Origin of the sequence: Methylovulum sp., from assembly GCF_028687615.1 — a bacterium.
GTDB lineage: Bacteria > Pseudomonadota > Gammaproteobacteria > Methylococcales > Methylomonadaceae > Methylovulum.
Genome location: NZ_JAQTZU010000004.1, coordinates 56,982 through 114,652 on the forward strand (window position 1 = coordinate 56,982; position 57,671 = coordinate 114,652).

Sequence of the window (57,671 nt, forward strand, 5' to 3'; positions counted from 1 at the left end):
TCCAAATGGACTGCTTCACCAAGCTGTTTTTGTAGCCAGGTATTAAATATGTACCAGCCAGATAAATGATCGGGCGAGAAATCGGGACTTACAGTAAATTGATAAGGCATAATTTCCTTATTATTTCAATGTGGCATAAAGTCGTTTAGCATCTTCTACTTTGGTGCGCGAAGGCTTGCGTCGCACGGAAGTATAACTAACCACTTCATTGTTTCTGATATTAGGAATAACTGTCGCTTTTACCCAGTAATAGCCGCCGTCTTTACGCAAATTCTTTACAATCCCTTGCCAATATTCGCCTTTATTGACTGTATCCCACAAATCTTTAAAGGCTACGGATGGCATATCGGGATGCCTTAAAATTGAATGGGGCGATCCAATCAATTCATCTTCTGTGTAACCGGACATTTCAACAAAAGCTTTATTGACATGGGTAATGATGCCATTTTTGTCAGTAGTCGAGACGATGAGTTTTCCATCAGGATAAGGGATTTCTATATCCGTGTATAAAACCAACCTGCTTAACCCGCCGTAAAGCGCGAGCAGGGCTTCCTTATAATCGCCAATAACGTCTTCGGGTTTAAAATCACGCATTTTAAATATTACAAGAAGTCAGCAATACTGGCAGCAGCCCGTTTGACATCAAGAAAAATCAAGCCCAGTTTGGCATTAGGTTTTGCCAGAACCGTTAATACTGATTCCGATCCAGCATAAGTCATTAACACATAACCATTAGCACCTTTAATTAATACCTGCTCCAATGTTCCTCTTGCCAATTCTTGAGCTGTTCTGTCACCCAACGAAAGCATGGCGGCACTCATGGCTCCCACGCGATCTTCGTCCATGCTGGCGGGTAAAACAGAGGCTATCATTAAACCATCGGTTGAAATAATCCCCGATGCCTCAATATCAGCCGAAGTACCGTTAAGTTCTGTCAATACAGAAGTCAACATATTTGCACGCATATTTAATTTCCTCTTTTTCTTTTTAAAAATTTAATGTTAACGTTCAAATTAACGTTCCTTTGTTGCATAACGTATGCTTAACGCCCAAACCAGAGACACAAACTCGGGTTGATTAAAATGAGGTATCCCATAAATAGCAATTACAAAGCGGTTATTGGAAATAAACAAAGGCCAGAAACCCACTTCACTATTACCAAAAACATCGACTATAGACCACGATTGGCTCATGATCCCCATATTATTGACTAACAAACCGGCTCGTCTGTCGTGAACAGTGGCAATTTCCGCACTCAAAGCAGATAATTCTTCAGCCACTTCGTGTGGGAAGCCATGTGTTGCGAGATAAAATCCCTGCCTTTCTGCCAGTAAGACTTTACCACTTTCGGAAAATTTACTTAACAATCCTGGCAGGATGTCTTCTAGTGCACCTGTCGGATAATTTAAAGGCTCATTTAAGCCTTGGACCCAGCGAAGCTTTTGACAATGATGTAGTAATTCCAAGCATCTCTCTTGATCATCATGATTCATCAGATCCTGCAAGTTTTCAAGGTTTAATGCTTGGGTTTGTGGTTGCTGGAGTAGTTTTCTTAAAAATTGTCGGGGTTTATCAGTTTCCAAAGATGACACGGCATAATATGCACCGGCGGGAGTGGGATATAAATAGAGGCCTTCTGTCAAAGAATAGTCACTACTCATAGTTATCCCTCTAATCCTGGATCTAACGCATATAACAAAGCTTGAATCAATAAGGAAACATCACTTTTTACCCTGGCATCAACAGCAAAAACAGGGGGCTTTATTCCTAAGTTATTCAAATGGGCATGGTAGTCTTCAATGGTCGGCTTTGCACTCAAATCCATTTGTGTAACACCAATCGCCACCGTCGTATCTGAGATAAACTTATCAAACGTATCAAGGAAAAATTTCATATCTTGGAAAGGATCTGCCCTGGTATTGTCCAGTAACAAGACCAAACCAATGCCGCCTGTAACCAGAATATCCCACATAAAATCGAAACGTTCCTGACCTGGCGTTCCATAAAGATGAAGTTTTTCCCCACCCGGCAAATTCATAATACCATAATCCATAGCAACGGTTGTCGATGCTTTCCGCATTTTAGCCATATCGCTTGCAGAGGCATCAGTTTTTATCGGGGGAACATCACTGATTGAATGTATAGCTGTAGTTTTGCCGGCGCCCACTGGGCCGGTAAAAATGATTTTATACTGACTCATATTGATATATTGATTCCGCTATGCTTTCTTGCCAAGCAATGTACTGAGAATCCGACTCAGCAAGCCTTGGTTTTTGTTGGGTTTGATTTCAGGTGACTGTACTAATAAGTCAGCTTCTTTTATTACTTGACCAGCCAATCCTAAAGAACACGCCGCACTAATGAACACAAAAACGTACTGTGGCTTAATGTTAAGAACTTCAGCAACATTCGGCAAAGTTCTAGGGCATTGAATCAATAAGGCCGCAATACGTAAGGCGTGGGGTGTGACCAATAAACGGGTGAAGTTGGGCCAACTTTTCAGATAAACGGGTTTTTTTATATCAATTGTAACGGGGTAACGACCTTTTGATGCCCAACAAGCCACTTTCCACAAAAAAACATCCATGCTTTGAAACCTTTCCAAAGCCATGCCCCCCTTATCTACTATTTCCTGATTAAGCGGAGTCACTGACATTTTTGATCCTAAGGTACTTTTAATAGCTATGCCAGAAAAAGATCTTACTTGGCTTTCATCAACATCTAGCCATACCTCATTATTGCCGGGAAAAATAACGAGTGGATTCCAGCCAGAATTTAATTGTCTGTTTTGACCTTTTTCACGGCTTACTTTAAAAGCAGATTCAACATAACCTTGAAAATAATCTTTGGGATTGTAATTAGCTTTGGCGAATTGTTTAGGATCGTTTACATCAATACCGGGTACGTTGCCGATAAAAGCACCGAAACCTTTCTCGTTCAACTGCATTGCCGCCTGATGTTTAGACGTTTTTTTCTGCTCGTCAGAATCTATGACGTATTTTTTGAGGACAGGTTTTTCAGCTTCAATATCGCTAAATTCTTCGGTTTTCTTAGAAGAAGCTAAGATTGTATCGGTATTTTCAGCGATGTTTACTGAATTTAATAACGACGGCGACTTTATATTTTGCCCAAGCAAAGCCTTTGCCTTTGCAAAAACGGCAAGCATATCATCGGTTTTAACCGGCTTTTTGACACACAAGGCATTAGCCATTTGGGGGTGGTCATTAAGCGATAAGATAATGGCGGGGTTGATTGACTTGCTCTCAAAATGCTCACGCAACAGATTCTGTCCGGTAACAGAATCCGCATCAAAAATATCAACTTCTGCACTATTGCTGTTGACTACTAAAGCAACACCTTTGCAAGGCCCGCGCAAATACATTGCCATCATTTTGTAGCTACGTTCGTTCATCCCATGTAACGCAACTTTTAATGGATTTTTGTTTTTATCCATCGCTATTTTGACCTTTAAATAAATAATTCAATTGATTCCATTCATCGATTATATCGAAACCTGATTGCTTTAATTCATTTAGCATTTTATTAAATCCTTCGGGGTCACGAGTCGATTGATAGAGGGCTAACAATTCATGCTGCAGTTCAAATCTTTTGGGTTGTTTTAGTATGGCGTTTTCAAGCACATGTTTCGCCTCTTCTAATTGGCTATATTCGATATGATCGCGGGCTATTTCTAAAGGGTCATAATCAAGCTTTTCTGGTTTGTCGATATAACTGATCATATTGTTCACACCAATCAAACCTTTGGTAAAAATTGAATATTGATTACCGGTTAATAAGCTGAAACGGGCATGTTCGTCTTTTAAATAATCTTTAATCATCTTAAACTGATAGGCGTTCAAAATAGATTTTGCACCTATCAATACCCGCCAACTAATTGCCAGGCCTCGTTTATTTAAAATGACCAAAAAATCAACAATCGCCGCAAAAAGCTGTTCATTTAAATTTTTATGGAAACAAAAATAGATCCTTTGCAAATGGGGCATTAAAGCATTTGGTTTTCGCGCAATACGGAAGACCAGTTTCTCTAAAAAATCAGAATAATTTAACCGCTCTGGAGACCAGAGCATATTGGCATCTTGTAATGAAAAAAAACCGATGCCTTGTACAGGACTATTTTTTTTTTCGTTTTTACAAACAATCAGGTCAGTATCAACAGTCATTAATTATTGCTTCATTATTGATTACGGTTAGAGAATAGCTCTAAATTATCATTTTACAAGCGCATTGACCAATAAAATTGCTTGTCGGCAATATCCATTTTGAGCAACCATCAAAATAATCTAAGCCTGTTTACTAATTAATTATAAAATGGGCGTTTTTTTAACCCGCATTTATATAACGGGACTATTTATGAATGAAAACACTATAAACCTTATAGGGCAATACTATGCCGCCTTCAACAGTAACAACATGGATACGTTCCTAAACTTGCTGGCAGATGATGTAATACATGACATTAACCAAGGTAAACGTGAAATTGGCAAGGAAGCGTTTACCCAATTTATGGCTTGTATGAACCACAATTACAAAGAGCAATTGGTAGATATGGTCATCATGTCCACTGTCGATGGTAGCCGTGCTGCGGCTGAATTTACTGTGCTTGGTGAATATCTACAAACCGATGAAGGTTTGCCTGTCGCCCAGGGCCAAAAATATCATTTGCCAGCGGGTGCTTTTTTTGAAATCCGTGACAATAAAGTTGCGCGTATTACCAACTATTATAACTTGCAGGACTGGATTGCTCAGGTCAGTGCTTAATTAAATAGCGTACCGTCAAATGCAATCGACTGATATTTGACGGTAACCAACCATTACCACTCAATAACTTAATATCCGGCTTTATTCCTATCGACTAACAAAGGCAATGCAAGAATAACTAGGCATATCAGCCATTGTGCCAGTTGTTGATTGGTCAGCGTAAAACTGAGCGATACAAGCAATCTTTTGCCCAGCTCTGGATAAGCAAGAATCAAATCGCGGCTTTGCAAAAAAGCCAGCGTTTCCCCCAAAACCAGCGCAAAACCAGTCACTAGCAAAGCAAACCCTAAGCGTTTATCGTGTGTAAATGGTTTCTTAATTCCACCTACTAAGTCTGTCATGTTTAACGAACAGGGCCGTTTGGTTGCATAGTGGATTAACATTAATCCCAAAACTCCTATGACTGGAATACTGGCAGTAAGAATGGGGAAACTGATATAACGACCATTAATAGCCAAAAAAAACGTCTTGAACACGAAAAAACCGCAAAAAATCAAATAAAGCCGGTAGAGCCAATTACCGGGTATTTCGTTAGTGGCTTGCTTCGCCAGCATAATATAAGCCCGTTGCAATAATAGGCCCGCCAATACGGCATTGAGGGCGGCCACCAATAAAGTAAACAAACGTTGCCAAATGGTATAGCTGGTGTACCACAACAATTCAGCTTGGTTGGCCCACAACAAGGCAAGGATTTGCCACAATAGTAAAAAACCCGCCATAGGCAAAATCGGTAATATTCGCAACGGCTTCCAGCACACCGCAACTGCAAATACGAAAATTGCAATGGCAATCATCCATACTTTATACCAATGGGGATTTTCGTAAACCTTGCCCGTCAAAGGGAACACTTCTTCCCTGTCAATAGAGAAAAGCCCCCAATTGGCACCGACAACACCTTCCAACTCACTTTTCCAAGATTGGTTAATGGCTTCGACTATGTTGTAGTCAAAGCCATTGGCGTTGGCGACTTTTATCAACCCCCGGATAAATTTCGCTTCATTGACCACTCCCGGCACAGCCCAGCCACGTTGTCGGCCTTCGCTAGGCCAACCAGACTCACCGATTAAAATCGGCTTACTTGGCGCGATAGTTTCCGCTTCCTGCTGGACATGTTTATAAATACGTTCGATATGTGCCGGAGCCTCATCAACTGCAATCGGTTCATCTTCCCAATATGGCAGGATATGGATGGTTATAAAATCAACTTCTTTAATCAGTTCAGGGTATTTCATATACATCGACCAAACATCGGCATACGAAACCGGCTGCTTGACGGCTTGTTTTACCTCGCGGATGTATTGGATCAACTCTTCCGGCTCCAGATCACCGCGTAATAACACTTCATTACCGACTATCACCCGTTTGACCACGTCAGGATTGGCATTGGCCGAGCGGATCAGCTCATCAAGCTCCAGCTTATTGCCTTTTTTGACACTACCTAGCCAAGCACCCTGAATCATAGTCAAACCATATTTCCGCGCCAATGCGGGTATCTCTGGCATAGTACCTTCGGCACTGGCATAAGTACGGATGGAATGGGTTTTTTTACTCATCAGGTGCAAATCGGAATCTAATTGTGCAACACTAGGAAAAATCTCATCCATCGGCCCTTGCCCTTCCCAAAACGGCGCAAAAGACAAGCTGTTGAGCTTGCCTTCAGGAACATCCGGCCCGGCATCTTGTGGCTGGTTAATTGCCCAGCCAAACAAAGCGGCCAACAAAATAATAATGCTAACGGTTGAAACTATTTTCATAAAAAAGCTGGACTCAAAAACGTAATACACAAAAAGGCACCACGATTTGTTGATAAACTAAAAAATCCCTACAAAAAAACCGTAGCGTTCTCCCTTAAGAAAGACGCGACGGTTTCATAGATTTTTCATCAATAACAGCTTGCTAATATTGCTAAACCAAGCAAACTAAGGCATCTGTACAAAATCCCCTTACATTAACACCCCGCCATTCAATCAATTTTTGTTCTTGTCAACGATTTGGTTGGCTTTGATCCACGGCATCATGCTACGCAGTTGCGCACCGACCACTTCAATTGGATGCTCGGCATTTAAACGGCGTTTAGCGGTCATTTCTGGATAATTGGTTGCACCTTCCATGATGAATTGTTTGGCATATTCACCATTTCTGATGTTTTTCAATGCCTCACGCATCGCCCAACGGCTTTCTTCGTTGATGACTTTAGGGCCGGTGACATATTCACCGTACTCGGCATTGTTAGAAATAGAGTAATTCATGTTGGCGATACCGCCTTCATACATCAGATCGACAATCAATTTCAGCTCATGCAAGCACTCGAAATAGGCCATTTCTGGCGCATAACCTGCTTCCACCAAGGTTTCAAAACCGGCTTTAATCAGCTCAACGGCACCGCCGCACAACACCGCCTGCTCACCAAACAAATCAGTTTCCGCTTCATCACGGAAAGTCGTTTCAATAATGCCTGAACGTCCACCGCCGATAGCGGAAGCGTACGATAAACAAATGGCTTTGGCGGTACCGGAGGCATCTTGTTGCACGGCAATCAAATCGGGTACGCCGCCGCCACGGACAAATTCTGAACGCACGGTATGGCCTGGAGCTTTAGGGGCGATCATGATGACATCCAAGTCAGCGCGTGGCACGACTTGGTTGTACAGAATCGAAAAGCCGTGCGCGAACGCCAAAGCAACACCTTGTTTGATGTTGGGCAGGATTTCATTTTTGTACAATTGGGATTGAAACTCATCGGGTGTCAAAATCATGACAATATCAGCTGCCGCAACTGCTTGGGCGACATCCATAACCGCCAAACCACAAGCCTCGGCTTTAGCCACAGATGGCGATCCTGACCGCAATCCGACAACAACTTCAACTCCTGATTCCTTCAAGTTGAGCGCGTGGGCATGTCCTTGTGAACCGTAACCGATGATCGCCACTTTTTTGGCTTTGATGATGGATAAATCGGCATCTTTGTCGTAATAAACGTGCATGGTTTTTCCTGTCTTTTAGTTTGTAAAAATGTTTTGTGATTATAAGCTTAGGCCCTTTTCGCCTCTGGATATACCCGTAGGCCCGGAGCGGACGACTTCAAGAATAGTTTCCGGGGCGATGGCCGCGACAAACGCATCCAATTTTTCGGACGGCCCAGTCACCTCAATGACATAAGTCGTTGCCGTCACATCGAGAATTTTGCCACGAAAAATTTCTGCGAGGCTGCGAATCTCACCGCGCGTATGTCCGGTGGTCTTAATTTTGACCATCATCAGCTCACGCTCAATGTGGGTCGATTCAGCCAAGTCAATGAGTTTTACCACATCAATCAATTTATTCAATTGCTTGATAATTTGCTCGACAATGTGCTCGCTGCCTCGAGTCACCAAAGTCATCCTGGATAGACTCGAATCTTCGGTAATCGCCACATTCAATGACTCAATATTGTAACCACGCGCGGAAAACAATCCCGCCACGCGTGACAATGCACCGGACTCATTTTCAATCAGTATGGAAATGATATGTCTCATTATGCCAACTCCCTGTCTGTTGAGGTTCCCGTCGCCACCCTTAATTTCATGTCATGGTGGCCCTTACCGGCTTCGATCATCGGATACACGTTTTCTGTCCGGTCAGTGATGATGTCAAGGAATACGGTGCGGTCTTTCAAGGCAAAAGCTTCTTCCAATGCCGGCCTGACTTCTTCCGGTTTATCAATACGCATACCGACATGACCATAAGCTTCCGCTAATTTGACAAATTCAGGAATGGTATCCATGTAAGAATGGGAATAACGGCTTTCATACGAAAACTCCTGCCATTGCCTTACCATGCCCATGTAACGGTTGTTCAGGTTGATAATTTTAATCGGTGTTTTATATTGCAAGGCTGTCGATAATTCTTGTATGCACATTTGGATACTGGCCTCGCCAGTGACACAAGCCACATCGGCATCAGGAAACGCCAGCTTGACACCAATAGCCGCAGGCAAACCAAAACCCATAGTCCCTAATCCACCGGAATTGATCCAACGGCGCGGTTTATCAAAATGATAGTATTGTGCCGCCCACATCTGATGTTGGCCGACATCCGAGGTGACATAAGCATTGCCACGAGTCACGGCATAAAGTTGTTCAATGGCGTATTGCGGTTTGATCAACGTACTTGCACGATCAAATTCCAAACATTGTAAAGACCGCCATTGGTCAATCTGACGCCACCATTCATCCAACGCTTTCTTATGGGGTTTGGACTTATGATCCTTAATCATTCCAAGCATTTGTTCAAGGACGTTTTTTACTTCGCCGACAATAGCCACATCCACCTTAACGGTTTTTGAAATGGACGCAGGATCAATATCAATGTGGATGATTTTGGCGTATGGGCAGAACATATCCAATTTGCCGGTGACACGGTCATCGAAACGCGCACCGATGGCAATAATCAAATCACTTTCGTGCATCGCCATATTGGCTTCATAAGTGCCGTGCATCCCTAACATGCCGATGAACTGCTTGTCAGTAGCGGGATAGGCGCCCAAACCCATCAAGGTATTGGTCACCGGATAACCAAGCAATCGGCTGAATTCGGTCAATTCCTCGCTCGCCTCCCCTAAAATTACACCACCGCCAGAATAAATAACCGGCTTACGCGCTTCCAGCAAAAGCTCAACTGCTTTTTTTATCTGCTCCTTGTCTCCGTTGACAGACGGATTATAAGAGCGCATCACCACTTTTTTAGGGTATTTATAAGGAACTTTTATATTTGGATCGGTAATATCCTTAGGAATATCCACCACGACCGGGCCAGGACGGCCTGTAGTGGCGACATAAAACGCTTTTTTGACCGTTTCCGCCAGTTTGGTCACATCCTTAACCAAAAAATTGTGCTTTACACACGGACGGGTAATCCCCACCATATCCACTTCCTGGAACGCATCGCTACCAATCACGGGTGATGGCACTTGACCGGAAATAATGACCATAGGAATGGAATCCATGTAAGCCGTTGCTATCCCTGTCACGGCATTGGTCGCACCTGGCCCGGAGGTGACCAACACCACGCCCGGTTTACCAGTGGCACGCGCATAACCATCTGCGGCATGGGTTGCCCCTTGTTCATGGCGAACAAGGATGTGTTTGACGGCATCTTGTTGGAAAATCGCATCATATAAATGCAACACCGCCCCACCAGGATAGCCAAAAATATATTCTACGCCTTCGTCTTTAAGACTCTGAACCAGAATTTGTGCACCACTTAACTCCACGCTCACCTCAATAAACATAATTTTCGATTTGACTCGAATTATATTCGTTTTAAAAACTTCCTATAATGGGGATCAGTTTTAAAAACGGTTAACTATTTTTTAATGCTGTCATTTTCCTACAACATAATCTTAGGTATTCTACTAGGTTCTTAGTAAAATTGTAATTATCATCTAATCTGCTTGGGCTTTCGAAAAACTCATTACCAACTAGATTTTGTTAAACCACTAAAGAGGTTTTCGTAACAACCATGTCTAACAAATTCATTTTAAAATCACTTATTGTTATTTTTCTGACGGGTTGTGCTAGCGAACCAACACAACAAACCAATTTGCCGCAATCAATCAAAAAATCAATCAAAATAACCCCGATACCTGAACAATCAAATCAAGCCATTGAAAACTATAATGGTTACACTGCACCCAAAGCGAATTTCGAAGACTATTCAGCATCATTAATCACGGGTGATTACGCAGGTTATTATTCGGTACAAAACTTTATCCAATACATGGTGGGCAGACATGGCTTTTCAGAGAGCTATTTACACGGTTTATTCTCTCAGGCCAACCGCCTTGAGTCAGTTATCCGTCTTGAAAATCCTGAACCATCGACAACTCCAAGCAAACCTCGCTTAGGAAGCTGGACACGTTATCGCAACAAATTCCTGACTGAAGCCCATATAAACAACGGCGTGGAATTCTGGCGCAACCATGCCGATGCGGTTGATAGGGCGAGTGCGGACTATGGGGTTGATCCTGAATATATTGTCGCCATCATTGGCGTTGAGACTTACTTTGGCAAAAATATTGGTAAGACCTGCATTTTTGACGCTTTAACCACATTGGCTTTTGATACCCATAGACGCTCGAAGTTTTTCACCTCAGAATTGGAAAACTTTCTATTGATGGCTCGTGAAGAGGGCTATGAACCCAAACAACCAGTCGGTTCATGGGCGGGGGCGATGGGCTTAGGGCAATTTATGCCTAGCAGTTTCCGCCGTTTGGCAGTCGATTTTGACCACAATGGACGACGGGATATATGGCATCCTGAAGACGCGATAGGCAGTGTCGCCCATTATTTTTCCCGTAGTGGTTGGAAATTCAACCAACCCGTGACCTATCAGAGCGCTCCATCTAGCGATTCGACGGTGATAGAGTTAAGCACTTATCAAGGTAACGAATATTGGCGTGTCCATAGCAATTTTAAAGTGATTAAACGTTATAACAATAGCAACAAATACGCTATGGCAGTGCATCAATTGGCCCATGCCATCAAGCAGAGATACTATTGATCAACTAAATCATTTGGGGATAAACCCAAGTAACGCATTTTTTGATGGGCGTAATCATTCAAAGATTCGAGTATTTCAAGCTTAACGTCCAAACTATTTTCTAGTAACTGCAATTGGCTAAAAAACTCTTTTAAGCTTATGCCAAAATTATCTGCTTCAATGCCGGTTAAGCGATCAAGGCAAAACTGTTTCCATTTTTGGGTTTCTTCGGCATTTAACGTTTCTGGATAATTACGCCCTCGGTATCGAAACAACATCTCCGGCAAACGAACATCGCTAAACTGAAATTTTGCTGTTGCCAATGCCTCTGGCGTAATTTTACAAATTTTCGCCATCTGCTGTTTATCAAAATCTGTAAAAAAACCGCCACTATAAATTGCCAAATCCGGATCTGATATTTCCCTGGAATAAGTCCTATCATCGAAGACCTCCGCCAATTTTACCGGCAACTCAGGTGCAGATTTAATGGCAGCCAAATTTTCATAACATAACTTCAAATCTAGCTGCAAGCGTTCCGCATCTTCCGGTCTAATTACCGATATAGGGGCCAATACCGGACATTTGTTGATATGCACGGTTTTCAATGGTATCCGGCTAATCCCTTCAGGTAAGCCATCATTTGCCGTAAAAATCCGTTGCCGAATATCTTCAGCCGTTAAAGCCAGCATCGGTTCTGGATTCACGGAAAGATCATATACGATTACGCCGTTACTATTGCCCGGATGTTTGCAAATCGGCAAAACGATGGCAAGGCAATGTTTTATTGAAGGATATTTGCCTGAAACATGGACGACTGGACAAAAACCACCTAATTGAAGCAACTTCAAGGCGTCATTTTTGGCTCGGTGTTGCCAAAGAAATTGATAAAGTTTAGGTTGCTTGTCTTTGATAAGTTTAGCAATTGCTATGGTGGCATAAACATCGGCGAGTGCATCATGAGCGTTGTCATGGACAATGCCATTCGCTAAGGTCAATTGGTCGAGCCGAAAACTGGGTTTGCCTTGTCCGTCAACAGGCCATTGAATACCTTTCGGACGTAAAGCCCACGCCGCCCTCGCCACATCAATCAAATCCCAACGGGAGTTGCCATATTGCCATTCCCTTGCATAAGCATCATAGAAATTACGATAAAGGCAGTTTCGGGTCACTTCATCGTCAAAACGGATGCTGTTATACCCTAAAGCACAAGTATTGGGGTGTGCCAATTGTGTATGGATCAAGCGGATAAACTCTGCTTCACAAACGCCTTTTTGCCCGGCTAGCTGGGGAGTGATGCCGGTAATTAAACAAGCATCAGGATGAGGAAGGCTATCGGTGGCTAACTTACAATAAACGACAAATGGTTCATCAATGATATTGAAACCTGTATCGGTACGGATACCTGCAAACTGCGCGGGGCGATCCCGTTGCGGATCGACACCGAAAGTTTCATAATCATGCCAATAAAGGCTGGGCGTCATCAAATTTCAGCAACCTGATTCAAGCCCGGCCTTCTGCTTCTAGTTTTTTGCGTTTGTCGCATTTTTCTACACAGACACAATTGCTGTTATTGGCTCCACCGCATGAGCCCTTGATTGCTTTTCTGCCGAATATAACACCAATTGCCATTAATCCGACGACAATTAACATGAAAAAAAACGTCACTAAAAAATAAGTCATTTTCTTATCTCCCGAATTTTAAACAACCTGTTGGCCTTGGTTAATCACCACGGCCCAAGGTTTTAATTTCTTTTAATCTGCCATTTTCAAAACGCAGATACTGTTGCAACCGTCTACGACCAAAATCATAAATCCATTCTTCCACTAGCACATCCACTTCGACATATTGTTGTTGACCATAGGCAATTGAAGCACCTGGATATTGCCCCGACCTATTTCCAAAGTATCTTGATCCATTAGCAAAATTACTGGCACCTCTTCTTTCAATATGGGTATCAACTGATTCAGGTTCACCACATTTATTAAAGACATATTCCTTATTGTCGCCTAAATCGACTAACTCATGTCCACAACGTAAAGCGAAAATCGCTTGTGAAAAAAGCAGGGCGAAAAGAAGGAATGTTAATTTGATATGTTTCATAGATAGTCCCAATTGGATAGCGCGTTGTTGGTTTATCTGGCGATAAACGGGCTAGTAGCTTTGCGGGAATTTAACCTATGGACATGAATAGATACTGAATTCGTAAAAAAACAAACCCTCTTCTGTAAATATCTGATGAAATCCGGAAGAGGGTTTGTATGGGGTTTAGCCGCCGAAGTCGTCCAACATGATGTTTTCTGGCTCTACACCATTATCCAGCAACATCTTGATGACGGAGCTATTCATGATTGGAGGGCCGCACATATAAAACTCACAATCTTCTGGAGCCGGATGGTTTTTCAGATAATTTTCATAAACTACGTTATGAATAAAACCTGTATAACCATCCCAATTATCATCAGGCAACGGGTCAGACAACGCAACATGCCATTCAAAATTTTCATTTTCTCTGGCCAGCATATCAAAATCTTCAACATAGAACATTTCGCGTTTGCTTCGGGCACCGTACCAAAAAGTGATCTTACGTTTGGATTTTAACCGGCGCAACTGGTCGAAAATATGTGAACGCATGGGAGCCATACCCGCGCCACCACCGATAAACACCATTTCCGCATCAGTTTCCTTGGCATAAAATTCGCCATAAGGACCTGAAACAATACATTTATCGCCTGGCTTCAAACTGAAAATATAAGAAGACATGATACCAGGTGGCACATCTTCAGGTGCACGTGGCGGCGGCGTGGCAATACGCACGTTCAACATGATTTCTTTTTCTTCGGGGTATGAAGCCATCGAGTAGGCACGCAAAGCAGGCTCTTTAACATCTGACACATAACGCCAGAGGTTAAATTTATCCCAATCATCACGGAAACGCTCTTCTACATTGAAGTCACTATACTTCACCACATGGGATGGACATTCGATTTGAATATAACCACCAGCACGGTAGTTGATGGCTTCGCCCTCTGGTAGCTCAAGCACCAATTCTTTGATGAAAGTCGCCACGTTTTGGTTAGATTTAACGGTACATTCCCATTTTTTGACACCAAAAACGCTATCTTCAACTTCAATGTTCATGTCGTGTTTGACCGAAACCTGACAAGAAAGACGCTCACCTTCGGCCGCCTCACGTTTGGTGATATGGCTTAGTTCAGTCGGCAATATCTCTCCGCCGCCTGAATTGATTTTCACTTTGCATTGCCCACAAGTACCACCGCCACCGCAGGCTGATGAGACGAACAGGCCATTGTCTGCCAACGCGGTTAATAATTTTGATCCGACAGGCACATGGATTTTCTTTTCATCATTGATCAGAATCTCAACATCCCCCTCAGCGACCAGTTTACTTTTTGCGCCTATGATCATGAAAACTAGCGCGATCACGAAAGCCGTGAAAATAATAATGCCTAATAAAATTTCCAGCATTACGATACCTTCCTAAAGTTGGATTCCAGAGAAAGCCATGAAGCCAAGTGACATCAGACCCGCAGTTATAAAAGTGATGCCCAGGCCTTGCAAACCGACCGGTATATCACTGTATTTGAGTTTTTCGCGCACACCGGCCATGACGGTAATAGCCAAAGCCCAGCCTAAACCACTACCGACCCCATAAGTGACGCTTTCGCCAAAACTATAATCACGCTCAATCATAAATAAGCTACCACCTAAGATAGCGCAGTTGACCGTGATCAAAGGAAGGAATACGCCTAAGGCATGATACAAAGCCGGAAAGAATTTATCCAAAATCATTTCCAAAATCTGTACCAATGCCGCAATCATGCCGATACAACTTAACAAAGCCAAAAAACTTAAATCTACGCCAGTAATCCCTAGCCATGACAAAGCATTTTCTTTTAGCAAAGTGTGATAAACAAGATTGTTTGCCGGGACAGTAATGGCTTGTACAACCATGACTGCAATTCCCAACCCCATTGCTGTAGAAATTTTCTTGGAAACAGCGATAAAAGTACACATGCCCAAGAAGAAGGACAGTGCCAAATTTTCAATAAATACGGCTTTTACAAATAGACTGATATAAGCTTCCATTAGTGATGCCCTCCTTCACCATGAGCAATCGGCATTATTTTAAACTCCACTTTTTCTGCTTGTTCAGGCTTCCATTGACGCACAGCCCAAATAATCAAGCCGATAATGAAAAAGGCACTGGGTGGCAACAACATCAGACCGTTTGGATCATACCAGCCGCCATCTTTTGTTAGCTGGAAGACTTCCATTCCTAATAATTTACCGGAGCCCAAGGTTTCCCTAAAAAATGCCACGATAATCAATATCAAGCTATAGCCCAAACCGTTACCGATACCGTCCATAAAACTTTCCAAAGGCGGATTTTTCATCGCATAACCTTCGGCGCGTCCCATGACGATACAGTTGGTGATAATCAAGCCAACGAACACTGATAATTGTTTGCTGACATCATAAGCAAATGCTTTCAATAATTGATCTACGACAATAACCAATGAAGCGATAATCGTCATTTGCACAATGATCCGAATACTGCTTGGGATATGGTTTCTTATCGCACTGATTGCCGCGCTGGAAAATGCGGTCACCAATGTTAAGGCCAATGCCATAATCAGCGAAGTAGACATCTGTGAAGTCACCGCCAATGCCGAACAAATACCCAAAACTTGTAAAGTAATGGGGTTATTTGTCACCAAAGGCTCAACTAATACTTTTTTTGTTTCATCATTCAATACTGCACTCATGATTTAGCTCCTTTGACTGTTCTTACTTTACTCAAATACGGCGCAAAACCTTCTTTACTCGTCCAGTATCTGATTAAATTAGTCACGCCTGTACTGGTTAAGGTAGCACCTGCGAGACCATCAACTTGGTATTGTGAACCTGGTTTGCTGTTATCAACGACACCTTTAACTACACTTAATGCAGGCTCACCAATATCAGCTTCAGTAATCAAGCCTTTTTCCATGGATGGTTGATCGGTTTCAGCGTATACCTTTTTACCTTTCCATAAGGCACGCCAATTTGGATTGACTACTTCCCCACCCAGTCCAGGAGTTTCGGCTTGGTCATAAAAATTGATGCTTTGTACGGTTTGACCGTCTGGATTCAATGATAAAAAGCCATACAACGTTGACCACAAACCATAACCGTTTATTGGCAAAATGATTGACTTAATTGCACCATTTTCTTTCACTAAAAACACTTTCGCATATTTAGCTTTGAATCTGATGTGGGCAATGTCTTTTTCTTTGGGGATAGTCACGCTTTGAGCTGGATCTTTGGCCGCTTTGCGTTGATCATATTCAGATGCATTAATGCTATCGACATAATCACCCGATTCAAGATCGACGATTTTGGCTTCAATTTTTTCTGCGAAAGCCGCATCAATATCGCCGCCTTCCTCAAGCAAGCCAGCCACATCTAGGATATTTTGCTTCATGTCCAATTCTTTGTTATTGACTTGCAAAGGCTTTAAGGCGACAGCCGCCAAAGAAACCAAAACGGCGCAAACCAAACACAAAGATAAGGCGATTGCGATAGTCTTTTCTAAACTGTCATTGCCTAATGCCAGAATTTTATCGCGGTAGATTTTAAATTTTTCGTAATACTGGTTGAACGTTTCTTTATTAAGCATGGCGTTTTATCCTTCTTCTGATATTGGCCTGGATGACGAAGTAATCAATCGTGGGCGCGAACATGTTGGAGAACAGAATCGCCAGCATGATCCCTTCTGGAAATGCCGGGTTCACTACCCTGATCAATACCGTCATCGCCCCGACCAATCCGCCAAATACCCAACGGCCTGTGTTAGTCATCGCCGCACTGACTGGATCAGTCGCCATATAAACCATACCGAAAGCAAAACCACCTATTGTCAAATGCCAGTACCACGGAAGGGCGAACATGGGATTGGTATCGCTGCCAATAGTGTTGAACAACAATGAGGTTGCCACCATACCTAGAAACACACCCGCCATAATGCGATAAGAGGCAACCCGGGTATATAACAGGAATGCCGCACCGATGAGTATGGCGATTGTTGATGTTTCGCCCAGACAGCCTGGCTCAAAACCAAACAAAGTTTGCATCCAGGTGTAATTGGCTGCATGGACGGCATCAAGACCACCATTAGCAGCTAACCCTAAAGGTGTTGCTGCGGTAAAGCCATCAACCGCCACCCAGACAGAATCACCTGTAATAGAAGCGGGATAGGCGAAATATAAAAATGCCCGTCCGGTCAATGCCGGGTTTAAAAAGTTTTTACCGGTTCCACCAAATACTTCTTTACCGATAACGATACCGAAAGAGATACCTAAGGCAACCTGCCATAAGGGCATATCGGGAGGCATAATCAACGTGTAAAGCATTGAAGAAACCAGAAAGCCTTCATTGACTTCGTGACCGCGTACGGTTGCAAACAGAACTTCCCAAATTCCCCCTACGGCAAGCGTAGTGATATAAATAGGGAGGAAATACAATGCGCCATGGACAAGGCAAGACAGTGGGTTGTATGAATTAAATCCAAACACCATCATGGGCAAATTGCGCCAATTGTCAATTTTGTCCAAACCCATGGCTTCCATTGCCAAATTAGCCTGATAACCAGTGTTATACATGGCCATAAACACACAGAAAAATGTAGCTATCACTACAAAAGTCATTGTCCGCTTCAGGTCATTACCGTCACGGACATGCGTAGTGCCGCGAGTTACAGTAGCAGGTGTGTAGATGAAAGTGTCCACCATCTCATAAAGACCGTAGTACTTTTCTAATTTACCGCCCTTTGTAAAATGCGGCTCTATGCTATCTAAAAAATCTCTAGCCGACATTATCCTTCCTTCTCAATTTTAGTTAAATTCGCTCTCAGCACGGGACCAAAGTCATGCTTACCGGGATCTACAAACGTAAATAACGAAACATCTTCTTCGTTCAACTCCAAACAACCCAGTAATTGCGCTTGGTCTGAATCGCCTACGACCAATGATTTCAATAACGGTGTAGGTAAAATATCCATAGGCATGACCGCCTCATAAACACCAACAGGAACAATGGCCCTGTTGCTACCGTTTTTATCGGTTGTCAATGGAAATTTACGATTGTCTTTGCGATCAACGCTGGAGGTGTAAACATTCAATGCAGAATACTTATCTTTGCCAGGAACAATCCAGCCAAACAATTCACGCGCACGGCCTTCCTGCAATATTGAAACCTGATTGCTGTAAAAACCCAGGTAAGATGCCCAATCGCTGGCCTGATGACCGTATAAAATAGAACCTGAAATAACTCGATTTTCTACGGCATCATCCAGTTCAGAAACAACCAAGTCATCTGTGTTGGCCCCTGCACGGGTACGTACTAAGCGTGGATTTTTAACAGTAGGGCCTGCCAGGGAGACAACCCGTTCAACATTTAACTTGCCAGTTGTGAATAACGCACCAATTGCCATGACGGCTTGGTAGTCCAAATGCCAAACAAATTTATCAATATTGACCGGATCAATAAAATGGATGTGCGTACTCGGCAAACCTGCTGGGTGCGGGCCAGAAAATTCAGCGACAGTGACCGAAGCATTAGCCGTAGGAACATCACTGCCTGTTGCTTTACAAACATAGGTTTTACCATCGGTCAATTTGGAAATAACCGTCAAACCGTTTGTAAAATCATTGGCACGTTCTTTAATGATGACAGCCGGATCAGCAGCTAACGGATTGGTATCCATTGCCGTAACAAAAATGGAACTCGGTTTGCTGTCAATCGCAGGCGTTTTGCCATAAGGGCGGGTACGGAATACAACCCACAAACCAGAAGCAATAAGATTTTCCTTGATTTGCCCGGCGCTTAAGGCATTTAACTCGGCTTCATGGTAGCTTGCAAACGTGATTTCTTCATTACCTTGCAGTTCAATGATCACAGATTGCAAGACCCGTTTTTCACCACGGTTGATAGCCTTGACAATCCCTGCACCTGGAGCTGTAAAAATGACTCCGGGATTTTTTTTGTCGCTAAAAAGTATCTGGCCTAATTTTACCTTGTCCCCTTCGCCAACCATCATGGTAGGTTTCATACCTACATAATCCATTCCCAAAACAGCGACTGATTTAATGGGGTTACCATTTTCAATCACTTGCTTGGGCTCCCCCGTAATCGGTATATCCAAACCTTTTTTAATAGTAAATTGCATAGTTGAAGCCTACTCTCCCAACAAGTTGCGGCGATACCACCCTCTTTGTTTTTTGAACAAGGAGGCGCATTAAGACGTAAAACGGTTTCATTACATCACAAAAATAGCGTTTTCTCAACTCTACAAAACCAGACAAACCCATGGCCTGAATGTTTTTAAGCCCAAAAATAATTTTGATTTCAATATATTAAAAAACATACCGAAATTATCGGATTTAGCTTGTTTAACCTGGCGGCCACGTCATTTGACGGCCACCCAGCAAATGCAGATGCAGATGGTAAACTTCCTGCCCACCTTTTTTATTGCAATTGATATTGACCCTATAGCCGTCTTCCGCCAAACCTTCTTGCTTGGCTATCGCCAAGGTAGCCAGCACCAAATCTCCTGCCAGCGCGGGGTTGTCCAGATCGTTCAACGTCGCAACATGCTGTTTGGGAATGACCAGTATATGCACCGGTGCTTGCGGGTTTATATCCCTAAACGCCAACACATTGGCATCTTCAAACACCACATCAGGCTTGATGGCTCCTGTAACCATCTTGCAAAAAAGACAATCAGTCATAAATTTATCCTACTGTATTTAAAATACCTTACGATCATTAAACGCATGGGAAAGCGTCCCGCTATCAATAAATTCCAGTTCACCACCCATAGGGACTCCGTGGGCAATCCGACTGGCTTTAACTTGGTGTTTGCGGGCCAATTCGCCAATAAAAAAGGCGGTGGCCTCCCCCTCAACTGTCGAATTGGTGGCTAAAATCAACTCTTTGATTAGGCCCGAAGACAACTGTCGGCGCAACAAATCCAATCCCAATTCATCTGGCCCTATGCCATCCAAGGGCGACAAACGACCATGCAGGACAAAATAAAGCCCCTTAAACACCGCCGTCTGCTCGACCACCCAAACATCAGCCGAATTTTCTACAATACAGACCAAGCCAGGATCACGCCCGGAATCGGCGCAAATGGAACATAAATTGTCTTCAGTCAGTGTCCGGCATTGGGGGCAGTAATTGATATTGTCGATGGCAAGCAGCAATGATTCAGCCAGCCGCCTTGCGCCCTGCCGGTCACGTTGCAACAGGTAAAACACCATGCGCTGGGCGGTTTTGGCACCCACCCCAGGCAAACAGCAAAAACTTTGTATTAACTGGCCCAACAAGCCTTTTTTGGACATACTATTTTTTGGACAGACTAAAAAGGCATTTGGAAACCAGGCGGCAAAGACATGCCCGCAGTCAACGCGGACATTTTTTCTTTTTTCATTTTAGCCACTTTGTTGACCGCATCATTAATTGCCGCAGCAACCAAATCTTCAAGCATATCTTTGTCTTCACCCAGTAGTGAATCATCAATCGTCACTTTTCTTGCTTCGCGCTTTCCTGTCATGACTATGACCACCAGACCACCACCGGATTCACCTTGGACTTGCATAGCGGCAATTTCTTCCTGGGCTTTCTTGAGATCTTCCTGCATCTTTTGCGCTTGCTGCATTAAATTGCCTAATGGATTTTTCATTTTTATCTCCTCTCTTGCCTACACTGGCTCTATGGTTCCAGACAGAATCCTGGCATCAAGCCGTTCCCTTAAAGCCAACACATTTTCATCTGAATTTATCGCATCGACTGCGGCTTGCTGCTTGTCTTCGCGTTCCTTTGTCAATTGGATGGCGGGGGTATCAGCCGTTATTTTTTCGTTGTTAAAAACTAATTTCACGGGCTTGCCACAATAAGCCTGGATTGCTTTTTGTAATTTATCTTCCGACAAAGAACCCAGCAAATGTTTATGGCCAGGATCCAGCCTTAACACACAAATACGCTCATCCAGGCTTTCTAACACACAATTATTGGCAAGTTCCCGGGTCATGCCGCCTATCTTCATGGCCGCGATCATCCCCACCCATTGATCGGGGGATTTTTCTTTAATGGCTTCCCTGAGCGTCACAACATTAGCGGATTGATAGTTCCGGGCCGCCTTTTCTTGATATTGGCCCTCATTAATACCGACCCGTTCAGGCGGTGATTTGCTTGATACGGATTCAATCGCAACCGGCCTGAAAGCCAACATCCGCAAAACCACCATTTCAAAACCACTACGTTGGTCAGGGGCCAATTCCAAATCCCGTTGCCCTAACAGGCCTATTTGATAATACAATTGTACGTCTTCAGGATTAAACATTGCCACCAACTCGGCAATCATTTCATTATCGAAATCTTGCCCGATTGAATCCGGCAATTGCTGGACCAAGGCAATTCTGTGCAAAATTTGCAGCATTTGTGTCAGCACTTCACCGAAATCTGTTGTTAAACCAGCAATTTCTTTGATGGTATCGAGAATGCCCCGCACATCGTTTTTCGCTAATGCCAGCAAAATTTCAGCCACAGGCTGCTGGGCAATAGTCCCCAGCATCATCCTGACATCGTCAATAATGACGTTCCCTGCGCCAAATACAATCGCCTGATCCAGCAAGCTCAAACCATCACGCATACTGCCATCGGCGGCGCGGGCGAGCAATTTTAACGCGGGGGTGTCAAAGGCGATGTTTTCCTGCTCCAAGATAAAGCTCATTTGCGAGAGGATTTGTTCCGGCAATAACCGCTTAAGATTAAATTGCAAACAACGGGACAGGACAGTAACGGGGATTTTTTGCGGGTCGGTGGTTGCCAATAGGAATTTGACATGCGGCGGCGGCTCTTCCAAGGTCTTTAACAAGGCATTGAAACTATGCCCGGACAACATGTGCACCTCGTCTATCAAATAGATTTTGTAACGGCCATGATTGGGTGCGTATTGGGCATTGTCGAGCAAATCGCGGGTATCTTCGACTTTGGTGCGGGAAGCGGCATCAACTTCGATCAAATCCAAAAAACGTCCTTCATCAACTTCACGGCAAACAGGACAAACGCCGCAGGGGTTAAAATCCTGGAGATTTTCACAGTTGATGGCTTTGGCAAGAATTCGGGCGAGCGTCGTTTTGCCTACTCCACGAGTTCCGGTAAACAAATAGGCGTGATGGAGGCGATTGTGATGAAGCGCGTTGGTTAAAGACTTAACAACGTGTTCTTGTCCGACAACTTCTGTGAAATTATGGGGTCGCCATTTTCTGGCGAGAACCTGGTAATTCATTGCAGGCTCGAAAAGATGTTGCTTGATTGGGCGGTAACCGTACCAGCCACATCCCGGCACACGAATCTGCTGTTACCGTTGCTCCCTTCCGGGCCTGGCGGGGTTCACAGCGTATCGTTGCGGGAGGACCGGCACGATTACCATTATGTTCAGCCGTATCGACTAAAGGCCAACAATTATGAGTGAATAACATCAACAACACAAGCTATTATTGATAATTTTTGCTTGGCAATAAGAAAACATCATCACAACAAAAAAATAGGGGGAAACATAATCACTGCCAAGCAAACAATTAACTGGTGGTATCATATCTTCAACATTACCAAGCAAAATGTTGGCAACAACAGAACATTTTATTTGAAATTGAGGGCTTACCATCGCCTAGAAATTGCAAAATCCGATATTTATCATTCACGTCAAGTCATGACTAAAAAACATCTCGTTTTATTGGCCTTATTGCTTATGGCCTTAATTACCGCCGTTGTGCAGTTGTTCCCCAAAACCCTATCGTCCGCCGGGATTAATCCACCCCCAACTATTTACAGCCACCCCGAAGAAACCAGCAGCGTCGAAAAACCTTGTTCCAACGAACATCCTGAATGGCGGCAAGCGCAAACCATCGAAGGCGTGGACATCGCCCCTGCCCTTGCTTGCGAACCCGATAACCCTTACGAAGTGGCAACCTCGGTCAGAGGCACGAACAATGTCTCGATGATGACCTTGATGCAGACTGATCTGGCGCAAGATGCCTTAATCATGGGCGAGGATGTCGATAAGGATGGCGACCCCGATGAAATCCACATCAAACTGGAAGTGGTGGAACTGAACGGCGCTAGCCCCGATGGCGAATTCCTCATCAACACCTACCCTATTGCCCCCGGTATCCAACCTGGTTTATGGGTGTACGCGCCTAAATCACGCGGCATGGCTTTGAAGAACTTCAATTCCGTGGTCGCCATCCCGATGCTACGCGCGCCCTCCCCCACTATCCGCGTCGAGCAGGGCGACAAGGTTTTTATCACGCTCGAAAACACCCACTACCTGCCGCACACTATCCATTTGCACGGGGTTGACCACGCCTTCCACAATTCCAAAGGCGAAGATAACGATGGCACGGAAGAACATGCCGTGTTTCCAGGCAAAAGCCACACTTACGAAATCCAACCGCGCCATGCGGGGACAATGCTGTATCACTGCCACGTCCAAACCGCCCAACATTTTATGATGGGCTTGCATGGCATATTTGTCGTCGAAGAAAACCATCCGAACAACTGGGTGCAGACATTTAACGTCGGCGCAGGCCAAGTCCGCCATCCTTCTGTCGGCGTGAAAAACACCTACAGCCAAGAATATGATTTGGTCTACCAATCCATCGACAAAAAACTCTCGCAAATCATCCAGAACGCCAACGATCCGCGTTTGGTCGCACAACGCATGAGCCGCGATTACAACATGACCGAATCGTTTGAAAATTATTTTCTGCTCAACGGGCATTCTTTCCCTTACACCTTACGCGACGGCATAATTGCCGTCAACGACAATGAAAACGTCAAGCTGCGTATCGCCAATGTGCAACGCTCGCCCGTCGCCATCCATTTTCACGGCCACAAAGCCACTATCACCGCGTATGATGGCGTAGACCAAGCGGAAGCGGCCCGCATCACCCGCGATGTGTTCGACATTGCCCCTGCGCAACGGATAGATTTGCAGCTTTCCACCCAAAACAACGGCGTAAACAGCTATGGGCCCGGTTTATGGATGTTCCACGACCATGTCGCGACGGGTACGACTAGCGACGGCATGGAACCCGGCGGCAATATGGCGATTTTGGCCTACAAGCCCTTGCTGGACGAACAAGGAATGCCGACCATGCACGATGACTTGTTGAACGAAGTGTTCAGCAAAGATTATTACGCCAAAAAACAAGCATTATGGGCGCAAGGCGATTTTAAACACTTGCTGGGCGATGCTGGGCTGATTGTCCCGACCTATTGGCAAATTATTTTATTCGGGCTGGCGGCTGGTTTGCTGATCGGCCTGGCCTTAGTTTTTACCCTGAAACGTAAATGAGTCCAGAAATAGACCTGTCAGGTTTTAGTACCCTCTAGGGCACAAGAAACCTGACAGGTCTTCTAAATAACAAACAGCCGTAAAAACATGATGAACCACCCAAAACCAAACTACACCATGAAATCAATCCTGATTTTTAGCTTGCTGCTCGCCTCAAGTCTCGCAAACGCCGAAGGCCATCACCACACGGGCATGGTGATGGATGAAAAAGGCATGATTATGAACGACAACCCCGACAGATTGCCGCGTGACTGCACCAAGCTCTCGGAAACCGTCGACATCACCATCCATGCCGGACAGCAATATGCCACTAAATTCAACGGCAAAATGTTCGCTTTTGACAAGCAAGAATGGAATGTCAAACCCTGCGCCAAAATCAACATCACCTTCATCAACGACGACCAAATCCGCCACCAATTGATGATCCACGGCCTGCCAGGGTATTTGTACCCCGACGGCATGTTCCACCTGGAACTCAATGGCGCGGGAAAACTGCAAGCCTCGCTGATACTGCCCAGCCAGAAAAAAACCTATCTGGTGCATTGCGAGCTGCCGCAACACATGGAAAAAGGCATGAAAGCGCAACTGAAAGTCGATGGCGGCGATGGCGATTTGCCCAGCATCCCAGGCATCAGCGCGGCGGTGAATGCCGATGATTATCCAGTCGATTGGACACACACCAATCTTGCGATCCTTTTGCTGTGCGTGTTGGCGGGTTCCGCCTTACCCTTGTTGATTTTAAAACTGCGTTAAAGGATGCGCGGCCATCTTGTTCACCAATCAAAAACCAACGCCCACAAAAAAGCCCGTCAAACTCATTACAAACGGGCTTTTTGTTTGAATCCGGCTGGAGTTCCGGCGCAACGCCGGAAATACGGCAGATTTATTTGCCGTATTTTTTGCGGAATTTATCAACGCGGCCAGCGGTGTCAACGACGCGTTGTTTGCCTGTATAAAAAGGATGGCAAGATGAGCACACCTCAATTTGCAGGTCTTTCGCAATGACCGAGCCAGTGACAAAAGTATTACCGCAACCGCAAGTTACGGTAATTTGTTTATAGTTTGGATGAATATCTGGTTTCATATCGCTTCACATTACCCGCAAACGGGCTATACCTGAAAAAACTACCTATAATACGTTTTTACTCTAAAAACCGCAACCTGCAAATGACATTATGCGCATAATAAGCTTAAATACCAACGGCATCCGCTCAGCGGAACGCAAAGGCTTTTTCACATGGATGCAACAACAAAACGCCGATGTGGTGTGTATCCAGGAAACCAAAGCACAGTTACATCAACTTGCAACCGATATTTTTCATCCCGAAAATTACTACTGCTTCTACCACGATGCCGAAAAAAAGGGCTACAGCGGCGTGGCGTTGTATTGCAAAAATCAGCCGGATGCAATCAACCAGGGAATAGGCTGGCCTGATTTTGACTCGGAAGGCCGTTTTATTGAAGCCCGGTTCGGCAATCTCAGCGTGGTTTCCTTGTATCTGCCATCCGGCTCCTCCAGTGAAGAACGGCAAAGCGTCAAATTCGATGTCATGGCACGTTTGGCACCTTACCTGCAAAACCTCGCAGAAAACGGGCGCGACACCATTATCTGCGGTGACTGGAACATCGCCCACAAAGAAATCGACTTGAAAAACTGGCGCGGCAACCAGAAAAACTCCGGTTTTTTGCCCGAAGAACGCGCTTGGCTGGACGGTTTATTAACTAGCGGACGCTGGTACGACGCCTTCCGCTTGGTGAATCAGGAAGCCGGGCAATACACCTGGTGGTCCAACCGTGGGCAGGCTTGGGCAAAAAACGTGGGCTGGCGCATTGATTATCAAATCATCAGCACATCGTTAAAAGATAAAGTCCAAACAGCGGGCATTTATAAAGATGAACGCTTTTCAGACCACGCCCCGTTGATTATCGACTATGATTACCAGCTATAAAACAAATTTGCATAATTTCTGACCATCAAAACCTAAGCATTAAACCCCTTCCGCCAAACCGCTTTTCTGTATAATCAAACGCTTTTAACTGTTGTTATTCCTCCAGATGCAGATTCCTATCCCTTTCAAGACGATTGGCATTATCGGCAAGTCCAGCGACCTACGCATAGGCGCGACCTTGACTTTGCTTTATGGCTATCTGAAAGCAGCCCAACATACAGTGATTATTGAGCAAGATAGTGCTGGATTCATCGAAGATACCAAGGTAAACGCATGTCCAATTGATACCATAGGGGAACATTGCGATTTAGTCATTGCCGTTGGCGGCGACGGCACGTTTTTATCGGCGGTGCGGGCGGTGGTGGCTTACGATATTCCTATCATTGGCATCAACTTGGGTCGGCTAGGGTTTTTAGTGGACATTTCGCCAGACCAGTTGCCTGAGAAACTGCACCGCATCCTGCAAGGCCATTACACCGAAGAAAAACGCTATCTGCTACGCACCAAAATTATCCGTGACGGACAGGTCATCCACGAAGAGACCGCCGTCAACGAAGTGGTCGTCCATCGCTGGATCACACCGAGCATGATTGAAATCATCACCAAAATCGATGGGGTGTTTTTAAATTCCCAGCGTTCCGATGGCCTGATCATATCCACACCGACAGGCTCAACGGCTTATTCGCTGTCCGCTGGCGGGCCGATTTTATCGCCTTCGTTAAACGCACTGGTGCTGGTGCCGTTAAACCCACATACCTTGTCGAACCGCCCGATTGTGATTGCCGACAGTGCGGAAATTGAAATCAGTTTTTGTCAAACTAAGCAAATCAATGCCTTGGTGACTTGCGACCACATCGAAATTCCGAAAGTGTTGATCAGCGACAAGATTTTAATAAAACAGGAACCTAAACCCATTAGAATCCTGCATCCAGAAGGTTATGATTACTTTTACATCCTCAGGAACAAACTCAACTGGAGCAGTGGCTACCACACATCCCCGACATGTTAGTGAACCTTACCATTATCGACCTCGCGGTCGTCAAACTGCTCGACCTTGACCTAGACAAAGGCATGTCGGTGCTGACTGGCGAAACCGGTGCCGGCAAATCCATTTTATTGACCGCCTTAGGGCTGGCTTTGGGCGACAGGGCCGATTCCGGTTATGTACGGCCTGATTGCAAACGCGCGGAAATTAATCTGGAATTTGATTTAAGCGACGCGCCGTTGGCACAGCAGTGGTTATTGGACAATGAGCTGGATGACGAAGGGCAATGCCTGATCCGCCGCATCATCAACCAGGACGGACGCTCCAAAGCCACAATCAACAGCCGCCCCGTAACCTTGCAATCCTTGCAGGAACTCAGCGGAAAACTGGTGGAAATCCACGGGCAACACGCCCATCTGACCTTGCTGAACGGTGATGAGCAACGCCGCTTGCTGGATGTTTACGCGAAAAACCAGCCCTTGCTGGACGAGCTGAACAACGGCTTCCGTGCTTGGCAAAAAACCAATAAAGAATTGATTGCTTTACAAAAATCTGCCGCAGATCAAACCGAGCGTGAAGCCATGCTGGCTTATCAAATTGATGAGCTACAGCAATTGGAATTGGGGAGTTTCAATTACGCAGCCATCACCGAAGAACACGATAAACTGGCGAATCTGGGCGAAATTTTGACGATAGGCCAGGGTCTGGTCGATACCTTGTACGAAAATGACCAAGCGTCGGTCATCTCCAGGCTTGGGCATAGCCTGACGGAGCTGACCCACATTGCCCGTTATGCGCCGGAACTGAACGAGATTTCAAGCCTGTTGGCGGAAGCGAAAATCCAAACCGAAGAAGCGGCATTGCAATTGCGGCGTTTTTTGGAAGCCCAAGAAGCCGACCCGCTACGCCTGAATGCTGTTGAAACCCAGCTCGGCGTGATCCATCAACTCAGCCGCAAACATCATATCGCACCGGAAGAATTGCCCGCGCAATTGACCAAACTGGAACACGAGCTCGACAATCTGACGCACAGCAGCGAGCGTATCGAAACCCTAAAAATCCAAGCTGAGCAGTTATTTGCCCAATACCACCAGCTTGCCGCACAACTCTCCCAGCGGCGGCAGGAACGCGGCATCGAACTGCAACAGCAAATCTCCGCCGTGATTAAAGAATTGGGTATGCCCAATGGCGAGTTTTTGGTGTCAATCAGCCAACAAAGCAGCGATATACCCAAGCTCAACGGCATGGACAAAATCGAATTTCTGGTCGCATCCAATCCGGGCCTACCGCCCAAATCCCTGGCAAAAGTGGCATCGGGCGGCGAATTGTCACGCATCAGCTTGGCAATCCAAGTCACTACCGCCAACGACAAAACCACACCGACCATGATTTTTGACGAAGTCGATTCCGGCATCGGCGGCGGCATTGCCGAAATCGTCGGGCAAAAATTGCGCCGCTTGAGCCATAACCGCCAAGTGATGTGCGTCACCCATTTGCCGCAAGTCGCCGCACAAGCCCACCAGCATTTGTTTGTTTTCAAAAACCACCAAACCGACATCACGGCTTCCACCGTCCGTTTGTTGGACGGGGAAGAGCGCGTCAACGAAATTGCCAGAATGTTGGGCGGAGTCAATATCACCGCCAATACACTGGCGCACGCCCAAGAAATGCTAACCACAGGTTTCAATCCACACCCATCCACATCGGAAGGATGACATACGCCCACTAACTACAGCAGGTAGCTTAACCGCCCCGTTATCGGACGGTTGTTTTCACGATGGCACCATCCTAAAAGTTCCGTCAAATCCCCGGAAAAATTGGGTATTTTAAATTAATCGAGGAGTATCAATGACACGCTTTCCAGCCGAATGGGAAAAACAATCCGCCGTCTTAATCGCTTGGCCCCATGAAACGGGTGACTTCAGTAACCGTTTGGCAGCCGTCGAACAGTCATACGCTTTTATCGCCAAAACGATTAGCCATTACCAAACCCTGATTATCGTTTGCCGTGATCCAGCCCACGAACAACAGATTAGACGTTTGCTTGCGGACACTGCCAATATCCATTTTGTCCACGCGCAAACCAACGATATATGGGTGCGTGACACGGTATTTTTGACCGTGGAACAAGATGGAACCATGAATTTGCTTAATTTCATATTTAATGGCTGGGGCGAAAAATACCCGCATACACTTGACAATGCGCTGAACCATGCCTTGCTCGAAAAAGGATTGTTCCAAGATGTGCCCCATCGGGACATTAATTTTGTTTTGGAAGGCGGCAGTATCGAAAGCGATGGCAACGGCGCCATCATGACCACGCGGCAATGCCTGCTCAATCCCAACCGCAACCCCGGCTCGAACCAAGCTATCATCGAACGGCAATTGCGGCATTTTTTCGGTGCGGAACGGGTTTTATGGTTGGACCAAAAAAATCTTTCTGGTGATGACACCGACGCGCATATCGACACCTTGGCGCGGTTTTGCACCGCCGACACCATTGCCTACACCAGTTGCGACGACGAAACTGACCCGCATTACGCCGGCCTGAAAAATATGGAAGCGCAATTGCGGGACTTGCGCACCGCATCGGATGCAGCCTACCAGTTAATCCCCTTGCCTATGCCGCAACCAATTTTTGACGAGGATGACCAACAATTGCCGGCCAATTATGCTAACTTCCTGATTATCAACGGCGCGGTCATGGTTCCGGTTTATGACGACCCGAATGACATCATCGCCTTGCAACGACTTGCGGAGTGTTTTCCTGACCGGCAAATAATCGCCACGCCGTGCCGGCCGTTGGTGCATCAATATGGTAGTTTGCATTGCATGACCATGCAGTTTCCAGTGATCCGCCCAATTATCCACGATTGAATGTTTGTAGGGGGAGGTAACTCCGGGGTCTTGACCTTAGCACAGGGTTTTTTATCACCACGGATTACCCCTATGATTTGTATGTTGCCAAAGAATTCACTATGATTCGCCAAGTATTACAATCCCATAAATTCTTGCCTTAGTTTTATAGGAGATCGTGCAAAAACTTATGAAACAATTAATCTGGCCATCCTATCTTAAATAACATAGCATCAGGAGATAACATGAAACTAATAACTGCAATCATTAAACCGTTCAAAATGGACGATGTGCGCGAAGCCTTATCTGAAATTGGCGTGGCCGGGGTGACCGCCACCGAAGTTAAAGGCTTTGGACGGCAAAAAGGCCACACCGAATTGTATCGGGGGGCTGAGTATGTGGTTGATTTCCTGCCCAAAGTCAAATTGGAAATTGCCGTGGCCGATGACGTGTTGGAAAAAGCCATTGACGCCATCGTCAAAGCCGCCAATACCGGCAAAATCGGTGATGGCAAAATCTTTGTGACCAGCCTTGAACAAGTCATCCGTATCAGAACGGGTGAAACGGGTGAGGATGCCATTTAAAATGGCGGCAAGGATCAACAATATTTTTTAAAAATAATCATAAAAGCCTGCCCACAGGCTTGTTTCTCCTGCCCGAAATGGCTTGGGCGGATGGCATTAACCAAGCCAACACGGCTTGGATGCTAACGTCAACGGCGTTGGTCTTGTTTATGACGATCCCAGGCCTTTCGCTATTTTATGCGGGTTTGGTGCGCAGTAAAAATGTCTTGTCGGTATTGATGCAATGTTTCGCCATCACTTGTTTGGTGTCGATTTTGTGGCTGGCAGGTGTCCACAGCTTTATTTTCAGCAACGGTGGCGGGCTGCAAAAAATTATTGGCGGCGCATCCAAAATGTTTGTTGCAGGCATGGACACCACCTCGCTGAACGGCGACATTCCCGAAACGGTTTTTTTCATGTTTCAAATGACTTTCACCATCATCACCCCTGCGTTGATAGTCGGTGCGTTTGCCGAACGTATGAAATTTTCGGCGATGTTGTGGCTTAGCGCCTTATGGCTGATCATGGTTTATATGCCGATCTGCCACTGGATGTGGGGGGCGGTTGGCAGATATGGGTGCTCTGGATTTTGCTGGCGGTATCGTCATCCATGTCAATGCGGGGGGTGCCGCATTGGTATCGGCTTTGGTGCTGGGCAACCGCAAAGGTTTCCCGACCACTGCCATGCCGCCACACAATATGACGCTGGTCGTCACTGGCGAGGGCATGTTGTGGGTGGGCTGGTATGGTTTCAGCGTACAAGCCGCCACCATCTGGAGCGCATTGTCCAGCTATCTTATTTTGAAATTGCTCGATAGCTGGCTAGGTTTGCGGGTCACCCCTGATGAACACGAAGAAACCGGTTATCTCGATTTATAGTTTGGTTTAGACAAATAGGCGGCATTTTATCTGTTTGGATGCCGCCTTTTTTGTTTATAATCAATCACAATATTACAATCCCATAAGTGCTTGCTTGTTTTACTAAAAGAACGGGTAAGCACTTATGGGATTGTAATACCCATTCAACAAGATTATGTGTGTTCACAATTACTTGCTAAAAAGCGTGGGCGGGGCGTTCCCTGTTCGATGCAAGCACTTATGAAGCAATTAATAACTGCTGAAAAATCCGCCGCTTATGAATAGCCGACCTGTCTTCTTTACCAGAAAACCCGTAGTCATAGCTATTTGTCTGCTAGCTGCGGGGGTTATAGCGGTTATTTACAGCTTACCGGCATTGCTAACCAGCGAATTAACTGCGTTTATCGAGAAGAATACCGGAAGAAAAGCAACAATCGCAGCAGTGAAGCTACAGTTAGATCCATTGACAATAGGCTTAAAAGATTTTGTCATCCACGAAAAAAATGCCGAAAATTTTATAGCTTTTGATGAATTATTAATAAAAATTAACGTCGTCCAATCCATTCAAGATGCGGCATTGATCATTGATGAGCTATCACTGCAAAAACCCGTGGTGCATCTTGCCAGGCAAGCAGACGGTAATTTCAATTTTCAAGATTTGCTCAAAAATCAAAATGATGCTGAAACTAATCATCAAGGCAAATTCTCAGTAAACGTCGTCAAACTGTCTCTAAGTGATGGCAAGCTGGTTTGGAACGATGGCAAAAACACCCCGGCGTGGTCAGAAACACTGGAATCCTTACAGTTAGGGCTTGAAAATTTTAGCACCCGGAACAACAAACCCGCCAACGCCCAACTCGACTTCAAACTCCAATCCGGCGGCCATATAAGCTGGACGGGCACCATTGGACTAAATCCTCTAGCCTCACAAGGCCATCTCAAACTAGAGCATCTGAACCTGTCCAAATTTATCAAAACTTTTGCCCCAAACAGCGGCCTAGCCAATATCAGTGCCGATAATGCCTTAGATGCCGACTACCAAATAAGGTATGTTAATGGCAAACCCAGCCTGTCCATCCCTAAAGCCTCTGTTGATTTGCACGATATTGAATACACCCAATCGGGACAAACGATTAAACTTGCCAATTTTAAACACGAAACCGCGTTAGGCTTCGATTCTGCCGATCAGAACTGGCAACTGGACGCCAAAACCGCCAAAATCCAAATCGACGATCTTCGTCTCCAAGATAAACTACAGGGCAAATTAAACAAATTAGCTATTGAAGCGCCTTATCGGATCAGCTATGACAATAAGCATCTGGATATTGCCATCCATGAGGGTTCCCTGGAAGGCAAGGAATTGCGTGTATCGGATCAGGAAAAAAATCTCGCATTTTTTCCGGCATTGGCTTTGCACGGTGTCCAAGTCAACCTCGATAAGCACATCTTGAAAGCCAGCTCTGCATCACTGGATAATGCCAATCTAAACGTGTGGCTAAATGCCGACGGCACAAGCAATTATCAATCCTTGATGCCGGTTGCCGGTGCCCCAATGCCTGTGCCAGCTTCACCTTCCGTAGAAAACTGGCAAATTAACATAGAAAACATTGCCTTAAACCAATGTGCCATCAATTTTGAAGATCGTAGCTTACCCAAGCCAACAACACTGGTGCTAAAGCCCGTTAATTTGAAACTAAATGCTTTTAGCAACCAGCCAGCCACGCGCTGGCCTTTTGAGCTGACCGCCGGAGTCAATGGAAACGGTCTGATTGCATTGAAAGGGAGCACCTCTTTGACACCATTTGCGGCAAAAGCGAATGTCGAGGTCAAGAACATCGAGCTGGAAAAATTCCAACCTTATTACGATAAATTTATCCGTCTGGATCTGATTGACGGAATGCTAAATATCGACGGGGAATTATCCTTGCAACAACAACCAGCCGAACCATTGGATGTGCAATTCAGCGGCAACAGCAGGGTAAACGACTTATTGATCCGCGACCAGCGCGTCCATAAAGACTTCCTCAAATGGGAGGATTTAACCCTTAAAAATCTGGCGGTCGATGTCTTGAACCAGCGTTATACCGCCGCCGAATTGATCATCAACAAACCCTATGCGCGGGTCACTATCAGAAAAGACAAAACTGTCAATTTTTCTAACTTGCTTATCACCGGCAATAACCAAGCGAAGACGGATAATCCCAGAAAAAAAACAGCAGCCAAACAGCCTTATTTCAAACTGGGCAAAATCAAAATTATCGACGGCTCTTCAGACTTTACCGATCTCTCACTAATCTTGCCTTTTTCCGCGTATATCAAAAGCTTGGACGGAGGGGCCAGCGGTGTATCGTCAGACAAGAACAGCCAAATCCAAGTCGATTTAAAGGGGAACGCCTACGATTTGGCACCGGTTGACATTATCGGCAAAATCACCCCCTATTTGGGTGAATACCAAACCAAAATCAATTTTAATGGCTTGCCCATGCCGCTGGTTTCGTCTTATATGGTGCAATTCGCCGGCTATAAAGTCGAAAAAGGCAAAATGACTTTAAATCTTGATTATCAAATCGCCGACAAAAAACTGACCGCATCCAACCATTTTTTAATCGACCAATTCGAGCTGGGGGAACGCGTCCAACATCCCGATGCGGTTTCCCTGCCCATTAAACTGGCTGTCGCGTTATTGAAGGACAGCAACGGTAAAATAAAAATTGATGTGCCAATCTCTGGCAATCTTGACAATCCAAAGTTTAATATCGGCGCCATCATCGCCGATGCCTTGCTCAATTCCCTCAGTAAAATCATCAGCTCACCTTTTACGGTTTTGGCTTCGCTCATAGGCCATGAGGACGCAAGCTTGAACACGGTCCATTTTAAAGCGGGCAGCGCGACATTGGCTAGCAGCCAACAGGTAAAACTGCATGAAATCGCCGCCGCCTTGCAAAATCGCCCAAAATTGATGTTGGAAATTAGAGGCGCAACACTGGAGACATTGGATTGGCCTGCCATCAGTGATGACGCGCTTTACGACCAATTGAAAATTCGCCGGGCTGCGGAAATCAACCAACACACCAGCAGGAAAATACGCGCTGAATATGTCGAATTGTCAAACGAAGAATACCAGCGTTTGCTCGCCGATATGTTCATCGAAAAATTTCCGCTATTGGCAGAAAAATCTTTCTTGGGCGTTCCGCAATTAAAAAACCCTAAAACAGGGCAACAATTCTATGAGGTCGCCAAACAAAAGTTACAGGATATTATTAAACCAGAACAGGAAAGGTTAAAAGAACTGGCAAATAATAGGGCGCAAACCATCGCCAAGTATTTTGTGCAACAAGGCAAAATCGCCCAAGAACGTGTTTATATCTTGGATTCAGTCGTCAATGCCGATAAAAACAGCAAAGAAATCGTCAGTTTATTATCATTAAAAGTAAATTGAGCCGTATCGAAAAATGACCCGGCCGTATCACTCTTTTCGATTTACCTGTTTAATGGCGATTTTTCAGCTAGAATTATCGATAAAAGCTTTGTTATTTAGTTTATAAGTAATCACATACCAAATTATTTATAAGCCTTCAGGTCATTTTTATCGGAATCGCTATTTTATTAAAGACCACGCCATGTAAAATAGCCGCTATCTGACCCAAAGTTAAATAGTTGTAGTCAGTTTTCTTAATACTCCGAAGTCAATCGCATTATTTTTTATGCATCTCTTGAAAAGGCTACTATACTTTTTTGAGTTGTTATTTTGTGGTCGCGCTAAAAGCAAATCAAAACAGGTGAATGTTGTTGTGCAAACAGAGGTGTCATCTATGGATCACATTAATGGTCATGTTTTTAAGGATAAGTTATGGGATTGTTTAGTCATAAACAGAACACCGTTCTGAGTATTGATATCAGTACGGCTGCAGTAAAAATGCTGGAGTTAAGCCGTTTGGGTATCCGTTACCGGGTTGAAAGCTACGCCGTCGCCCCCCTGCCAAAAGATGCTGTTATTGATAAGAATGTTGCCAATGTCAACATGATTGCGGACACCATCAAAATCGCTTTGAAACAATCCGGCACCAAATTAAAACAGGCAACAGTTGCCGTGGCCGGATCTTCAGTCATGACGAAAATTATCACTATGGATGCGTCTTTAAGCGAAGATGAAATGGAGGAGCAAATTATGATCGAAGCCGATCAATATGTGCCCTATTCGCTTGATGAGGTCAATTTTGATTTTGAAGTACAAGGCTTCAATGAAAACAACCCCGAAATGGTTGATGTGCTGCTTGCCGCGTCTAGACGGGGAAATGTCGAAAACCGTGTCGAAGCCTTAGCAAAAGCCGGTTTAAAAACTAAAATCGTCGATGTTGAAGCTTTCGCAATGGAAAATGCCTTTTCCCTGCTTGCCGAGCAATTTGCCGATTCAGTAGACGGGCAAACCGTCGCAATTGCTGACATAGGCGCCACGATAACAACGCTCAATGTCCTTCATAATAGCCGTAACATCTATACACGGGAACAAGGTTTTGGTGGCAAACAATTGACTGAAGAAATTCAACGCCGTTACGGGCTATCTTACGAAGAAGCGGGCTTGGCTAAAAGGCATGGCGGCTTACCAGACAATTACACCACCGATGTGCTGGATCCGTTCAAAAGGGCGATAGTCCAACAAATCCAACGTTCATTGCAATTCTTTGTCTCTTCGAGCGCGAACCGAAGCATCGATAGGATGATATTGGCGGGGGGCTGTGCCTCAATACAGGGTGTAGACCAATTGATTGAAAAAAATTTAGGTATCCCTGTTTACATCGCCAATCCCTTTGTGAATATGAAGTTATCCAATAAAGTAAAGCCTCAAACCTTGAGCAACGATGCACCGTCAATGATGACTGCCTGCGGTTTGGCATTAAGGAGTTTTGACTAATGGCAAAAATCAACCTGCTGCCTTGGCGAGAAGAGCTGCGCAAGCAAAAAAAGCAGGATTTTTTAAATTCTCTGGCTCTGGGTGCCCTCGTTTCGATAATGATCCTAGGTATCATCCACTCCTATTACGAAGGCTTAAAGTCTTATCAAGAGCGCAGAAATAAATTATTACAAGACGAAATAGCGTTGCTTGATAAAAAAATCACCGATATTAACAGTATTGAGGAAAAGAAAAGCAAACTTTTGGCGAAAATTGACCTGTTGCAAAAACTTCAGGAAAGCCGCCCTGAAATTGTGCATTTATTTGATGAAATCCCAAAAATCACACCGGATGGAGTCTTCCTTACCAAATTTACCCAACTGGGAACAGATTTGGCTTTTGAAGGAAAATCCCAATCTAACGCACGGGTTTCTGCGATGATGAGAAACATTGAAGCTTCCCAATGGTTAAATTCCCCCTCTTTAAACATCATCAAAGTACCCGATAAGGCCAACCTTGATCTCTTAAGCGACTTTACCTTACATGCTAAACAAGGAAAAAAAGCCGTCGACCCACTAAAAAAGCCTGAAGACAATATAACCAAGGCTTCAGCGGCACCAAAGAGAGGCAAATAATGAATCTGTCTGAAATTAATTGGGATTTTAATGCAGCGGGACAGTGGCCGTGGCCTGTAAAAGCCGCCGCCATTTTTATTGTGAGTGCCACAGTCCTTGGTTTAGGGGTTTATTTTGATACTGCCGACCAAGTTAAAACATTAAATGCGGCGGAACAAAAAGAGCTGGAATTGAAAAACAGTTTTGAAGCCAAGCAAAAAAAGGCCGTCAATCTTGCAGACTACCAAGAGCAGTTAATGCAAATTGAAGCAGAACTGTATGAAATGATCCAGCAGATGCCTACTAAAGAAGAAGTGGCAAGCTTACTGACCGACATTTCCCAAACGGCGTTAGCCAGCGGTTTGGAAATCAGGTTGTTCAAACCCAGCCCGGCCATTAACAAAGACTTTTATGCCGAATTGCCTATCAATATCGAAGTCATTGGCAAATATCAGGAACTCGGTTTGTTTATCAGCGGCCTAGCTTCCTTACCAAGGATAGTCACCGTACACGATGTTAGCATTCTGCCTAAAGACAAGGAAAAGGACAGCAAAATTACAAAGGACAACAAAGTGCTTAAAACAGGTGATATGCTGATGAAAGTAACGGTAAAAACCTATAACGAAAGCACCGAATCGGCGGCACCGACAAAAACGGCGGCGAGTAAAAAAAGAGGTAACAAGTAATGATGACGCGAAATGAATTACCTTGCACTTGCCGCAAACTGGCAAATCCACCAAACAATCCAGTTTTATTCTTATTGTTAATATCAAGCAGTTTACTATCGGGCTGTGGCAGCAATGATATAGTCGATTTAAAAAAATACATCGAGGAAGTTAAGGCAAGACCCAAAAGTGCTATTGAAAAATTGCCGGAAATTAACATGGTAGATCCCTTTGTATTCCCGGTAGATACCCTGCGCGACCCGTTTAAGCCATTGGAAGAACCCGAAACATATCAAGGCGGGGGTATGACTGTAGGTAATGGACTAAAACCTGATTTCACCCGACGTAAGGAAGAACTGGAAGCCTTTCCATTGGACGGTTTAAAAATGGCAGGGACTATCGTAATGAAATCAAAATTATGGGGATTGGTGAAAGCCAGTGACAAGACTATACACCGCGTTCAAGTAGGGAATTATATGGGCAAGAATTTTGGAGAAATCATACGGATAAGCACTGAAAAAATTGAGTTATTGGAAATAGTGCCTGACAAGCCTGGGACATGGCGAGAGCAACAATCTTACTTAGCGTTGACACAGTGATTTTGGGGACACAGAATGAAAAACAAACAAAGTAGCATAATGTTAAAAATGGAGCAGTCTTTATATGCTCTTATGAGCGTAGGTTTATTGCTATGTATCTTTCAAGTCACCCCGGTTAATGCTGGTGATCCTACAATCTCCGGCTTGGATATTTCCACGCTGGCAGGTGATAAATTACAGATACGCCTGGATATGAGCCAGGCCGCCATCACCCCAAAAGTCTTCAAAACCGATAATCCAGCCCGTATCGCCTTGGATTTTCCTGGGGTCAAAAATGGCTTGGGTAAAAAAATATTTCCCATCAACCAAGGTATCGCCACCAATATCTATATCGCCGAAGCGGCGGATAGGGTTCGAGTCGTCCTGAATCTCATCGAATCGGCCCCCTTTGAAACCAAAGTAGTTGGCGACAAAGTCTACCTGACCTTAAGCAGAAGCCGCTCTGCGTTACCTGCAAATTATAATCCGGTCAAATCCAAAACCTCGTCCACACGGCCTTCATCGACCAGGCCCTTGGGTAATTCGGCAATAGCCAGCCTAATGCCGCAACAAACCATCAGCGGTTTTGATTTCAAGCGCGGCGAAAAAGGCGAAGGGCGCATTTTGATTTCTTTGGCCAATCCGAACACCATCGTCAATACGAAAGAAGAAGGTGGTAAAGTCATCGTCAGCTTTGTCAATACCCAGCTTAATGAGAATATGGCGAAACGCTTGGACGTGTCCGAATTTGCCACACCAGTCAAATTTATTGATACGGTTTCAAAAAACCAGGAAACGACCATGACGGTCGTCATGCAGAATAATCTATATGATTACTCGCTGTTGCAATCTGAAGGCCTGTTGACCGTTGAATTCCGCCCCTTAAGCAATGAAGAAAAAGAGGTGCTGGAAAAATCCCGTGTCAAATACGCTGGCGAACGCTTAACCTTAAATTTCCAAGAAATTGAAGTCCGTAGTGTCATAGCGATATTAGCCGAATTTACCGGACAAAACGTGGTGGCAGGCGATGATGTCACCGGTACAATCACGATAAAATTGGACGATGTCCCTTGGGATGAAGCCTTGGACTTCGTTATGATGACCAAAGAATTGGGAAAATATGAAACCGGTAACGTCACGCTGATTTCACCATTGGACAAAATTAAAGACTACAAGAAAAAACAAAAGGAAACCGAAGCGGTAGTCGAGCAACTCGATCCATTGGTTACTGAATATATTCAAATCAATTACGCAAAAGCTGAAGGTTTTAGAAATCTACTGTACGGAATGGATACTGGTCAGTTTGGTAATTGCAGTGTCAGACAACGTGTAGGTAGTTCAGCGACTAGCGGGGGCGGAAATTCATCGCAAAGTGGCCAAGGTCAAAGCCAACAAAGCTTTAACCCTAGCCAAGGCCAACGCTCAGGAGGCCAGGGCCAAGGTGGTTCAAGCGGTGCTACTGATGACAAATATAAACTGCTTTCAGAACGTGGTTCCGCGGTTGTCGATGCCAGAACCAACACCTTGATAGTCCGTGAAACGGCAAAACGCCTTGAAGAAGTCAAAAAACTGATCCGCAAACTTGACGTGACTGTACGGCAGGTGATGATTGAATCAAGAATTGTGGTCGCCACCAATACTTTTGCCAGGGAATTAGGAGTCAAGTTTGGCACCACCAAACAGGTTAATCTTGGTGATAACAGTAGCTTTGCCCTAGGCGGTCGCGGAACTAAGAGCAACGCAAACGCACTGCCTGACTCCAATGGCAATATCGGTACCATATCTGACCAATTGGTTGACCTTGGTACATCGTCAACTCCTTATGGCGCATTAGGCATGACCTTGGTGCGCGGTGCTGACTATGTCCTTAATCTTGAATTATCTGCCTTACAAGATGAAAACCGGGGCGAACTGATTTCCAATCCCAGGGTGATGACCTCCGACCGTTGCCAGGCCAACATCAAACAAGGGGTGCAGATCCCTTACCAAACCTCAAGTGCCAATACCGGCGTCAATATCCAATTCGTTGATGCCGTGTTGCAGCTTGATGTAACCCCGCAAATCACACCGAACGGCAGTATCATCATGGACTTGTTCATCACCAAAGATGCTGTAGGAGCGGTCACTGCTGGCGTACCGAGTATTGATACCCGCAACATCAGGACTATGGTGCGTGTCAACGATGGTGAAACCGTCGTCTTGGGGGGGATTTTTGAAGGCACTAATAACAATATCCTCAACAAAGTCCCGTTCTTTGCTGATTTGCCAGGTATTGGATTTTTGTTCAAACGCACAGAGAATACGGATGAGAAAAAGGAATTGTTGATTTTTGTCACGCCAAAAGTGATGAAAGATGACATAACACCTAATTGACCGCTTCCCGTCACTGTCAAAAGGGGGCATAATGCCCCCCTTTTTTATTTTATCAACAAGTATTGAAAGGCTCAGTCCTGATAATCCGTTTATATTAATCGTCGCATAAGTTCTTGCATGGAATAAAGCCTGTAAACCTTGTTATAACCGGGTACTGGGAGAGTCAATATGCGAAAACTAAAAGAACGATTAATACAATACTTTCATTAATTATTCCCAGATTTGGGGAAATCAGACCAGCAAGGTATTTTGATGACAAAATCAGAAAACATATATTTAGTTGGCCTTATGGGTGCAGGAAAAACAACAATAGGCCGGCAATTGGCCAAAGCTTTGGCAGTGCCTTTTTATGATAGTGACAAGGCCATTGAAGAACGGACTGGCGTAGATATCCCGACCATTTTCGAATTTGAAGGCGAAGAAGGATTTCGGGATCGTGAGCAAAAAATGTTGCAAGAATTGACAAAAATGCAAGGCATCGTGCTAGCAACTGGCGGCGGCGTCATTCTCCGTGAGGAAAACCGTAACCTGCTCATCAAAAATGGCTTCATCGTCTATTTACAGTGTTCAGTAGAACGGATACTGGAACGTACCCGCCGTGATACCCAACGGCCTTTGTTAAGGGCAGAAAACCCCAAGGAACGCATAGAGTCTTTATTCATCCAGCGCGAACCGCTGTACTTGGCCTGTGCCGATTTTAAAATTGACACCGGGATCATGCAAAGCAAAGAAGTTGTTGAGCAAATCCTCGCCGCCTACCGCGCCATAAACCACTAATATTGATGAAAAATCTACTTGTTGAATTAGGTGAGCGCAGTTACCCGATTTATATAGGTTCCGGTTTGTTACAACAAGCGGAAATCTTAACAAAACATATCAAATCCAAACAAGTCATGGTGGTGACCAACACCACCATTGCCCCGTTGTATCTCGACACCGTACTAAAACATCTGGCGGATTACCATGTTGAACAAACCATCTTGCCAGATGGCGAACAATATAAAAACCTTGAATTTTTAAACCACATCTTTGATAAATTGCTGGCCTGCAAATTCAGCCGCAATGCCACCTTAATCGCCCTCGGTGGAGGCGTTATTGGTGATATGGGCGGGTTTGCCGCCGCCTGCTACCAACGGGGCATACCTTTTTTACAAATTCCCACGACTTTATTGGCACAGGTAGATTCTTCCGTGGGCGGTAAAACCGGCGTCAACCACCCACTCGGTAAAAATATGCTGGGGGCCTTTTACCAGCCCCAATGTGTCATCGCCGATGCCGATGTCCTAGATACACTCGATAACCGCGAACTGTCCGCCGGACTGGCTGAAGTCATCAAATACGGATTAATCCGGGACTATCAATTTTTTGAATGGCTGGAACAAAATATCGCGTTGTTACTGGCCCGCGACAAAGCGGCCTTGGCTTATGCGATTGAGCAATCCTGCTTAAACAAAGCTGCCATTGTTGCCGAGGATGAAACTGAAACCGGAGTCCGTGCGACCTTAAATTTAGGCCATACTTTTGGACATGCGATAGAAACCGGCACGGGTTATGGCACTTATCTGCATGGTGAAGCCGTCGCCATTGGCACTTGCCAGGCCGCCGACCTTTCCAGAAGAAAAGGCTATTTGAACGATGGCGATGTCAAGCGCATTATCACATTATTTACCAAAGCAAATTTACCCGTCACCCCACCCGCACAATTAGATACCGAACGTTTCCTGGATTTGATGGCCGTTGACAAAAAAAATGTCGATGGAAAAATCCGCCTGATTTTATTGAATAAAATCGGCCAGGCAACACTTCCTAACTATATCGACCCGGAATTACTTGAGCTGACCTTAAAAAACTATGGTAGACAGTGATAACTTTAACGAACAGCTAAAGTTATCGAAAAGGGACTCAACTTATCCAGACCATTATTCTTTGATAACCTTAGAACGAACTGAAAAACTTGACTTATTGATACACCTGATCAACCATCTCAGCTCGTCTATTGTGGTATGCGGGCCTAAAGGCATAGGTAAATCAACCCTGCTTAATGCCTTGCAGGAACATCCGTCGGCATCATGGCAATGCTGTGCCATATCAGGAACGCCTGAGCTTGACATGGAAGCCCTGCAACAAACCATCCAACAACAAGCAACAACGACCGTTACCAAAGCGGCCGCCACCGCCAACAAAAAAACCGTTCTGCTTATCGATGAAGCAGGTTTTTTAACACCAGGCCTAATCACGTCAATCATCCAATACAGCACTGGAAAGAATCAATTACGGATTGTTTTTGCTTTAACACCTGATGAGCTGTATCTAAAAAACCATTCTGACAGCCTGGTTAATGAATGCTATGTCATCGAAATACCCGCCTTATCTGAAAAACAGTGCGGGGAATTCCTCCAACTCTTGGCAAGCAAGCCCGGTGGACGTATTTCAAACACCGGACTAAACGACACCGTTGCATCAAGCATGTACCTTAAAACCCATGGGGTGCCAGGCAATATAATCGCCAACTTGCCCTATATCGCCCATACCCAAAAAAAAGACCGTACACTTCCTATATTGATTGCCGCTGTCATTTTACTGGTCACATTAACACTGGGCATCCAATGGCGTAGCCAGATAACAACGATCTTTAGCCAATTTATTGGACATAACCAGACCAACCCCTAATGCACTGAACATGACACTCTTAAAAAACGATATATTTATCAAAGCCCTGTTAAAACAGCCTATAGACCGGACACCCGTATGGATGATGCGTCAGGCCGGACGATATTTACCAGAATACCGGCAAGTGCGTGAACAGGCGGGCAGTTTCATGAATCTTTGCACCAACCCTGAATTGGCCTGTGAAGTGACCCTGCAACCCTTGCGCCGCTTTGCCTTTGACGCGGCAATTTTGTTTTCGGACATTTTGACCATACCCGATGCAATGGGTCTGGGCTTACACTTCACCGAAGGCGAAGGCCCCAAGTTCACCCGTCCAGTCCGCACTGCCGCCGATATCCACAAATTGCCCATCCCTGAACCCACTGCCGAATTGCGTTATGTCATTGACGCCGTGGCGTTAATCCGCAAAAACTTGCAAAATAACGTACCGCTGATTGGATTTTCTGGCAGCCCTTGGACATTGGCGACTTACATGGTCGAAGGCGGCGGCAGCAAAAGCTTTCAAAAAGTCAAAAGCCTGATGTACGAACAACCCGCCTTGATGCATTTGATGCTCGACAAACTCGCCCAATCCGTCGCCGTTTATCTAAATGCCCAAATTGATGCCGGTGCACAGGCGGTCATGTTGTTTGACACCTGGGGAGGCATGTTAAGCAGCGAAGATTATCTGGAGTTCTCCCTGCGCTACGCCAAACAAGTCAGGGTCTTGCTGAAAACCGAAGTGGACGGGCAAACCATCCCCACCATCTTGTTCACCAAAGGTGGCGGTTTGTGGCTGGAAGCAATGAGCGATGCGGGCTACGATGCCTTAGGTTTGGATTGGCAAACCGACATCCAGCAAGCCCGCGTTAGGGTCGGCAATAAAGCCGCCCTGCAAGGCAATATGGATCCGGTCGCTTTATATGCCAAACCGGAAATCATCCAAGAAAAGGTCAAAACCGTATTGGCAAAATACGGTGCTGGCTCCGGGCATGTGTTCAATCTCGGACATGGTATTTTGCCTGATATTAACCCGGACCATGTCAAGGCAATGGTGGATGCAGTGCATAAGTTCAGTCCGGCTTATCATCAGGCATAAATCGGCGCAAAATGGGTCTTTCCCTACATGAACCCTTCAACACACTGCCCAAAATAGGCCGCAAAGTCATTTCCTGCACAACTTATATCTTGGCGATGACCGAGGCCACGGGTTCTTCCTGTGGATTGGGCCTATCTAAATCGGAATAACCACCTTCCTCAACCCAAACCCAATCATTTAGCCCTAAGGTTAAAAAACGGTCGTGGATACGCTGGTCATATTTCCAGCGCAGGTAGCGGACGTGGCGTTGGATGTCCTGGTTTCTGACCCGCTGGGTATTGGCACCACCTTCGATGTATTGCAAATACCCCGGTATCGGAATCCTCACCATAATAGTGTCTAAAAAGGTGCGGATCAGCAATTCGAAATCATTGGCGACATGCAGGAAACGGTTACCTTACACACCACCCTAACGCGATTGTGGCCAGTTTGCGTGAAATCTTGTATCTGCCTTTAGATGGCTTGCTTTATGTCACTAAAACCATAGGCACTGAAAACGTTCCGGCTCGCGCACTGGGCGGACGTTTCACAATAGCGGAAATGTTCTCCTGCCCGATAGCTTCACTTTCGATTATCCCCCATAATCTGTCGTGCAGAACGGCTTATTCCACCCGACCTAACCCCGACCCTGTTTCGCTTAACCAATGCCAAGGCTTTTCTTCAAACCCATTCCTAAACAAAATCACCCATGAATCCAACTACCCCAACTACGTCAATCCTTCCCGACGCATCCACCACCCCATCCGGGCAAGCTCCTGTTGCATCGGCTACACAACGCAACAATCCTTTGCACGGCATCACCTTGGAGACCATCGTCACGGAATTGGTGGCGCATTATGGCTGGGTTGAATTGGCGGGACACATACCCATACGCTGCTTCAGCAGTGAACCCAGCATTTCCTCCAGCCTAAAATTCTTGCGTAAAACGCCGTGGGCGCGTGAAAAAGTGGAGGGGCTTTATTGTGACATGCCGCGTGGGACAGGACATGACACGCGGATTTAGGTGGGCCTGATGCTGCTAACAGATGAAACAATCCTGGGTTATGGCACGGCGCTAGGCATCGGCCTACTCATCGGCACCGAACGCGAACGGCACAAAGGAATGGGGGCTAGCCGTGCACCGTCGGGCATCCGCACCTTCGCCACGGTTTCCCTGCTGGGTGCGGTGAGTTTGACGCTGGGCGGCTCTATGCTGCTTGCCGTGATGGCATTGGCGATTGCGGGGCTCTCCGCGATGGCTTATAGCCGCAACCAAGAGCAAGATCCCGGTTTGACGACCGATGCCGCATTGCTGCTCACACTGCTGCTCGGCGGCCTGGCGATACGCGAACCCGCCATGTCATCAGCCCTGGCTGTTATTTTGACTATCTTGCTGAACGCACGGACTTATCTCCACCGTTTCGTCAGCACCGTCCTTAGCGAGGCCGAACTCAACGACACGCTGATTCTCGCCGCAGCGGCCCTGGTGCTGCTGCCCCTGGCCCCCAACCACTACATCGGGCCTTTCAATGCCTTGAACCTACGGACGATCTGGATAATTGCCATCCTCATCATGGCCATCAGCACCACCGGCTACATCTCGCTACGCGTCATGGGGCCGCGTATCGGCCTGCCCATCACGGGACTCACCTCCGGCTTTGTGTCGAGTGCCGCGACCATCAGCTCAATGGGCGCCAGGGCGGCATTGGATCCAAAACTCTTGGCAGGCGCCGTAGCCGGCGCAGTTTTATCCACCGTGGCGACCGTCATCCAAATGACGCTGATCCTGGAAGCCACCAATCAATCCACCTTCTTGGCACTTTGGCTTCCGCTAGCCTTCGCCGGCGTCACCGCAATGGTCTATGGCGCGGTCTTCACCCGAAGGGCACTGCGTGAAAATGTCCTGGAAACCGTTGACTTGGGACGGCCATTCAGCCTTAAAACAGCATTGGTCTTCGCGGTGACCGTTTCAACGGTCATGTTGCTCTCCGCCGCCCTGGAGCAATACTTGGGCAAAGAAGGCGTCATTGCCGCCGCAGCGGTTGCCGGATTTGCCGACACCCATTCCGCAGCGGTCGCGGTCGCGTCCCTCGTAGCCGCCGGAAAAATCAACGCTAACGAAGCGGTGTTGCCCATACTTGCCGGCCTGACAACGAACACCATCACGAAAATAACGCTTGCCCTCCTCAGCGGAGACCGAAGGTTCATCATGGCGGTCATCCCTGGGCTGATCCTGGTCATACTTGCGGCATGGATGGGCGCGGTATTCAGCTTGGGATATTTTTAGCCATAGCCACACTAAGGAATGTGCATAGAATAAATTCGCGGATCAAAACCTGTCAGCGAGTAGCCCGTAAGGAGCGAAGCGGATTACGGGTTTTTCCAACTTCGATATGGCTGATGTTTTTCCTTAAGTTGATGCGTATGGGGTCGCCTAATGCGCCTACTGTTGGTAGCGGTAGCGCTTGTGCCCTATGGGTAAATCCGATCTCAATCGATCAGCTTTCAGGTGGGGATGACATATCGGAACTTTCGATTTCTTCCAAGAATTGGCTAACCCAGCGTTCGATGCGCGGCAGGCAACCATTCAACGAGGCCTGTTTTTCTGGGATGGCAAAATAATCAGGTTCATGGAGATAAGGATTTCTGATCCTTCCGACATCAATGGCATCGTGGCTGAGGTCGACGATACGCCCGCCGATAAGATTATATTGATGTTCATAATGACCGCAGATCGACCCGCCGAATATCTGGTTCATAAACAGGCTTCCATACTTGCAGGATCCTGACAAATCAGTTGGCATAATGGCTCCACGCTCGGCGGCTTGTTCGCACCATTTACGGAACACAAAAACCTTGGCTTGTGCGAAACGTTCGTAGGAATAGGCAAGTTGTGCCTCCCGGTTTATAGTCCAATCAGTCATGTTAAGGGCCTAAGCAAAGCAGATGTTGGCCCTCCTGACGGACAAGAGGGATATGGCGGAGATGCGCGGTAAAATCAACTAATACCCCGCTCTGTTTAGGATACCGCGTGAGGCTGGCAATATCAAAAAAAATAGACAGGGCTGTTCTTAAAAACGATAAGCAAACCCTGTTTTTAGCTACCTTCCCTGCTCCTGCGTTTTAGCCCGTGCCAAAGCATGAAGTTTATGGCGATGATTTTATCGGCATCGCCCCAGCCGAAGAGCAAGCCTGAAAACTCTGGGATTGCGCCACAGGAACCTTACGCGCCGTGGCTGAAACTAAAGGCGGTTTGCATGAGGATAAATGCAATCCTGAATGAAGGCGGGCGTTGTTGAAGTTGGGACGATAAGAACCAAGAAAGCCCCCTATCATTCGCGAATGATAGGGGGCTTTTTCAACCAACTTTAATCAACTAATTGCTGATTTTAGTCAAAACCTGATTCGAACTGACAGGCATTGCTGTCGCAGACCGAATCAGAGCGGATGCTGCAACTTTAGCATTGCCGTTAGGTATGGCAGGAATTTTCACGTCGACTTGAACATTGCGGACTGCATCAGTATCCAATCTTCCCAGGGTAATGATGACCGTCTTACCGACCTGGACGGCAGCATCACCCAGTTTGCTAACCAATTCAGCATGTTCTGGTAATGTCAATACGGCTTGTGTGCCGTTAAGCGCATAACCGGTATTGTTTCCGATACTCAGCTTATAACTAAAGGTATTTCCAGCTTTGGCGTTATAAGGAGCTATCAGCTTAGTCTTTAGCGTATTGGCTATTACCGGCTTGGTTACGGTGAACATATCCAATAATGCTGGTTTTCCTATGGCTGGTGGGGATACCACGTCTCCAGTAATCGGATCATTTAATGGCACAAAGAAGCATCAAACTGATTGCTTACGGAATAGTTGGACGCTAAAAACAGTATCAAGAGATTTTTGTTTGAGTCCGTCTTGGAGTCAAAAAACATGTTTTTTTACTCCACATAATCAATAGCTTAACAACTACCAAGATAGTAGAATCCCGCTTCTTCGTATCTTAAAATAGCGTCCAACTATTCCGTCAGCGTTGCGTTTTTTGGCGTAAAGTATTCCGTAAGCAATCAATCAAACCCTTCTGCTGGCAGGCCCGGCCCGGTAACATGATAGTAATAAGTCTCGTCGTATTTTAAGCCAGTCAATGTGGCATAGTAGTTCACATGCGCGCCTGAAGCAGTAGGAGGCACGGGTAGCGCAGGGTCTGCGCTCAAATAATCGTCAACAACACGGCCTTTTACGCTTGCTTTTCTACCTAAACGGGGAGTTAAACCGTATTCGACTGTATAAGAAGAAGCCTTGGGTGTCGCCTCATCCGTCTGCCAGGCAATAACTTTAAGGTCGCTGAGTTTGAATGCGCTCGCGTCACCTGGCTGCATGTAGGGTTTATAAGTCACTTCCAAAGCAAGGGAGGACATGGCGCCTGTGGTTAAAAATGCAGACGCGAACATCATCGCGACCACTTTTTTTCGTAAAAACATAACTTTCTCCAAATTAAGAATTAAGGTTAGTATTTAGCTTGCGAGAAAAGGGAATTAAAAAATTGTCAAATTGCCCCTGTCTCAAGCAAGCACCCTAAACGTCAATTGTTATATTTTGAAGTACTTGGTATTACATATTGGTGAAAATATTATTTTTAAATAGACACTTCGTCCTTATTAAGTTGCCTTAAGGCTTGGTAATCTACGCGACAACCTGCCAATTTGGAATCTGGCTCTTGGCATTTAAAACGGCGAAAAAACTGGCGGTCTAGTCAGTGCCAACAAACATAAGGTTCACTAAAGCACCATAAAAAACGGGGGCAATACGCCCCCGTTCATTTGTCACCTTGGGAAACTCGCCGTTTCCCAATAGTGCTATACCAGACTAGCTTATTTCCAATTGGAAAGTTTCACGATAACGCCATGACCCGTAATATTGTGCTGAACGCTGAAATAGTAGTTTTTACCGTCAGCATCAAAAAAACCGCCGGTAGATTCTGCTGTCAGGTCATTCAAGCTAACGATACGGACACAACCATCGGATAACGTATCCACATCATAGCCGTCTTCCAAACATGTCCAAATATCATTGTTATGTGGATTTGTTGCAAAACCAGGTGCATCACCATCTTCATTGATGATCCAGTTGCCGCGGCCTGGTTGGTAGGCGATATTGTCCATCATGGCAAATTCTGAAGTACCAGTCACCAATAATTGGACTTCAGGAGTGGCGGTATTGGCAGCAGCTTCTTTCACAGTACCGTCAGTAATACAGATAGTTTCGCCCCAATATTTATCCGCTTCTTCGTTGCCGGTGTTGTTGGCGCAGAAACGCACTTTACCCTTGGCGAGGGACATAGGGTCCATGTTGGCGTCTTCAGGACGGTAGTAACCAGTCAATTTAAGATTGGCGGCGGCGGCACGCAAATCAGCGCCGTTTGAATTGTCCACCTTCACCCAAACGCCCAAGCCAGTGTTTGTGCCTTGACCGTAATCAGTCTGACCAGAATTCATGCCAACACGCAAGCCGTAAACCTGACCGGAAACCAAAGGCGATTGGTCAAGGCTGGAGATTTTGCCGCCAGTCCACAGGGTATCCGGGATATATTTAAAATAAGCACCGCCTGCTACACCTTTTGATGGACGCAACTCATCGCCGTAGTACATGACACCGTTAGGATAAGCAACAACCCCTTCGAAAGACAAATGGCCGATGGCATGACGAATAGCCACTTTACCGGCATCAGTGCCGCTCAAAGTTTGTGCAGCACGGTCATAAACAACACCGGTAGTGTTCAACGGATCGATCAATTCCAAGACTGTACCCGTATTGCCTGCTTCTTCACCAACGATGACAGTGCCCCAAGCCGTACCCTGAACTGGATCACAAGAAACGGTTCCGCTCAAAATAGTTTCAACGGCACCGTCTGAAAGACGTATGCGTTGGACACCAGGATCGGATGCGCCTTGTTCGTTACAGGCGATGATGTGAGTTGGTTTTTCTTGTGGCCATAACGCCATCATGTCGATGTTGGGAGCCAAATTAGCGGCGGCAGAAACGACTGTGGCACGAAGAGAACCGGCGGTTTTAACCAGAGCGACAGGATCAGCTTCAGCAGTAGCGGCATTTAGGCTATCAGTAGAAGATCTGGCCAATGTCCCCCTAACACCAAAAAGTTGCAGGGAATGCTGACGCAACATCTTATCGCGAAGTACGCCAAAGCCTTTGTCAATTTCAAGATCTACAGAAAAAGCAGGTGCGGAAAGGGTAACAGCCAACGCCATCCCGCCAATAAGTAACTTGGTTTTCATATTTTCCTCCGATAAAGTCAAATAGCTTAATTACGCAACACAATGTTGCGTGAGATTATGATAAAGCTGTTTTATTACAGTTTGATTTTCTAGCCCGCAAAACTAGGTGATTTTTGTGATAGCATTTGTAATAGCAAACGACCTACCCGCAATATCAATAACCTATAGATTAAGCGGCTACTACAAGTCCGTACCCTCATGGCGCCGCAACGCCCACCGCACATGCTCCCTAACTAATTCAGACGGATGTGCCAGGCGTTTTTTTAAAACCCCGATTATTCCGGCAGAACCGGATGCATTGCCCAACGCCACGGCGATATTACGCAACCAACGTTCATGCCCTATCCGCCGTATCGCCGAACCTTCGGTCTTGCTCAAAAATTCCGCTTCATCCCACGCAAACACATCCAATAATTGCCGGGTGTCCAGCCTATGCCGTGGGTGGAAATCTGCTTCATCACTGAATTTTGCAAAACGATTCCACGGACACACCAATTGGCAATCATCACAACCGTAAATGCGGTTGCCAATTAACGGGCGCAAATCTTCAGGGATAGCACCGTGCAATTCGATGGTCAGATACGACACACAACGGCGGGCATCCACTTGATAGGGCGCGACTATCGCCTGCGTCGGGCAAATGTCCAAACACGCCGTGCAGCCGCCGCAATGGTTTTTGGCTGGCGTATCAGCAGGTAAGGGTAAATCCGTGTAAATCTCACCCAGAAAAAACCACGACCCGGCTTTGCGGTTGATCAGATTCGAATGCTTGCCTATCCAGCCCAAACCGGCTTTTTCGGCAAGGGCTTTTTCCAACACCGGCGCACTGTCTACAAACACGCGGTAGCCCAATTCGCCGTATTGCGCTTGGATTTTGTCGGCGAGTTTTTGCAAACGGTTGCGTAGGACTTTGTGGTAATCCCGCCCCAGCGCGTAGCGGGAAATATACGCGGCGGCAGAATCAGCCAAGGTTTCGTGCATGGCGGGGGCTTCCGGCAAGTAGTCCATGCGCACGGAAATGATGCTCTTCGTACCTTCTTGCAGCATCGCCGGACGGCTACGCTTTAACCCATGCCGCTGCATATATTCCATGTCCCCATGAAAGTCCTTGGCTAACCAATCGTGCAGATGCTGTTCCGCATCCGCCAAATCGGTGTCGCTAATGCCAACTTGCTGGAAGCCTAGCTCCAGGCCCCATTGTTTGATGTCATTGGCAAGGCTGCTTAAGGTGTTTTCTGTTAAATCCATAGAGGCATTGGGCAAATAAGGCTATTGGGCTTAACTAAAACCAGACTAAAACCAGCAAAAAGAAAATTTGGAATGTCATATTTCAATGTTAGGCTACGGAAGCCCTATAATCTTGGCTCAAGCAATATTAACTTACAGGTATAAAGCCTATCATGAGCTTATCGCCCATCCTGCTTCAAGCCAGTGAGCTTGGCATCCGTCTTGAAATTGTCAATGGCTTGCATATTTGGGAAGCCCAGCCTGTTTACCGCCACCAGAAACATATTGAGCGTATCGTCAACGGTATCGCCAAATCGAGTGATCATCAAACTGAGTGTGGATGTGTCCACGCCGTCGATGTGTATATCCAGTTCCCCAATGGCCTAAAACGCCCTGATATTTCCATTTTTTGCCGCGAACCCAGCGAAGAAGAACAAGATTCTGCACTGACTATGATTCCCGAAGCGGTCATCGAAGTCGTCAGCAAAGGCTATGAAGCCAAAGACCTGGAAATTGGCCCGCCTTTTTATTTGTCGCAAGGGGTCAAGGACGTGATTGTCTTCGACCCGCTGACTTTATTAGTCCTGCATGTCCGCAAAGACCGGACGACACGGCAGGTGTCGCCCGTTATCATTGAGTTGGAATGTGGTTGTCAGGTTATGGCTTGATTATCAGCTTATTAACTGATGTTACGCAGACATTTTCTACGATTTGAAAATAAATAATGAAGAGTCGCTATCGCGACGTTTTTTTAATCGGGTTCTCGCACCCGAAGGCGAGATACTTTCTTTTGCTCCGCCAAAAGAAAGTATCCAAAGAAAAGGCGGCCCGGTTGCCGCTGATGTCTTGCGCTGGGCAGGACGGGGTTTGTTACCGTCCGTAACATTTCAAGATACCTACGGGCATATGAGCGGGACGGGATTTGCAATCCCGTCCCAAACGTTTCAACAATGCTCGACAGTACGGCAAAACGTCAAGGGCGGGTTGAATAACCCGCCCCGCATTCAGCCCCCCCAATTGCCATACTTGAAGCGGGGAGGAGTTTTGTAATAACGTTTTGAAATATCGACAATCAATCAAAAACGTTATGGAACGGGTCGCTTAAGGCGTCCACTGTTGGAACAAACCCGTTCCAGCCTCAGCGGACGGGTTTTCAAAACCCGTCCGACTTGGGGCAACAATTCTGTTGCACTACAAAATGCTTGCACGATATGGCTTATTCCGTTTATTGCCTCTTCTCCAACCAATCCACCAATCTTTCCCCCCATAAACGGCTCAGTTGCAAGGCGCGTTTCAGCAGGGTTTGTAAATGTGGCAAGCTCGCTAAGGTGAGATTGTGGCATTTATCTGTTAATTCTAATGCCCCGGTTTTTAGCCAATCCCAACGCACTGGGCGGTCACGCACCACCCCGCGTTTATGTAGCCAGTGCAATAAACCGCTGACATAAAAATACGCCGGACACAACCCTGCAATAAACCACGCAAACCGCCCCATCTCGCCCAAGGCTTCGCCGGTATGCAAAGGCCACATCCAGGTCATCAGTCTTTCGCCGGAAGAAAACAGGCCAGGGTCGCGGACGCTTTTGATTTGCCCGCTCCAGCGGTCTATCCAGACCATTGTGAACGGGTGTTTTTGGTTGGCTTCGCCGGATTGGCGTAGGTTGATGCGGTAAGTGCCATTTTCGCCAACGGGCGTGGTCACCCGCCTGAGCGTGGCCCTAGGAAACGGGCCACGAGCCATGAATTCGGCGGCTTCCAAAGGCACGGGGCGGTTATTGGGCCGTGCGGTGCTTAATACAGGTCTGCCGTTGTTGCCGTGGCCCATATCTTGTGCGCCTGTCAAGCCTTCCAAGATTTGCGGATAGCTCAATTGCAAGCCGGTAAACGCCAGCACCAACAACGCGCCAGCACTCAGCAAACCCAGCCAGCGGTGCAAATCCATCAACAAGCGCATCATGCCTTGGTTGACACGCAACGCGAACGCTTGCCGGAAACCTCCCGCCGCAGGCCACCATAAATACAAACCTGTGCAGATGGAAAGCATCATCAGCCCACCCAAAACGCCAACCGCTTGCCAGCCGAATTGGTCCAGCTTCAATTGGGTATGCACATCCAGTAACCACGTCATCGCCGTACTCCCCCAAAAACGGCTGTCCACCACTTCGGCGGTGTAAGGGTTCACCGACACCATCAGCGGCGCGTAGTAGTCAAAATAGGTTTCTTGCGGCTTTTCAAACCAGGCGGTGAGCATTTCATTAGGCGATTGCGGCATCTCCAGCGTCCAACTGCCGTGCCGGTCCGGGTGGGCGGCTTTCACGGCGGCGACGATTTTGTCTAAGGATTGGTATTGCCCTTGCGGGTTTTCAATCACCAGCTTTGGGTTCAGCAAGGTGTCAAGCTCGGCACGGTAAACGTTCAGGCTTCCGGTCAGCCCTATCAAGGCAAAGAAAAACCCGCCCCAAAGTGCGATATACAGATGGACTTTAAGCCAAAGTGCGCGGGTGAAATAGTTTGCTAATCTGGGCATGGGAAAGTAAATGATTGAAATCGTGGAAGCCAGACCTTTCAGGTTTTAAAAACCTGAAAGGTCTTCAATGGCATAATAACAGCAAACGTGTTTGCTTACCCTGTGTGATACCTGATGGATACCCCTCCCTTATTTTACCCCAAAGATTTTATCGAAACCGCCGAAGGGCTGTTATTTGCCGTGGTGGCGCACGGCATTGAAGACGGCAAGGTCTTGTGTTTTTTGCGTTATGTGTTGGAAGATTCGGGCTGGAAGAAATACCCCACCCATGCCGCCAATACCCATTTGCAAGCCCATCATCCACATTATCTGCATTTTTCCACGCGCCTCGCCGCCGATTTACACGCGGTTGCCATTGAGAAAATCACCAAGCACTACCAGCCGCGCAGCCGTTTGGCAGCGATTATGCAAACGTCGCCAGACAATGCGGTGGAACAGGATGTCTATCAACTGGGGCGGTTATTGCAACAACACGGCTTGGATTTGGCGAATCTGGGCGTAACCGGTTCAATACTCGCAGGTGTACAAAACGCCGCCTCGGATATTGACTTGGTGTGTTACGACCGCACGACCTTCCAACTTTGCCGTACCTTGGTGCGCGATTTGATCGCACTAGGCAAATTGGCTGATTTGACGGAAACCGATTGGCAACAATCCTACCAACGCCGCGAAGCCGATTTAAGCTACGAAGAATATCGTTGGCATGAACGGCGCAAGCATAACAAGGCGTTGATTAACGGACGAAAGTTTGACCTTAGCTTGCTCAATGTTGATGACGGCGAAGAAGGCGATTGCCAGAAACTCGCGGCAATCACGGTGCAATGCCAAATTATTGACGACACTTATGGCTTTGATTATCCGGCACGATTTGTGGTTGACCATCCGACCATCCAAACCATCATCAGCTTCACCGCCACCTACATCGGTCAGGCATTTACTGGTGAATGGGTTGAAGTGTCCGGTATTTTGGAACAAACGGCAAAGGGTTTGCAACGGATAGTCGTGGGTTCTAATCGGGAAGCGCGGGGGGAGTATATTAAGGTTAAACGTTAATTTGGAATTGCCAAAGAACAGGTTAAGCAAGCTAACAGCTTGATGATGAAATTTTGATGGTGAAATAAAGAAACCCGGCCTGTTTGCAAACAAGCCGGGCGGTGTTGTTATCAATCGTTGTTAAAACGGTGCTTGATTCGAATATAAGCCAGTTTTACTGTCACGAATTTGTGCCAGTGCCTTTCCAGTGGTTTTTTCGATGCCTAAGACAACGATTTCACTAGCACCGTTTCCATTTGCATCAGGCGAAGCACTAATCGCTTTGGCCTTGAAAGTTGAGTTCAAAAAAACGAAATTTTTCAATACAACGGCATTATTTTTGGCATCTTTGATTTGAACGACAGGCACTTCCACACCGTTGGATACATACGTATATAACACACCAATTTCCGGTATGCCATTGGCATTGATATCCTCCAACGCCACCAAACCTTGCGGTGGCAAAAAATTGGTCGCAAAGGTCAAGGTGCTCAATACCAGGTCGGTCAACGGGTCTTTGATTTGTACCGTGTGTTTGCCGGTTTTGTAATCAACGAACAAACCCGCAATTTCATCCACACCATTTTTGTTTAAATCGGGAACCAGCGCGGTGCCGATATAGTTTTGGGTGCTCCATTCGCAGATGTAGCCAAAATCTTCAGCACTAGAAAAAGTGTCATACCAACCACCTTGAATTCCGCTCCATGTACCACCTCGCATTGCAAGATAATCTTCGCCATCCCTGTCATCCGGTTCTTGATAACCCCAGTGTTCATAACTAAACGGCTCACCCGTAATCCATCCCCAATTAAATTGGGAAGCGGCATCAGTGCCCCCAATGTGATACCAGTTATTGGTGCTTCGATCTGCTAGAAGTTTACTATAGATAAAACCTTGCTCCTCTTGGCTAGTGATGGTCGCCAAATGTCCGCTGAGGCTGGCACAGGCTGTTTTGGCATTGCTCCAAATGACGGAACCGCGTTCAAAACGTTGGTAATAATGCCCGTTGGTGTTCCAAAGAATCTTGGCAGAATCCGCCGCTAGGACGCTGTTAGTGAACAATACGCCAACGACTATAGCCCCCCCCCCCAGTGCAATTTTTCTAATCGCCTGAGCCAAAATAAGCCCTGCTGACACATTGATTTGTTGTTTACTAAGCATAATTTTTCCTTGTTGGTTTTTAAATACGGCGGAATGGTTTACTTATGAAGAACAGGCGGCAATCTTGCGAACAAACTGCCGCACCCGAAAATTCTTCGTCACTGACACTAACAGATGCAGTTAGCACGGTCAATATCATTATTGTGTAGGTAGCCGTTGACTTTGAATGTAAGGCGGCTTAAATCTATATATTTTGGGAGTACAAACCTAGTACTCAGTCATTTTTAGTTTGACGGGTATTTCGTAGGCCGGAATAAGCCCGTTCGAGCGATAGCAAGAACGGGTGTTTCCGGCAAACATCCGCTTCTAATGCCGGAAACATCCACCCTGCGCTACGCACGGGCGGCCTTATTTATGCCCTGCGGGTATTCCGGCCTACGTCAACCCGACAATTCAACACTGACTGAGTACTAGGTTTGTACTCCTCAACAGTTATTCTTTAAACGGTCAAGTTTATTTCGTCCCCACGCTACGGCGTACCCGCAGGGCATAAATCACTGCCCACAGTTAAGAGATTATTACTATTTTTCAATAAGATAATTATAGGATGTGCCGACGACAGGAGGCGCATCCATCGCGTAAAAACTCGACAGATGTGCTTCGTTCCTTTTATGCCCTGTGGGTACAGCACATCCTATATCTAGGTTCAATC

56 protein-coding genes, 1 other RNA gene and 1 pseudogene (1 of these 58 only partly in view) are annotated in these 57,671 nt (G+C 46.0%); 24 read left to right on the forward strand and 34 right to left on the reverse strand.

Going from position 1 to position 57,671, the window contains the following annotated elements; genetic code table 11:
* The 7 genes in view from PHH59_RS03435 to PHH59_RS03465 are tightly spaced (at most 48 nt apart) and all read right to left on the reverse strand, a layout consistent with a single transcriptional unit that may run on beyond the window.
* On the reverse strand, positions 1–110 hold the beginning of the coding sequence (locus tag PHH59_RS03435; protein ID WP_300011254.1) for a phosphate/phosphite/phosphonate ABC transporter substrate-binding protein. It extends 637 nt beyond the left edge of the window; only the first 110 of its 747 coding nucleotides appear in the window; the start codon lies at positions 108–110; its stop codon lies beyond the left edge, outside the window.
* Positions 111–120: 10 nt separating this feature from the next.
* A complete protein-coding gene (locus tag PHH59_RS03440) occupies positions 121–594 on the reverse strand; it encodes a PAS domain-containing protein (RefSeq protein WP_300011257.1) in 474 nt (157 codons plus the stop codon).
* 8 nt (positions 595–602) lie between these two features.
* Positions 603–965, reverse strand: coding sequence for a roadblock/LC7 domain-containing protein (locus PHH59_RS03445; RefSeq protein ID WP_019867017.1), 363 nt, complete (start codon positions 963–965; stop codon positions 603–605).
* Between the two features lie 48 nt (positions 966–1,013).
* Positions 1,014–1,661 carry a hypothetical protein gene (locus PHH59_RS03450; RefSeq protein ID WP_300011265.1) on the reverse strand — a complete coding sequence of 216 codons (648 nt, stop codon included), beginning with the start codon at positions 1,659–1,661 and terminating at the stop codon, positions 1,014–1,016.
* Positions 1,662–1,663: 2 nt separating this feature from the next.
* Positions 1,664–2,200, reverse strand: a complete 537-nt coding sequence (locus PHH59_RS03455; protein ID WP_300011268.1) for an ATP/GTP-binding protein — start codon at positions 2,198–2,200, stop codon at positions 1,664–1,666.
* A gap of 18 nt (positions 2,201–2,218) precedes the next feature.
* Positions 2,219–3,454: a hypothetical protein gene (locus PHH59_RS03460; RefSeq protein WP_300011271.1), complete on the reverse strand. Its 1,236-nt coding sequence runs from the start codon at positions 3,452–3,454 to the stop codon at positions 2,219–2,221.
* On the reverse strand, positions 3,447–4,181 hold the full coding sequence (locus PHH59_RS03465; RefSeq protein WP_300011274.1) for a hypothetical protein: 735 nt from the start codon (positions 4,179–4,181) through the stop codon (positions 3,447–3,449). The genes PHH59_RS03460 and PHH59_RS03465 overlap by 8 nt, the downstream gene beginning before the upstream one ends.
* A gap of 190 nt (positions 4,182–4,371) precedes the next feature.
* Between PHH59_RS03465 and PHH59_RS03470 the strand changes: the two genes are divergently transcribed.
* Positions 4,372–4,779, forward strand: a complete 408-nt coding sequence (locus tag PHH59_RS03470; RefSeq protein ID WP_300011279.1) for a ketosteroid isomerase-related protein — start codon at positions 4,372–4,374, stop codon at positions 4,777–4,779.
* A 68-nt stretch (positions 4,780–4,847) separates the two neighbouring features.
* On the opposite strand, the gene PHH59_RS03475 is transcribed toward PHH59_RS03470, so the two are convergent.
* The 4 genes from PHH59_RS03475 to PHH59_RS03490 form a co-directional block, all read right to left on the reverse strand.
* Positions 4,848–6,533 (reverse strand): exo-beta-1,3-glucanase, encoded by a 1,686-nt coding sequence (locus PHH59_RS03475; protein WP_300011282.1) that lies wholly within the window; start codon positions 6,531–6,533, stop codon positions 4,848–4,850.
* A 213-nt stretch (positions 6,534–6,746) separates the two neighbouring features.
* Positions 6,747–7,763, reverse strand: a complete 1,017-nt coding sequence (ilvC, locus tag PHH59_RS03480; RefSeq protein ID WP_300011285.1) for a ketol-acid reductoisomerase — start codon at positions 7,761–7,763, stop codon at positions 6,747–6,749.
* Positions 7,764–7,802: 39 nt separating this feature from the next.
* Complete coding sequence (gene ilvN, locus PHH59_RS03485) at positions 7,803–8,294, reverse strand: acetolactate synthase small subunit (RefSeq protein ID WP_300011288.1); 492 nt, start codon at positions 8,292–8,294, stop codon at positions 7,803–7,805.
* Complete coding sequence (locus PHH59_RS03490; RefSeq protein WP_300011567.1) at positions 8,294–10,030, reverse strand: acetolactate synthase 3 large subunit; 1,737 nt, start codon at positions 10,028–10,030, stop codon at positions 8,294–8,296. The genes ilvN and PHH59_RS03490 overlap by 1 nt, the downstream gene beginning before the upstream one ends.
* A 329-nt stretch (positions 10,031–10,359) precedes the next feature.
* Here PHH59_RS03490 and PHH59_RS03495 point away from each other — a divergent pair, with 329 nt between their 5' ends.
* Positions 10,360–11,319, forward strand: a complete 960-nt coding sequence (locus PHH59_RS03495; protein WP_366904504.1) for a lytic murein transglycosylase — start codon at positions 10,360–10,362, stop codon at positions 11,317–11,319.
* On the opposite strand, the gene sbcB is transcribed toward PHH59_RS03495, so the two are convergent.
* The 14 genes from sbcB to ffs all read right to left on the reverse strand — a co-directional run bounded on the left by sbcB (position 11,313) and on the right by ffs (position 22,786).
* Entirely contained in the window at positions 11,313–12,779 is a 1,467-nt protein-coding gene (gene sbcB / locus PHH59_RS03500) for an exodeoxyribonuclease I (protein WP_300011294.1), read from the reverse strand. The genes PHH59_RS03495 and sbcB overlap by 7 nt on opposite strands.
* Before the next feature lie 19 nt (positions 12,780–12,798).
* Complete coding sequence (gene nqrM, locus PHH59_RS03505; protein WP_300011297.1) at positions 12,799–12,978, reverse strand: (Na+)-NQR maturation NqrM; 180 nt, start codon at positions 12,976–12,978, stop codon at positions 12,799–12,801.
* A 40-nt stretch (positions 12,979–13,018) separates the two neighbouring features.
* Entirely contained in the window at positions 13,019–13,399 is a 381-nt protein-coding gene (locus PHH59_RS03510; protein WP_300011300.1) for a DUF2845 domain-containing protein, read from the reverse strand.
* Between the two features lie 165 nt (positions 13,400–13,564).
* The gene (nqrF, locus tag PHH59_RS03515; protein ID WP_300011303.1) at positions 13,565–14,785 is read right to left on the reverse strand and encodes an NADH:ubiquinone reductase (Na(+)-transporting) subunit F; all 1,221 of its coding nucleotides are present in this window, start codon (positions 14,783–14,785) and stop codon (positions 13,565–13,567) included.
* 12 nt (positions 14,786–14,797) lie between these two features.
* Positions 14,798–15,406, reverse strand: a complete 609-nt coding sequence (nqrE, locus tag PHH59_RS03520; protein ID WP_300011306.1) for an NADH:ubiquinone reductase (Na(+)-transporting) subunit E — start codon at positions 15,404–15,406, stop codon at positions 14,798–14,800.
* The gene (locus PHH59_RS03525) at positions 15,406–16,086 is read right to left on the reverse strand and encodes an NADH:ubiquinone reductase (Na(+)-transporting) subunit D (RefSeq protein ID WP_300011309.1); all 681 of its coding nucleotides are present in this window, start codon (positions 16,084–16,086) and stop codon (positions 15,406–15,408) included. The genes nqrE and PHH59_RS03525 overlap by 1 nt, the downstream gene beginning before the upstream one ends.
* Positions 16,083–16,979, reverse strand: coding sequence for a Na(+)-translocating NADH-quinone reductase subunit C (locus tag PHH59_RS03530; protein ID WP_300011312.1), 897 nt, complete (start codon positions 16,977–16,979; stop codon positions 16,083–16,085). The genes PHH59_RS03525 and PHH59_RS03530 overlap by 4 nt, the downstream gene beginning before the upstream one ends.
* Positions 16,972–18,174: an NADH:ubiquinone reductase (Na(+)-transporting) subunit B gene (locus PHH59_RS03535; protein WP_300011315.1), complete on the reverse strand. Its 1,203-nt coding sequence runs from the start codon at positions 18,172–18,174 to the stop codon at positions 16,972–16,974. Before PHH59_RS03535 ends, PHH59_RS03530 begins: the two co-directional genes overlap by 8 nt.
* On the reverse strand, positions 18,174–19,526 hold the full coding sequence (locus PHH59_RS03540) for a Na(+)-translocating NADH-quinone reductase subunit A (RefSeq protein ID WP_300011318.1): 1,353 nt from the start codon (positions 19,524–19,526) through the stop codon (positions 18,174–18,176). The genes PHH59_RS03535 and PHH59_RS03540 overlap by 1 nt, the downstream gene beginning before the upstream one ends.
* Positions 19,527–19,749: 223 nt before the next feature.
* Positions 19,750–20,088: a histidine triad nucleotide-binding protein gene (locus PHH59_RS03545; RefSeq protein ID WP_300011321.1), complete on the reverse strand. Its 339-nt coding sequence runs from the start codon at positions 20,086–20,088 to the stop codon at positions 19,750–19,752.
* An 18-nt stretch (positions 20,089–20,106) separates the two neighbouring features.
* Positions 20,107–20,703, reverse strand: coding sequence for a recombination mediator RecR (recR, locus tag PHH59_RS03550; protein WP_300011324.1), 597 nt, complete (start codon positions 20,701–20,703; stop codon positions 20,107–20,109).
* Between the two features lie 17 nt (positions 20,704–20,720).
* Positions 20,721–21,044, reverse strand: a complete 324-nt coding sequence (locus PHH59_RS03555; RefSeq protein WP_300011326.1) for a YbaB/EbfC family nucleoid-associated protein — start codon at positions 21,042–21,044, stop codon at positions 20,721–20,723.
* 18 nt (positions 21,045–21,062) lie between these two features.
* A complete protein-coding gene (gene dnaX / locus PHH59_RS03560) occupies positions 21,063–22,652 on the reverse strand; it encodes a DNA polymerase III subunit gamma/tau (protein WP_300011329.1) in 1,590 nt (529 codons plus the stop codon).
* A 37-nt stretch (positions 22,653–22,689) separates the two neighbouring features.
* Positions 22,690–22,786, reverse strand: an RNA gene (gene ffs / locus PHH59_RS03565) — signal recognition particle sRNA small type.
* A gap of 289 nt (positions 22,787–23,075) precedes the next feature.
* Between ffs and PHH59_RS03570 the strand changes: the two genes are divergently transcribed.
* Together PHH59_RS03570 and PHH59_RS03575 are read left to right on the forward strand one after the other, a co-directional pair.
* Positions 23,076–24,722, forward strand: a complete 1,647-nt coding sequence (locus PHH59_RS03570; RefSeq protein ID WP_300011332.1) for a multicopper oxidase domain-containing protein — start codon at positions 23,076–23,078, stop codon at positions 24,720–24,722.
* Between the two features lie 117 nt (positions 24,723–24,839).
* On the forward strand, positions 24,840–25,475 hold the full coding sequence (locus PHH59_RS03575) for a copper oxidase (protein WP_300011335.1): 636 nt from the start codon (positions 24,840–24,842) through the stop codon (positions 25,473–25,475).
* A 130-nt stretch (positions 25,476–25,605) separates the two neighbouring features.
* On the opposite strand, the gene rpmE is transcribed toward PHH59_RS03575, so the two are convergent.
* Complete coding sequence (rpmE, locus tag PHH59_RS03580) at positions 25,606–25,806, reverse strand: 50S ribosomal protein L31 (protein WP_083930330.1); 201 nt, start codon at positions 25,804–25,806, stop codon at positions 25,606–25,608.
* 91 nt (positions 25,807–25,897) lie between these two features.
* Between rpmE and PHH59_RS03585 the strand changes: the two genes are divergently transcribed.
* From PHH59_RS03585 to hemE, 16 genes and pseudogenes are all read left to right on the forward strand, one after another.
* On the forward strand, positions 25,898–26,671 hold the full coding sequence (locus PHH59_RS03585; protein ID WP_300011343.1) for an exodeoxyribonuclease III: 774 nt from the start codon (positions 25,898–25,900) through the stop codon (positions 26,669–26,671).
* A gap of 112 nt (positions 26,672–26,783) precedes the next feature.
* On the forward strand, positions 26,784–27,680 hold the full coding sequence (locus PHH59_RS03590) for an NAD(+) kinase (RefSeq protein WP_300011570.1): 897 nt from the start codon (positions 26,784–26,786) through the stop codon (positions 27,678–27,680).
* Complete coding sequence (gene recN, locus PHH59_RS03595) at positions 27,674–29,371, forward strand: DNA repair protein RecN (RefSeq protein ID WP_300011346.1); 1,698 nt, start codon at positions 27,674–27,676, stop codon at positions 29,369–29,371. The genes PHH59_RS03590 and recN overlap by 7 nt, the downstream gene beginning before the upstream one ends.
* Positions 29,372–29,504: 133 nt before the next feature.
* On the forward strand, positions 29,505–30,533 hold the full coding sequence (locus PHH59_RS03600) for an agmatine/peptidylarginine deiminase (protein WP_300011349.1): 1,029 nt from the start codon (positions 29,505–29,507) through the stop codon (positions 30,531–30,533).
* A 224-nt stretch (positions 30,534–30,757) separates the two neighbouring features.
* Entirely contained in the window at positions 30,758–31,096 is a 339-nt protein-coding gene (glnK, locus tag PHH59_RS03605; protein WP_088620365.1) for a P-II family nitrogen regulator, read from the forward strand.
* A gap of 149 nt (positions 31,097–31,245) precedes the next feature.
* Positions 31,246–31,954, forward strand: a pseudogene (locus PHH59_RS03610) (hypothetical protein).
* 421 nt (positions 31,955–32,375) lie between these two features.
* On the forward strand, positions 32,376–35,372 hold the full coding sequence (locus tag PHH59_RS03615) for a DUF748 domain-containing protein (RefSeq protein ID WP_300011356.1): 2,997 nt from the start codon (positions 32,376–32,378) through the stop codon (positions 35,370–35,372).
* 411 nt (positions 35,373–35,783) lie between these two features.
* Positions 35,784–36,845, forward strand: a complete 1,062-nt coding sequence (locus tag PHH59_RS03620; protein WP_300011359.1) for a pilus assembly protein PilM — start codon at positions 35,784–35,786, stop codon at positions 36,843–36,845.
* Positions 36,845–37,459, forward strand: coding sequence for a PilN domain-containing protein (locus PHH59_RS03625; RefSeq protein ID WP_300011362.1), 615 nt, complete (start codon positions 36,845–36,847; stop codon positions 37,457–37,459). The genes PHH59_RS03620 and PHH59_RS03625 overlap by 1 nt, the downstream gene beginning before the upstream one ends.
* A complete protein-coding gene (locus PHH59_RS03630) occupies positions 37,459–38,124 on the forward strand; it encodes a type 4a pilus biogenesis protein PilO (RefSeq protein WP_300011365.1) in 666 nt (221 codons plus the stop codon). The genes PHH59_RS03625 and PHH59_RS03630 overlap by 1 nt, the downstream gene beginning before the upstream one ends.
* Positions 38,124–38,702 carry a pilus assembly protein PilP gene (locus PHH59_RS03635; RefSeq protein ID WP_300011368.1) on the forward strand — a complete coding sequence of 193 codons (579 nt, stop codon included), beginning with the start codon at positions 38,124–38,126 and terminating at the stop codon, positions 38,700–38,702. The genes PHH59_RS03630 and PHH59_RS03635 overlap by 1 nt, the downstream gene beginning before the upstream one ends.
* Positions 38,703–38,774: 72 nt before the next feature.
* Entirely contained in the window at positions 38,775–41,054 is a 2,280-nt protein-coding gene (gene pilQ, locus PHH59_RS03640) for a type IV pilus secretin PilQ (protein WP_366145448.1), read from the forward strand.
* 252 nt (positions 41,055–41,306) lie between these two features.
* Positions 41,307–41,831: a shikimate kinase AroK gene (gene aroK, locus PHH59_RS03645; RefSeq protein ID WP_300011373.1), complete on the forward strand. Its 525-nt coding sequence runs from the start codon at positions 41,307–41,309 to the stop codon at positions 41,829–41,831.
* A gap of 5 nt (positions 41,832–41,836) precedes the next feature.
* Positions 41,837–42,919 (forward strand): 3-dehydroquinate synthase, encoded by a 1,083-nt coding sequence (aroB, locus tag PHH59_RS03650; protein WP_300011376.1) that lies wholly within the window; start codon positions 41,837–41,839, stop codon positions 42,917–42,919.
* On the forward strand, positions 42,906–43,724 hold the full coding sequence (locus PHH59_RS03655) for an AAA family ATPase (RefSeq protein WP_300011378.1): 819 nt from the start codon (positions 42,906–42,908) through the stop codon (positions 43,722–43,724). The genes aroB and PHH59_RS03655 overlap by 14 nt, the downstream gene beginning before the upstream one ends.
* Positions 43,725–43,734: 10 nt before the next feature.
* Positions 43,735–44,802, forward strand: a complete 1,068-nt coding sequence (gene hemE, locus PHH59_RS03660) for a uroporphyrinogen decarboxylase (RefSeq protein WP_300011381.1) — start codon at positions 43,735–43,737, stop codon at positions 44,800–44,802.
* Between the two features lie 82 nt (positions 44,803–44,884).
* Here hemE and PHH59_RS03665 read toward each other — a convergent pair whose 3' ends face one another.
* The gene (locus PHH59_RS03665; RefSeq protein ID WP_300011384.1) at positions 44,885–45,163 is read right to left on the reverse strand and encodes a hypothetical protein; all 279 of its coding nucleotides are present in this window, start codon (positions 45,161–45,163) and stop codon (positions 44,885–44,887) included.
* A 426-nt stretch (positions 45,164–45,589) separates the two neighbouring features.
* Between PHH59_RS03665 and PHH59_RS03670 the strand changes: the two genes are divergently transcribed.
* Together PHH59_RS03670 and PHH59_RS03675 are read left to right on the forward strand one after the other, a co-directional pair.
* Complete coding sequence (locus tag PHH59_RS03670; protein ID WP_300011573.1) at positions 45,590–45,805, forward strand: VF530 family DNA-binding protein; 216 nt, start codon at positions 45,590–45,592, stop codon at positions 45,803–45,805.
* 9 nt (positions 45,806–45,814) lie between these two features.
* Positions 45,815–47,068, forward strand: coding sequence for a DUF4010 domain-containing protein (locus tag PHH59_RS03675; RefSeq protein WP_300011387.1), 1,254 nt, complete (start codon positions 45,815–45,817; stop codon positions 47,066–47,068).
* Between the two features lie 211 nt (positions 47,069–47,279).
* On the opposite strand, the gene PHH59_RS03680 is transcribed toward PHH59_RS03675, so the two are convergent.
* The 5 genes from PHH59_RS03680 to queG form a co-directional block, all read right to left on the reverse strand.
* A complete protein-coding gene (locus PHH59_RS03680; protein WP_300011390.1) occupies positions 47,280–47,705 on the reverse strand; it encodes a transcriptional regulator in 426 nt (141 codons plus the stop codon).
* 452 nt (positions 47,706–48,157) lie between these two features.
* Positions 48,158–48,547 carry a hypothetical protein gene (locus PHH59_RS03685; protein ID WP_300011393.1) on the reverse strand — a complete coding sequence of 130 codons (390 nt, stop codon included), beginning with the start codon at positions 48,545–48,547 and terminating at the stop codon, positions 48,158–48,160.
* Between the two features lie 299 nt (positions 48,548–48,846).
* Entirely contained in the window at positions 48,847–49,260 is a 414-nt protein-coding gene (locus PHH59_RS03690; protein WP_300011396.1) for a hypothetical protein, read from the reverse strand.
* A gap of 390 nt (positions 49,261–49,650) precedes the next feature.
* A complete protein-coding gene (locus PHH59_RS03695) occupies positions 49,651–51,072 on the reverse strand; it encodes a hypothetical protein (RefSeq protein ID WP_300011399.1) in 1,422 nt (473 codons plus the stop codon).
* Between the two features lie 180 nt (positions 51,073–51,252).
* The gene (queG, locus tag PHH59_RS03700) at positions 51,253–52,320 is read right to left on the reverse strand and encodes a tRNA epoxyqueuosine(34) reductase QueG (RefSeq protein ID WP_300011402.1); all 1,068 of its coding nucleotides are present in this window, start codon (positions 52,318–52,320) and stop codon (positions 51,253–51,255) included.
* A 152-nt stretch (positions 52,321–52,472) separates the two neighbouring features.
* Here queG and PHH59_RS03705 point away from each other — a divergent pair, with 152 nt between their 5' ends.
* Positions 52,473–52,967, forward strand: a complete 495-nt coding sequence (locus tag PHH59_RS03705) for a Uma2 family endonuclease (RefSeq protein ID WP_300011405.1) — start codon at positions 52,473–52,475, stop codon at positions 52,965–52,967.
* A gap of 557 nt (positions 52,968–53,524) precedes the next feature.
* Here PHH59_RS03705 and PHH59_RS03710 read toward each other — a convergent pair.
* Complete coding sequence (locus PHH59_RS03710) at positions 53,525–54,826, reverse strand: PepSY-associated TM helix domain-containing protein (RefSeq protein WP_300011408.1); 1,302 nt, start codon at positions 54,824–54,826, stop codon at positions 53,525–53,527.
* Between the two features lie 114 nt (positions 54,827–54,940).
* On the opposite strand from PHH59_RS03710, the gene PHH59_RS03715 reads away from it, so the two are divergent.
* Positions 54,941–55,879 carry a hypothetical protein gene (locus tag PHH59_RS03715; protein ID WP_300011411.1) on the forward strand — a complete coding sequence of 313 codons (939 nt, stop codon included), beginning with the start codon at positions 54,941–54,943 and terminating at the stop codon, positions 55,877–55,879.
* Positions 55,880–55,999: 120 nt separating this feature from the next.
* On the opposite strand, the gene PHH59_RS03720 is transcribed toward PHH59_RS03715, so the two are convergent.
* Positions 56,000–57,019: a C-type lectin domain-containing protein gene (locus PHH59_RS03720; RefSeq protein ID WP_300011414.1), complete on the reverse strand. Its 1,020-nt coding sequence runs from the start codon at positions 57,017–57,019 to the stop codon at positions 56,000–56,002.
* Between the last annotated feature and the right edge of the window lie 652 nt (positions 57,020–57,671).

Excerpts from the sequence above, each read along its gene's own strand:
- PHH59_RS03440 (WP_300011257.1), bottom strand. The coding sequence starts at position 594 with ATGCGTGATTTTAAACCCGAAGACGTTATTGGCGATTATAAGGAAGCC.
- PHH59_RS03445 (WP_019867017.1), bottom strand. The coding sequence starts at position 965 with ATGCGTGCAAATATGTTGACTTCTGTATTGACAGAACTTAACGGTACT.
- PHH59_RS03450 (WP_300011265.1), bottom strand. The coding sequence starts at position 1,661 with ATGAGTAGTGACTATTCTTTGACAGAAGGCCTCTATTTATATCCCACT.
- PHH59_RS03455 (WP_300011268.1), bottom strand. The coding sequence starts at position 2,200 with ATGAGTCAGTATAAAATCATTTTTACCGGCCCAGTGGGCGCCGGCAAA.
- PHH59_RS03460 (WP_300011271.1), bottom strand. The coding sequence starts at position 3,454 with ATGGATAAAAACAAAAATCCATTAAAAGTTGCGTTACATGGGATGAAC.
- PHH59_RS03465 (WP_300011274.1), bottom strand. The coding sequence starts at position 4,181 with ATGACTGTTGATACTGACCTGATTGTTTGTAAAAACGAAAAAAAAAAT.
- PHH59_RS03470 (WP_300011279.1), top strand. The coding sequence starts at position 4,372 with ATGAATGAAAACACTATAAACCTTATAGGGCAATACTATGCCGCCTTC.
- PHH59_RS03475 (WP_300011282.1), bottom strand. The coding sequence starts at position 6,533 with ATGAAAATAGTTTCAACCGTTAGCATTATTATTTTGTTGGCCGCTTTG.
- ilvC (WP_300011285.1), bottom strand. The coding sequence starts at position 7,763 with ATGCACGTTTATTACGACAAAGATGCCGATTTATCCATCATCAAAGCC.
- ilvN (WP_300011288.1), bottom strand. The coding sequence starts at position 8,294 with ATGAGACATATCATTTCCATACTGATTGAAAATGAGTCCGGTGCATTG.
- sbcB (WP_300011294.1), bottom strand. The coding sequence starts at position 12,779 with ATGACGCCCAGCCTTTATTGGCATGATTATGAAACTTTCGGTGTCGAT.
- nqrM (WP_300011297.1), bottom strand. The coding sequence starts at position 12,978 with ATGACTTATTTTTTAGTGACGTTTTTTTTCATGTTAATTGTCGTCGGA.
- PHH59_RS03510 (WP_300011300.1), bottom strand. The coding sequence starts at position 13,399 with ATGAAACATATCAAATTAACATTCCTTCTTTTCGCCCTGCTTTTTTCA.
- nqrF (WP_300011303.1), bottom strand. The coding sequence starts at position 14,785 with ATGCTGGAAATTTTATTAGGCATTATTATTTTCACGGCTTTCGTGATC.
- nqrE (WP_300011306.1), bottom strand. The coding sequence starts at position 15,406 with ATGGAAGCTTATATCAGTCTATTTGTAAAAGCCGTATTTATTGAAAAT.
- PHH59_RS03525 (WP_300011309.1), bottom strand. The coding sequence starts at position 16,086 with ATGAGTGCAGTATTGAATGATGAAACAAAAAAAGTATTAGTTGAGCCT.
- PHH59_RS03530 (WP_300011312.1), bottom strand. The coding sequence starts at position 16,979 with ATGCTTAATAAAGAAACGTTCAACCAGTATTACGAAAAATTTAAAATC.
- PHH59_RS03535 (WP_300011315.1), bottom strand. The coding sequence starts at position 18,174 with ATGTCGGCTAGAGATTTTTTAGATAGCATAGAGCCGCATTTTACAAAG.
- PHH59_RS03540 (WP_300011318.1), bottom strand. The coding sequence starts at position 19,526 with ATGCAATTTACTATTAAAAAAGGTTTGGATATACCGATTACGGGGGAG.
- PHH59_RS03545 (WP_300011321.1), bottom strand. The coding sequence starts at position 20,088 with ATGACTGATTGTCTTTTTTGCAAGATGGTTACAGGAGCCATCAAGCCT.
- recR (WP_300011324.1), bottom strand. The coding sequence starts at position 20,703 with ATGTCCAAAAAAGGCTTGTTGGGCCAGTTAATACAAAGTTTTTGCTGT.
- PHH59_RS03555 (WP_300011326.1), bottom strand. The coding sequence starts at position 21,044 with ATGAAAAATCCATTAGGCAATTTAATGCAGCAAGCGCAAAAGATGCAG.
- dnaX (WP_300011329.1), bottom strand. The coding sequence starts at position 22,652 with ATGAATTACCAGGTTCTCGCCAGAAAATGGCGACCCCATAATTTCACA.
- PHH59_RS03570 (WP_300011332.1), top strand. The coding sequence starts at position 23,076 with ATGACTAAAAAACATCTCGTTTTATTGGCCTTATTGCTTATGGCCTTA.
- PHH59_RS03575 (WP_300011335.1), top strand. The coding sequence starts at position 24,840 with ATGAAATCAATCCTGATTTTTAGCTTGCTGCTCGCCTCAAGTCTCGCA.
- rpmE (WP_083930330.1), bottom strand. The coding sequence starts at position 25,806 with ATGAAACCAGATATTCATCCAAACTATAAACAAATTACCGTAACTTGC.
- PHH59_RS03585 (WP_300011343.1), top strand. The coding sequence starts at position 25,898 with ATGCGCATAATAAGCTTAAATACCAACGGCATCCGCTCAGCGGAACGC.
- recN (WP_300011346.1), top strand. The coding sequence starts at position 27,674 with ATGTTAGTGAACCTTACCATTATCGACCTCGCGGTCGTCAAACTGCTC.
- PHH59_RS03600 (WP_300011349.1), top strand. The coding sequence starts at position 29,505 with ATGACACGCTTTCCAGCCGAATGGGAAAAACAATCCGCCGTCTTAATC.
- glnK (WP_088620365.1), top strand. The coding sequence starts at position 30,758 with ATGAAACTAATAACTGCAATCATTAAACCGTTCAAAATGGACGATGTG.
- PHH59_RS03620 (WP_300011359.1), top strand. The coding sequence starts at position 35,784 with ATGGGATTGTTTAGTCATAAACAGAACACCGTTCTGAGTATTGATATC.
- PHH59_RS03625 (WP_300011362.1), top strand. The coding sequence starts at position 36,845 with ATGGCAAAAATCAACCTGCTGCCTTGGCGAGAAGAGCTGCGCAAGCAA.
- PHH59_RS03630 (WP_300011365.1), top strand. The coding sequence starts at position 37,459 with ATGAATCTGTCTGAAATTAATTGGGATTTTAATGCAGCGGGACAGTGG.
- PHH59_RS03635 (WP_300011368.1), top strand. The coding sequence starts at position 38,124 with ATGATGACGCGAAATGAATTACCTTGCACTTGCCGCAAACTGGCAAAT.
- pilQ (WP_366145448.1), top strand. The coding sequence starts at position 38,775 with ATGAGCGTAGGTTTATTGCTATGTATCTTTCAAGTCACCCCGGTTAAT.
- aroK (WP_300011373.1), top strand. The coding sequence starts at position 41,307 with ATGACAAAATCAGAAAACATATATTTAGTTGGCCTTATGGGTGCAGGA.
- aroB (WP_300011376.1), top strand. The coding sequence starts at position 41,837 with ATGAAAAATCTACTTGTTGAATTAGGTGAGCGCAGTTACCCGATTTAT.
- PHH59_RS03655 (WP_300011378.1), top strand. The coding sequence starts at position 42,906 with ATGGTAGACAGTGATAACTTTAACGAACAGCTAAAGTTATCGAAAAGG.
- hemE (WP_300011381.1), top strand. The coding sequence starts at position 43,735 with ATGACACTCTTAAAAAACGATATATTTATCAAAGCCCTGTTAAAACAG.
- PHH59_RS03675 (WP_300011387.1), top strand. The coding sequence starts at position 45,815 with ATGCTGCTAACAGATGAAACAATCCTGGGTTATGGCACGGCGCTAGGC.
- PHH59_RS03680 (WP_300011390.1), bottom strand. The coding sequence starts at position 47,705 with ATGACTGATTGGACTATAAACCGGGAGGCACAACTTGCCTATTCCTAC.
- PHH59_RS03685 (WP_300011393.1), bottom strand. The coding sequence starts at position 48,547 with ATGTTCACCGTAACCAAGCCGGTAATAGCCAATACGCTAAAGACTAAG.
- PHH59_RS03690 (WP_300011396.1), bottom strand. The coding sequence starts at position 49,260 with ATGTTTTTACGAAAAAAAGTGGTCGCGATGATGTTCGCGTCTGCATTT.
- PHH59_RS03695 (WP_300011399.1), bottom strand. The coding sequence starts at position 51,072 with ATGAAAACCAAGTTACTTATTGGCGGGATGGCGTTGGCTGTTACCCTT.
- queG (WP_300011402.1), bottom strand. The coding sequence starts at position 52,320 with ATGGATTTAACAGAAAACACCTTAAGCAGCCTTGCCAATGACATCAAA.
- PHH59_RS03705 (WP_300011405.1), top strand. The coding sequence starts at position 52,473 with ATGAGCTTATCGCCCATCCTGCTTCAAGCCAGTGAGCTTGGCATCCGT.
- PHH59_RS03710 (WP_300011408.1), bottom strand. The coding sequence starts at position 54,826 with ATGCCCAGATTAGCAAACTATTTCACCCGCGCACTTTGGCTTAAAGTC.
- PHH59_RS03715 (WP_300011411.1), top strand. The coding sequence starts at position 54,941 with ATGGATACCCCTCCCTTATTTTACCCCAAAGATTTTATCGAAACCGCC.
- PHH59_RS03720 (WP_300011414.1), bottom strand. The coding sequence starts at position 57,019 with ATGCTTAGTAAACAACAAATCAATGTGTCAGCAGGGCTTATTTTGGCT.